52 protein-coding genes, 1 tRNA gene, 1 pseudogene and 1 other annotated feature (1 of these 55 cut by a window edge) are annotated in these 56,929 nt (G+C 56.5%); of the genes and pseudogenes, 27 read left to right on the forward strand and 27 right to left on the reverse strand.

The window, feature by feature from the left end; genetic code table 11:
- Positions 1–32 precede the first annotated feature (32 nt).
- From K5E19_RS17125 to K5E19_RS17135, 3 genes are all read right to left on the reverse strand, one after another.
- On the reverse strand, positions 33–1,049 hold the full coding sequence (locus tag K5E19_RS17125; RefSeq protein ID WP_221552248.1) for an iron ABC transporter substrate-binding protein: 1,017 nt from the start codon (positions 1,047–1,049) through the stop codon (positions 33–35).
- A 308-nt stretch (positions 1,050–1,357) separates the two neighbouring features.
- Positions 1,358–2,578, reverse strand: coding sequence for a cytochrome P450 (locus K5E19_RS17130; RefSeq protein ID WP_221552249.1), 1,221 nt, complete (start codon positions 2,576–2,578; stop codon positions 1,358–1,360).
- 135 nt (positions 2,579–2,713) lie between these two features.
- Positions 2,714–2,790, reverse strand: a tRNA-Arg gene (locus K5E19_RS17135).
- Between the two features lie 277 nt (positions 2,791–3,067).
- On the opposite strand from K5E19_RS17135, the gene K5E19_RS17140 reads away from it, so the two are divergent.
- The 3 genes from K5E19_RS17140 (at position 3,068) to fimZ (ending at position 5,951) form a co-directional block, all read left to right on the forward strand.
- Positions 3,068–3,766, forward strand: a complete 699-nt coding sequence (locus tag K5E19_RS17140; protein WP_221552251.1) for an EAL domain-containing protein — start codon at positions 3,068–3,070, stop codon at positions 3,764–3,766.
- Between the two features lie 24 nt (positions 3,767–3,790).
- Complete coding sequence (locus tag K5E19_RS17145; protein ID WP_221552253.1) at positions 3,791–4,507, forward strand: DNA-binding response regulator; 717 nt, start codon at positions 3,791–3,793, stop codon at positions 4,505–4,507.
- 811 nt (positions 4,508–5,318) lie between these two features.
- On the forward strand, positions 5,319–5,951 hold the full coding sequence (gene fimZ, locus K5E19_RS17150; RefSeq protein ID WP_221552255.1) for a fimbria biosynthesis transcriptional regulator FimZ: 633 nt from the start codon (positions 5,319–5,321) through the stop codon (positions 5,949–5,951).
- A 51-nt stretch (positions 5,952–6,002) separates the two neighbouring features.
- Here the strand turns inward: fimZ and sfmF are convergent, their stop codons facing one another.
- The 6 genes from sfmF to fimA all read right to left on the reverse strand — a co-directional run bounded on the left by sfmF (position 6,003) and on the right by fimA (position 12,033).
- A complete protein-coding gene (gene sfmF / locus K5E19_RS17155) occupies positions 6,003–6,527 on the reverse strand; it encodes a fimbria assembly protein (protein WP_221552256.1) in 525 nt (174 codons plus the stop codon).
- 9 nt (positions 6,528–6,536) lie between these two features.
- Positions 6,537–7,541 carry a type 1 fimbria D-mannose specific adhesin FimH gene (gene fimH / locus K5E19_RS17160; protein WP_221552257.1) on the reverse strand — a complete coding sequence of 335 codons (1,005 nt, stop codon included), beginning with the start codon at positions 7,539–7,541 and terminating at the stop codon, positions 6,537–6,539.
- A 13-nt stretch (positions 7,542–7,554) separates the two neighbouring features.
- The gene (locus tag K5E19_RS17165) at positions 7,555–10,116 is read right to left on the reverse strand and encodes a fimbrial biogenesis usher protein (protein ID WP_221552258.1); all 2,562 of its coding nucleotides are present in this window, start codon (positions 10,114–10,116) and stop codon (positions 7,555–7,557) included.
- A 14-nt stretch (positions 10,117–10,130) separates the two neighbouring features.
- On the reverse strand, positions 10,131–10,823 hold the full coding sequence (fimC, locus tag K5E19_RS17170; RefSeq protein ID WP_221552259.1) for a type 1 fimbria chaperone FimC: 693 nt from the start codon (positions 10,821–10,823) through the stop codon (positions 10,131–10,133).
- Positions 10,824–10,857: 34 nt separating this feature from the next.
- The gene (gene fimI / locus K5E19_RS17175) at positions 10,858–11,400 is read right to left on the reverse strand and encodes a type 1 fimbrial protein subunit FimI (RefSeq protein WP_221552260.1); all 543 of its coding nucleotides are present in this window, start codon (positions 11,398–11,400) and stop codon (positions 10,858–10,860) included.
- A gap of 69 nt (positions 11,401–11,469) precedes the next feature.
- On the reverse strand, positions 11,470–12,033 hold the full coding sequence (gene fimA, locus K5E19_RS17180) for a type 1 fimbrial major subunit FimA (RefSeq protein ID WP_174340430.1): 564 nt from the start codon (positions 12,031–12,033) through the stop codon (positions 11,470–11,472).
- Between the two features lie 310 nt (positions 12,034–12,343).
- On the opposite strand from fimA, the gene folD reads away from it, so the two are divergent.
- From folD to K5E19_RS17205, 5 genes are all read left to right on the forward strand, one after another.
- Positions 12,344–13,210, forward strand: coding sequence for a bifunctional methylenetetrahydrofolate dehydrogenase/methenyltetrahydrofolate cyclohydrolase FolD (folD, locus tag K5E19_RS17185; protein WP_221552261.1), 867 nt, complete (start codon positions 12,344–12,346; stop codon positions 13,208–13,210).
- A 1-nt stretch (position 13,211) separates the two neighbouring features.
- Positions 13,212–13,424 (forward strand): ribosome-associated protein YbcJ, encoded by a 213-nt coding sequence (ybcJ, locus tag K5E19_RS17190; protein ID WP_010428256.1) that lies wholly within the window; start codon positions 13,212–13,214, stop codon positions 13,422–13,424.
- A 283-nt stretch (positions 13,425–13,707) separates the two neighbouring features.
- Positions 13,708–15,207, forward strand: coding sequence for a PTS transporter subunit EIIC (locus K5E19_RS17195; RefSeq protein WP_221552262.1), 1,500 nt, complete (start codon positions 13,708–13,710; stop codon positions 15,205–15,207).
- A gap of 83 nt (positions 15,208–15,290) precedes the next feature.
- Positions 15,291–16,307: a Mal regulon transcriptional regulator MalI gene (malI, locus tag K5E19_RS17200; RefSeq protein ID WP_221552263.1), complete on the forward strand. Its 1,017-nt coding sequence runs from the start codon at positions 15,291–15,293 to the stop codon at positions 16,305–16,307.
- Positions 16,308–16,380: 73 nt separating this feature from the next.
- Positions 16,381–16,902, forward strand: coding sequence for a metal-dependent hydrolase (locus tag K5E19_RS17205; protein ID WP_221552264.1), 522 nt, complete (start codon positions 16,381–16,383; stop codon positions 16,900–16,902).
- 92 nt (positions 16,903–16,994) lie between these two features.
- Here K5E19_RS17205 and cysS read toward each other — a convergent pair whose 3' ends face one another.
- Entirely contained in the window at positions 16,995–18,380 is a 1,386-nt protein-coding gene (gene cysS, locus K5E19_RS17210; protein ID WP_023334763.1) for a cysteine--tRNA ligase, read from the reverse strand.
- A 174-nt stretch (positions 18,381–18,554) separates the two neighbouring features.
- On the opposite strand from cysS, the gene ppiB reads away from it, so the two are divergent.
- The 6 genes from ppiB (at position 18,555) to mnmH (ending at position 23,024) form a co-directional block, all read left to right on the forward strand.
- The gene (gene ppiB / locus K5E19_RS17215; RefSeq protein WP_010428247.1) at positions 18,555–19,049 is read left to right on the forward strand and encodes a peptidylprolyl isomerase B; all 495 of its coding nucleotides are present in this window, start codon (positions 18,555–18,557) and stop codon (positions 19,047–19,049) included.
- Between the two features lie 3 nt (positions 19,050–19,052).
- Positions 19,053–19,775 carry a UDP-2,3-diacylglucosamine diphosphatase gene (lpxH, locus tag K5E19_RS17220; protein ID WP_221552265.1) on the forward strand — a complete coding sequence of 241 codons (723 nt, stop codon included), beginning with the start codon at positions 19,053–19,055 and terminating at the stop codon, positions 19,773–19,775.
- 139 nt (positions 19,776–19,914) lie between these two features.
- Positions 19,915–20,124, forward strand: a complete 210-nt coding sequence (locus K5E19_RS17225) for a YdgH/BhsA/McbA-like domain containing protein (RefSeq protein WP_010428245.1) — start codon at positions 19,915–19,917, stop codon at positions 20,122–20,124.
- Between the two features lie 171 nt (positions 20,125–20,295).
- A complete protein-coding gene (purE, locus tag K5E19_RS17230; RefSeq protein ID WP_182274008.1) occupies positions 20,296–20,805 on the forward strand; it encodes a 5-(carboxyamino)imidazole ribonucleotide mutase in 510 nt (169 codons plus the stop codon).
- Complete coding sequence (purK, locus tag K5E19_RS17235) at positions 20,802–21,869, forward strand: 5-(carboxyamino)imidazole ribonucleotide synthase (RefSeq protein WP_221552266.1); 1,068 nt, start codon at positions 20,802–20,804, stop codon at positions 21,867–21,869. The genes purE and purK overlap by 4 nt, the downstream gene beginning before the upstream one ends.
- Before the next feature lie 84 nt (positions 21,870–21,953).
- Positions 21,954–23,024 carry a tRNA 2-selenouridine(34) synthase MnmH gene (mnmH, locus tag K5E19_RS17240; RefSeq protein ID WP_221552267.1) on the forward strand — a complete coding sequence of 357 codons (1,071 nt, stop codon included), beginning with the start codon at positions 21,954–21,956 and terminating at the stop codon, positions 23,022–23,024.
- A 90-nt stretch (positions 23,025–23,114) separates the two neighbouring features.
- Here the strand turns inward: mnmH and K5E19_RS17245 are convergent, their stop codons facing one another.
- The 3 genes from K5E19_RS17245 to ybbA all read right to left on the reverse strand — a co-directional run bounded on the left by K5E19_RS17245 (position 23,115) and on the right by ybbA (position 27,540).
- Positions 23,115–24,260 carry a porin gene (locus K5E19_RS17245; RefSeq protein WP_221552268.1) on the reverse strand — a complete coding sequence of 382 codons (1,146 nt, stop codon included), beginning with the start codon at positions 24,258–24,260 and terminating at the stop codon, positions 23,115–23,117.
- 182 nt (positions 24,261–24,442) lie between these two features.
- A complete protein-coding gene (ybbP, locus tag K5E19_RS17250) occupies positions 24,443–26,857 on the reverse strand; it encodes a putative ABC transporter permease subunit YbbP (protein ID WP_221552269.1) in 2,415 nt (804 codons plus the stop codon).
- A complete protein-coding gene (gene ybbA / locus K5E19_RS17255; RefSeq protein ID WP_221552270.1) occupies positions 26,854–27,540 on the reverse strand; it encodes a putative ABC transporter ATP-binding protein YbbA in 687 nt (228 codons plus the stop codon). Before ybbA ends, ybbP begins: the two co-directional genes overlap by 4 nt.
- Here ybbA and tesA point away from each other — a divergent pair.
- Genes tesA through K5E19_RS17270 form a run of 3 tightly spaced genes read left to right on the forward strand, consistent with a single transcriptional unit; the run spans position 27,511 to position 29,846 of the window.
- Positions 27,511–28,134 (forward strand): multifunctional acyl-CoA thioesterase I/protease I/lysophospholipase L1, encoded by a 624-nt coding sequence (gene tesA / locus K5E19_RS17260; RefSeq protein ID WP_221552271.1) that lies wholly within the window; start codon positions 27,511–27,513, stop codon positions 28,132–28,134. The genes ybbA and tesA overlap by 30 nt on opposite strands.
- Positions 28,124–28,933 (forward strand): SDR family oxidoreductase, encoded by an 810-nt coding sequence (locus K5E19_RS17265; protein WP_221552273.1) that lies wholly within the window; start codon positions 28,124–28,126, stop codon positions 28,931–28,933. Before tesA ends, K5E19_RS17265 begins: the two co-directional genes overlap by 11 nt.
- Before the next feature lie 58 nt (positions 28,934–28,991).
- Positions 28,992–29,846, forward strand: coding sequence for a co-chaperone YbbN (locus tag K5E19_RS17270; RefSeq protein WP_221552275.1), 855 nt, complete (start codon positions 28,992–28,994; stop codon positions 29,844–29,846).
- Positions 29,847–29,894: 48 nt separating this feature from the next.
- Here K5E19_RS17270 and fetB read toward each other — a convergent pair whose 3' ends face one another.
- Complete coding sequence (gene fetB / locus K5E19_RS17275; protein WP_221552276.1) at positions 29,895–30,677, reverse strand: iron efflux ABC transporter permease subunit FetB; 783 nt, start codon at positions 30,675–30,677, stop codon at positions 29,895–29,897.
- Positions 30,670–31,341, reverse strand: a complete 672-nt coding sequence (gene fetA / locus K5E19_RS17280; RefSeq protein WP_221552277.1) for an iron efflux ABC transporter ATP-binding subunit FetA — start codon at positions 31,339–31,341, stop codon at positions 30,670–30,672. Before fetA ends, fetB begins: the two co-directional genes overlap by 8 nt.
- Before the next feature lie 401 nt (positions 31,342–31,742).
- Between fetA and K5E19_RS17285 the strand changes: the two genes are divergently transcribed.
- The 3 genes from K5E19_RS17285 to K5E19_RS17295 all read left to right on the forward strand — a co-directional run bounded on the left by K5E19_RS17285 (position 31,743) and on the right by K5E19_RS17295 (position 34,108).
- On the forward strand, positions 31,743–32,597 hold the full coding sequence (locus K5E19_RS17285) for a hypothetical protein (RefSeq protein WP_221552278.1): 855 nt from the start codon (positions 31,743–31,745) through the stop codon (positions 32,595–32,597).
- Between the two features lie 147 nt (positions 32,598–32,744).
- Positions 32,745–33,659, forward strand: coding sequence for an SPFH domain-containing protein (locus K5E19_RS17290; RefSeq protein WP_032661456.1), 915 nt, complete (start codon positions 32,745–32,747; stop codon positions 33,657–33,659).
- Entirely contained in the window at positions 33,656–34,108 is a 453-nt protein-coding gene (locus K5E19_RS17295; protein ID WP_221552279.1) for an NfeD family protein, read from the forward strand. Before K5E19_RS17290 ends, K5E19_RS17295 begins: the two co-directional genes overlap by 4 nt.
- Here the strand turns inward: K5E19_RS17295 and cueR are convergent.
- Positions 34,105–34,515, reverse strand: coding sequence for a Cu(I)-responsive transcriptional regulator (gene cueR, locus K5E19_RS17300; RefSeq protein ID WP_010428217.1), 411 nt, complete (start codon positions 34,513–34,515; stop codon positions 34,105–34,107). The two genes, K5E19_RS17295 and cueR, sit on opposite strands and share 4 nt — an antisense overlap.
- A 108-nt stretch (positions 34,516–34,623) precedes the next feature.
- Between cueR and copA the strand changes: the two genes are divergently transcribed.
- The 3 genes from copA (at position 34,624) to ybaK (ending at position 38,646) form a co-directional block, all read left to right on the forward strand.
- A complete protein-coding gene (gene copA / locus K5E19_RS17305) occupies positions 34,624–37,122 on the forward strand; it encodes a copper-exporting P-type ATPase CopA (RefSeq protein WP_221552280.1) in 2,499 nt (832 codons plus the stop codon).
- 50 nt (positions 37,123–37,172) lie between these two features.
- Complete coding sequence (locus K5E19_RS17310) at positions 37,173–37,967, forward strand: TraB/GumN family protein (protein WP_221552281.1); 795 nt, start codon at positions 37,173–37,175, stop codon at positions 37,965–37,967.
- A 199-nt stretch (positions 37,968–38,166) separates the two neighbouring features.
- Positions 38,167–38,646 (forward strand): Cys-tRNA(Pro)/Cys-tRNA(Cys) deacylase YbaK, encoded by a 480-nt coding sequence (gene ybaK, locus K5E19_RS17315; protein WP_059311188.1) that lies wholly within the window; start codon positions 38,167–38,169, stop codon positions 38,644–38,646.
- A gap of 93 nt (positions 38,647–38,739) precedes the next feature.
- Here the strand turns inward: ybaK and ushA are convergent, their stop codons facing one another.
- Positions 38,740–40,392, reverse strand: coding sequence for a bifunctional UDP-sugar hydrolase/5'-nucleotidase UshA (gene ushA, locus K5E19_RS17320; protein ID WP_010428206.1), 1,653 nt, complete (start codon positions 40,390–40,392; stop codon positions 38,740–38,742).
- A gap of 164 nt (positions 40,393–40,556) precedes the next feature.
- Between ushA and K5E19_RS17325 the strand changes: the two genes are divergently transcribed.
- Positions 40,557–41,777, forward strand: coding sequence for an MFS transporter (locus K5E19_RS17325; protein WP_221552282.1), 1,221 nt, complete (start codon positions 40,557–40,559; stop codon positions 41,775–41,777).
- Between the two features lie 232 nt (positions 41,778–42,009).
- Positions 42,010–43,686, forward strand: a complete 1,677-nt coding sequence (gene ybaL / locus K5E19_RS17330; protein ID WP_221552284.1) for a YbaL family putative K(+) efflux transporter — start codon at positions 42,010–42,012, stop codon at positions 43,684–43,686.
- Positions 43,687–43,767: 81 nt separating this feature from the next.
- Here ybaL and K5E19_RS17335 read toward each other — a convergent pair whose 3' ends face one another.
- The 9 genes from K5E19_RS17335 to K5E19_RS17375 all read right to left on the reverse strand — a co-directional run bounded on the left by K5E19_RS17335 (position 43,768) and on the right by K5E19_RS17375 (position 53,168).
- Positions 43,768–45,072 (reverse strand): inosine/guanosine kinase, encoded by a 1,305-nt coding sequence (locus K5E19_RS17335; RefSeq protein ID WP_121425567.1) that lies wholly within the window; start codon positions 45,070–45,072, stop codon positions 43,768–43,770.
- A 62-nt stretch (positions 45,073–45,134) separates the two neighbouring features.
- Complete coding sequence (gene hemH / locus K5E19_RS17340; RefSeq protein WP_221552286.1) at positions 45,135–46,097, reverse strand: ferrochelatase; 963 nt, start codon at positions 46,095–46,097, stop codon at positions 45,135–45,137.
- A gap of 124 nt (positions 46,098–46,221) precedes the next feature.
- Complete coding sequence (gene adk, locus K5E19_RS17345; protein WP_010428200.1) at positions 46,222–46,866, reverse strand: adenylate kinase; 645 nt, start codon at positions 46,864–46,866, stop codon at positions 46,222–46,224.
- Between the two features lie 229 nt (positions 46,867–47,095).
- Positions 47,096–48,970 (reverse strand): molecular chaperone HtpG, encoded by a 1,875-nt coding sequence (gene htpG, locus K5E19_RS17350; protein WP_221552288.1) that lies wholly within the window; start codon positions 48,968–48,970, stop codon positions 47,096–47,098.
- Between the two features lie 110 nt (positions 48,971–49,080).
- Positions 49,081–49,686 carry a recombination mediator RecR gene (gene recR, locus K5E19_RS17355; protein ID WP_008499298.1) on the reverse strand — a complete coding sequence of 202 codons (606 nt, stop codon included), beginning with the start codon at positions 49,684–49,686 and terminating at the stop codon, positions 49,081–49,083.
- Positions 49,686–50,018: a YbaB/EbfC family nucleoid-associated protein gene (locus K5E19_RS17360; RefSeq protein WP_010428194.1), complete on the reverse strand. Its 333-nt coding sequence runs from the start codon at positions 50,016–50,018 to the stop codon at positions 49,686–49,688. Before K5E19_RS17360 ends, recR begins: the two co-directional genes overlap by 1 nt.
- Before the next feature lie 53 nt (positions 50,019–50,071).
- On the reverse strand, positions 50,072–52,000 hold the full coding sequence (gene dnaX / locus K5E19_RS17365) for a DNA polymerase III subunit gamma/tau (protein WP_221552289.1): 1,929 nt from the start codon (positions 51,998–52,000) through the stop codon (positions 50,072–50,074).
- Positions 50,678–50,742, reverse strand: a sequence feature (DnaX frameshifting element). (Overlaps the previous gene by 65 nt.)
- Before the next feature lie 88 nt (positions 52,001–52,088).
- Complete coding sequence (gene apt, locus K5E19_RS17370; protein ID WP_010428187.1) at positions 52,089–52,640, reverse strand: adenine phosphoribosyltransferase; 552 nt, start codon at positions 52,638–52,640, stop codon at positions 52,089–52,091.
- 150 nt (positions 52,641–52,790) lie between these two features.
- A complete protein-coding gene (locus K5E19_RS17375; RefSeq protein ID WP_010428184.1) occupies positions 52,791–53,168 on the reverse strand; it encodes a DUF454 family protein in 378 nt (125 codons plus the stop codon).
- 50 nt (positions 53,169–53,218) lie between these two features.
- On the opposite strand from K5E19_RS17375, the gene priC reads away from it, so the two are divergent.
- Together priC and rsmS are read left to right on the forward strand one after the other, a co-directional pair.
- On the forward strand, positions 53,219–53,746 hold the full coding sequence (priC, locus tag K5E19_RS17380) for a primosomal replication protein N'' (RefSeq protein WP_221552291.1): 528 nt from the start codon (positions 53,219–53,221) through the stop codon (positions 53,744–53,746).
- 14 nt (positions 53,747–53,760) lie between these two features.
- A pseudogene (gene rsmS / locus K5E19_RS17385) lies at positions 53,761–53,974 on the forward strand (pleiotropic regulatory protein RsmS).
- Here rsmS and mscK read toward each other — a convergent pair.
- Positions 53,971–56,929, reverse strand: the 3' portion of a protein-coding gene (gene mscK / locus K5E19_RS17390; protein ID WP_221552293.1) for a mechanosensitive channel MscK. It continues 389 nt past the right edge of the window; only the last 2,959 of its 3,348 coding nucleotides appear in the window; its start codon lies off the right edge, out of view; its stop codon occupies positions 53,971–53,973. The pseudogene rsmS and the gene mscK overlap by 4 nt on opposite strands.

Below are 56,929 nucleotides of genomic sequence, written 5' to 3' on the forward strand. Positions count from 1 at the left end.
CCAGACATAGGACATTCACTTTACGTTCAGGATCACAGCAGGCCAGCTTGCGTCATCAGCTCGATAACTTTCTTACTGTTGAGCGTGGAGGGTTCCACTTTTGGCGCATCCAGATCCTTCAGCGGAACCAGTTTCGGGTTGGATGCGGCATTGACGCCGACGGCATATTCAAAGGCGTTGTTGGTACGCAGGCTTTCCTGACCTTCTTTGCCAGTGATGTATTTGATGAAGGCCTGCGCCTGCGCTTTATGCTTGCTGGATGCCAGCACGCCACCGCCAGAGAGGCTAACAAATGCGCCCGGATCCTGATGTTTGAAATAGTAGAGCTGGGTATTTTTGCTGTTTTCACCCGTTTTGGACTGATCGACAAAACGGTAGTAATGATAAATCACGCCGCCATCAATCTGGCCTGCGTTGACCGCTTTCATCACGGTGCTGTTACCTTTGTAAGCAACGAAATTGGTTTTCATCGCCTTGAGCCAGTCCAGCGTGGCCTGCTCGCCCTTCAGCGCCAGCATTGCGCTAACGATCGCCTGGAAATCCGCGCCTGACGGAGAGGCTGCCCAGCGCCCTTTCCACTCTGGTTTCGCCAGATCCATCAGCGATGCTGGCAGCTGCGTCTCGTTTAATTTTTGCGGGTTATAGACAAACACGGTGCTACGCGCGGCGATGCCGATCCAGCGACCGTGCGCCGGACGAAATTCCGCTGGCACCTGCTTTAACGTATCGGCATCTAAAGGGGCAAATAATTTCGCGTTATCCACCAATACCATGGACGGCGAGTTTTCCGTCAGAAATACGTCCGCAGGCGATGCGCTGCCCTCCTGCACCAGCTGGTTGCCCAGCTCGCTGTCACCGCCGTTTCGCAGAGTGACTTTAATTCCCGTTTCTTTCGTAAAGCCATCAACCCACGACTGCACCAGGTTTTCATGCTGTGCGTTATACACAACGATCCCCTGATCATTATCAGCAGCAACTGATTGAGTAGAAAGGAAAAGCGATGAAGACAACAAGGCAAGCGAGAAGCATGACAGCAGGCGAGAATTCATGAACATATCCTTAATAGACCAACGAGATTCACCCCTGAAGGGGGTTGTGCGACAGGATTAAAGCATACAAAAACGCTAATGATAATTAGTATCAATCCAGTTTAGTCGTAAAAGTGGAAAATATCTTCGCGCAGGAGTTTAAGGTGATAAAAATCTAATTTAAAAAGCGAGCTGGCTATAAGATTAAGAAAACCTTAAGACGGGACATAACAGGTTTTAATTAGCCTTCAATTTATTAACCTGTTATTTAACTGGCAGGGGCGGAATAATAATCCCCTTCTCCTTATTTTATTTCCCGGGCTATCGCTTCAGATTATTTTCACGGGCAGGCTTTCCAGCGATCGCAAAATCAAACTTTGTTTCGACCACTTCGCCTCACCGTCGAGGATAATATGTCCATGATGATTCAGCGCCATTGCCAGATTCTCTGCCTGAAACTGCGCCAGGAGTTGACCGATACATTGGTGCGCCCCCGCGCCGAATCCCAGCTGCCGCTGCGCATTTTTTCTGCCGGGTATAAAGCGCGCAGCGTCTTCAAAGACGGTCTCATCCCGGTTAGCCGACCCGAGGCAGAGCAAAATGTTATCCCCGACGTTGAGTTCGCGCCCCAGAAATTCCACGGGCGCCGCAACCCTTCGTCTGCCCATCTGCAATGGCGATTCAAAGCGCATGGTTTCGCTGACGATATCTTTCATCCGGAGGCTGTGGTTACGGACGCGCTCCTGTAAATCCGGATGCTGCGCAAGCATATACAACAGATTTCCGGTCAGCGCTTCGCTGGTTTCGCTGCCACCGATGAGCATGGTGACGCAGTCGGTGCTAAATCGTTCAGAGAGCGCATCGCGATCGCCGCGATACCCTTTGAGCAGGCTGCGATAAAACAGCGAGTCGTAACCCTTAGTATGCGCCTGAGCCAGTTGGCTAAACGCCTCATCCAGATGCGTGAGCGCCTTTAGCAGACGTTCAAGCCCTTGCTTGTCGATTGCGCTGGGATCGAGGAGTAGCCTGATGGCGCTTTTCTCTTGCGCCACCACCTCCTGAAGCTCCTCGGGCAGGTTGAGCCATGCAGTAAACAGCTTTCCCCAGAGCGGAGCGGCAATCTGGCTAATGCCGTCAAATGCATGCGTGACCGTTAACTCGGCCATCAGGGAATGCGACTCGCGAGAAACGAGATCGGTTAATGCGTCCCAGGCTTCCCCTGAAAACAGCGCCTGTAACGCCAGACGATGCTCCCGGTGAACGCCGCCATCTTCAAACAAAACGATGCCATAAAGCAGAGACCGCAGAGAGGGAGAGAGGCTAAGACTCGCTTTTTTCAGTTCGGCATGCAGGTCTTCAGGAATACCTGAAGAAATGAACGCGCGTTCTTTCAGGGCCTGAAAGACATCCTGGTAGCGGGTCAGGACCCATGTTTTACCGATCCGCGCCACAGGCTGGTGGTTTCGCATGTGGTGATAAACGTTATGAAGATTGTCCTGAAAGACTGGAGAGGCAGGATTAAACCGAAGCGCTTTATCAACATATGCCATAGGGTGATCCTCATCACAGGATTAATCCCCTTTGAGTTAAGCAGGAATATGTTTCAGTTCAAGTATTGCAGTCGCGGGCAGACAAACGGTGCTGTTGGTCGTGGGGTTCGAATCAGAGGAGATGCAGGGATTAAATGGTACGCCCTGTAGGATTCGAACCTACGACCTACGGCTTAGAAGGCCGTTGCTCTATCCAACTGAGCTAAGGGCGCACGGAGAAGCGTGAACTTCGCGGTGGTGAAACGCGAGGAATTATACGGTCAATGGCAGGTGAGTCAATGCCTTTTCCCTTATCTGCATCGATAACGGCTAGCTGATTGTAAATACGGCTGTTTTTTCAACATTTTCACTGCATCCCACGTAGAATTTACCGCTGCGAAAAGGCTTAGCTGCTTTTAAGTAACGCCTGCTGTTTTCCTGTAGGCCACCTCGTCACACTGGTGCAAGGTATCCCGGCCGCTGGAGGCTGACAGACAACAGGATAATGGAGTGACAGCGCAAAACCTGACGTATATGCCTCCCCGGCTAAAGCACATTTCTCATGACATCACGGGCATCAAGCTTGAGCCCATCGTTGCCCTCGCCTCTTCGCACAGGATCGGCGTAGAAGTGCTCAGCGTTCTGTCACCCACGCTGCAAAGTGAAGATTTTTTCCGCGAACAGTCGGCAGAACAGTCGCTTATGCTGCTGGAAGTACAGCTCAGTGTGCTAAAAAACGCGCTCGCCTGTCACAATATTTTCATCAATCTGCCGATAACCGTACTCATGGTGCCAGATCTTTTTCAGCGTCTGCTGCAACTGCGAAGCCCGCCGCTGAATATTGAGATTGTCGACCCTGTCGATTTTTTCACACTCTCCGATACACAGCGGCAAGGCGTGGCCCAGCGCCTGAAGCAGCTGACCATGAAGGGTCACCGCATCTGGCTGGATGACGTTGACGACATCATTGTCCAGCCCTTCTTATCCTGGCCGCTGCCACTCAGCGGCATAAAGATCGATAAAGAAACCTTCTGGCGTATGCGCGCCACCCCTGCGCTGGGGGAACTGGTTTCCCGCTGTTTTCGGCTTGCCGGAAATGTGCTTATCGAAGGTATTGAGACTGAACGGGATCGTTCCTGCGCACGCCAGGCAGGGGCACAGCTCGGCCAGGGGTATTACTGGCCATCCTGGACATGGCCGGAGGATTAAACAGCCATCTCCAGGAGGGAGGCCATGGGAATGACAGTGCGCCGTTACCGTCGGCGTCGTACAGGAAGTGACGCACTGGGATTTACACGCTCACCTTTCGCTCCCCCCTTCTTCGACCGACTCGAATTTTTGAGCCAGTCCACCAACCTGACCCATAAAACTGACGCCCCATTTATTATTCTGGTCACGGAAGATCATTACCTGCGCACCGGAATGCTGAACGGAAATTTCCCGCTAAGCTGTTGCTCTGACTATCCGGTGCTGGAAGATGCCTTAAGCGCGTTGAATCAGTGGCCATCCGCCCGTCTGGTGGTCGATATCGACAGCCGCGCCACGGCACTGATCGACAAACTGGATCAGCTAAGGCGATATAGCCTCTACCCGCCTTTTCTAAACCCCCACCTGCTTGTCAGGGCAGATGACTACGATACCCGCCTGTTCTGCAAAGCGGCGGGACCCTTTCATGTGCTTGAGCGTCAGTTGCCGGCTGCGGCACTGCAGCAGTACCTGCTGGAGACAAAGCCGCCGCAAGGTTCGGTGAAAGAGTGGTTCACGCGCAGCGAATGGCCCATTTTGCAGGAGCTGTCTCGTGGCAAAACGTTACGTCAGATCGCCCTGATACAAAACCGGCCTTACAGCCGCATTATTTATCGTCTCGGCTGTATTCTGGCCAAGCTGGGATTGAACCATCGCCAGGAATTACTTCATCTTCTCAATAACCTCTCAGACTGCACGTTTTAACTTAAGCATTAACCCTTTCATTCCTAAAGATCTTTAAGAAATAACTTACCAGTGATGTTAATATTTTGTTTTAATTTAACATTTCAATCGATTTTACAACTATTCCTAATTTATCCCCTTGAACCACGTGAAATATCACTGAAAATGCCAATCTCAGCACTTTCCACCATCCGTTAATCGATGAGGTAGTCCGTTAAAAAGATGATAATGATGTAAAAACAAGCGACTGATCTGTACAGGCCAGGAGCAGTATGCACAGGGAACAGGATATCCTGCTGTTCAATTTCAGGTTTACCTTGCGGGTCCTCCCTGACTTTCAGATGAAGATTCCACGCCCGATCCCGCCGATTTTTTGCGCTAGTTGTGCACGCATCGCACCACTTTCCTCACCTCGTTTTGTTAACAATTAATTAACACAAAGTGATATATGTCATTTTTTGTTATTACATAAAGATGAAAAAATGTGGTAAATGGAATAGCAGGACATTTGCGCTAAATTTAAAATAATAGCGATTAAGATCCAGAAGATAATACAAAGCAATGGAGCAGAATTAATTTACAGGGTTTTCGGAGAAAACTTACACGGTATAATAAGACGCGTTGCAAATATGAATAAGAAAAACCTTTTTGCCACACCAGCCAAATGAGATAACCGCGCTGAGGCATTAATTTACTCGCTACGTTAACAAGGATGCTTTCGCTCTTTCCAGGGAAATACTACCGTATAAGGATCACCATCTATATCCTTCCGGCATTTCGAGAGTTTGAACAAAACTCCGCATAACGCTTTTAACAATCTGAGGCATTAAAAATGAAACCGGCATCCGTTATCATTATGGACGAACACCCTATTGTCAGAATGTCGATAGAAGTCCTGCTACAGAAAAATAAAAATATCATAGTCAAACTCAAGTCTGGCGACAGCCATGAAGTGCTTGATTGTATTCGCAACCACCCCATCGATCTGGTTATCCTGGACATCGAACTGACGGGAACCGATGGGTTTTCTTTACTTAAGAGAATCAGAAACATCAACAAAGACATCAAGGTTCTGTTCCTCTCGTCGAAATCAGAGTCGTTTTACGCGGGACGCGCCATTCGCGCAGGGGCCAATGGCTTTGTCAGCAAGCGAAAAGATTTAGGTGAGATCTACAACGCGGTGGAAATGATACTGATGGGCTATTCTTTTTTCCCTTCAGAAACATTGAACTTTATAAATCATCTGGGCTCCGGGAAAGGTATCACACCGGATATGCCATTATCGAATCGCGAAGTCACGGTGTTACGCTATCTGGCGAATGGATTATCCAATAAGGAGATTGCGGAGCAGTTGCTATTAAGCAACAAAACCATTAGCGCGCACAAATCCAATATTTATTCCAAGCTCGGCGTACAGAGTATTGTGGAATTAATAGATTACGCGAAAGCACACGAACTGCTATAAACTGAATTCACTCCCCGCAACTTAAGTGAGTTGCAGGGAGTGCGGTCAGCGCTAATTATAATTGATCATAAACGTGGCATCCGCATCGGCCCGTCCCGGCTGAGGGTTATCCGCTGTGGCAATATAATTGGCATAAAACGACAGTACCGCATTACCTTCCGCATCGACCGTCACCGGCTGGCTGGCCTGCTGGAGATCCAGCCGTGTTTTATCCGCATCGCGGATCTCCACGGCAACCTGAGCCGCCGTACTGCCATCATTGAGCGCCAGCAAACCGCTGTCGCTGCCGTCTGCTTTTCCCGAAAAGGTAATGGAGGCAGCGCCGGGAGGACAGCCGGTCAGCTTCAGCGTAAACGGCATGGGCTGCGTGCGGCTCCCCGTATTTCTTAGCTGTTTCGTCGGCCAGGTGCCCAGCGTGACGACCTTATCGCTGTCATTGCCTTCGGCCACGCAGGTAAAATCGACGATGTTGCCGGACATCTCAATATTGATTTCCCCCAGCGCCGTGGCGGCCTGAGCGCCAGCGTGAAGCATCATCAGTACTCCCGCAGCAATGTACCTGCTCCAGTGTCCCATTGCTCCTCCTTAATCGTAATCTACGCGAAGATAGCCGCGCGAGGTGAAACGGCCCTCGGCAGGCTTGTTGCCCGTCACGCTCACAGGCCAGACCCGAATGCCGACCTGCGCCTGAGCGCTGTCGTCCAGGCGGAACGGAATTTTGCTGGTGAGCGTGTTAGGCGTCAGCGGCGTTCCGCTTTCATTAGCGACCACAAACCCCAGATCGGGATTATTGGAAACCAGCGCATTACCTGACACTTTCTCGGCTTCGATACGCATCGTCAGATACGCATTGGCTTCAACGTTTGTGCATTTAATGGCAATGGTTTTGCTTTGCGGCGTCACCTTCTGCGGTCGATTCCCGGCACCGGCCTGGCTAAACAACGACGCACCAATATCGCCAAAATCAAACTCCACGACCTGCCCTGCGTTGATCGCACAGCTTTGCGGAACCTGAATCGTTCCGCTGTAGCTGATGGTATAGACCGGCGTATTAAGCGGATCGGCAGTTGTCGTCGTGACATAGACCCTGAACATGGTCTGCTGCGGGATCACCACCATATTGATAAAGCGCCGCGTTACCCTCAGACGGAAAACCAGCTTGGAATCGGTCACCGGAAAAGCCTTGTTATTCGGTACGTTGGGGTGCTGCCCCATCTGGATATAATTCGCGGGAGGGTAGAACGTGCCCGCAAAGTCATCGTGGATCTGCATGGCGCCGTCAAGGTAATCATTCAGCTTCACGTATTTATAGCTGTCGATCACCGTGGTAATGGGCAAGTCGGTGACATAGCTGCGCATGGTGGATTTACCGGTTGTCCCGCGGGGACAAATGGCATTCACCCCCACCAGCCCAGATTTTTGCGCCAGGGTGACAATCTGCCCCGGCTTGTTGTTAGAGCTGTTAAACACATTGGAGAGATCGTAGGAAATATCCTTCGCCACGCCGGTCGAGTTCTGGCACACCGTGGCCCATGCGGGCAGTGCGCTGCACAACACTGCCGCGCCAAATACGCTACGGATAATGTTCATGATTGGGTTCCTGTTAGCGTTCACAGCGTGCCCCCGCCAGCGTAATGGCCTGGTTCAGGCTTTCCGGTGGTAAGTGATAGCTCGCACGGCACTGGGACTGTTTTCCGTCGCCCCACTGGATAAGCAGCTCACCTTCCAGCGGCAGCCCGCTGAGGTAAATCTGCCCGTCATCCCCCACCATGCTGGTGACGCCGCTTTGCGTTTCACGCACTACCGCGCCAAACGGCACGGGCTGGTCGCCGCGCTTGACGGTCAGCAGGGCGCGCACGCCAATACGGGTATCGAAGCTGGCGCGCACCAGCGCCCCTTTGGTCGGCACCACGCTGCTCACGTTGTTTTCGATATCGGTGTTGTTGCTCATGGTATTGGTATCCAGCGCCACGCGGTTGTAGCGGTAGACGGTGGCATATGGCATTACCGCATAGCCTCGCCAGTCGGTTTTCACTCCGGTCTGGTTCTCCACGCTCACCCCTGACGCCCCCGGCGCTTTGATCAGCACGTTGGTGTCGCCCAGCGGCTGGCTGAAGGTCACCCCGTCTGAATGCCCCACCACGCCGCCGGAGAGCTGCCAGTTGAGATCGTGCTGGTCGCGGGCGTAGTTGTAGCCCACGCCCAGCGTGCCGTAGGTCGCCTGCCAGTTGGCGCTGGCGCTACCGCTTGCGCCGTTATTGCTGGCGTGCCCCTGCGTGACGCTGTAGTTCAGGTTGCGGTCTTCGAGCAGTGTTCCGCTCACGCCGGTCTGCCAGCTGGTATCGCCGTCACTGTTACGGCTGGCAGAGGCGGTGGCGTAGGCTCTGTCGATGGCGCTATCGCGGCGGTAGCCGTGGCGGGTAAAGAGGCTGAACGGCACGGAGACGTTAAACGACGCAATGCGGTCCGTACCGTCGATCCCAACGGCCTTATTCCACGACCAGGACACGGAGTAGTTGATCCCCTGCACGCCGCCCGCATAGCCCAGCTGATACCAGACGTTCGACTCGCTGGTGCCCCAGTAGCTCTGCTGGCTACCGGAGAGGTAAACCGAGCCGTAATCACCCAGCGACTGGGAAATGTTGAGCTGGAAGCGCCCCTTTTTGTTCCACGTCAGGTTGTGATAACTCTGCACGTCCAGCACGCCGTCATCGTTCTGACCTTCGCCATACTGGTAGCCTTCCATTGAGCGCCACGCCACATCGTCCAGGGTGTAGAACCCTTTGGTAGAGTAGCGATAGCCCAGCAGCTGGAAGTTGGTGCCGAAGCCGTTAAGGGATTTCGCATAGAGGAAGCGCAGGGACTGCCCTTCATGGCGGCTGTCATCCGCGAGCTGGCTGCGGGCATGGGTGAGATCGAGCGAAACCGCCCCCCAGTCCCCGAAGTTTTTCCCGGCCCCGAGGGCAATCGCGGTATAGCGCGACGCCAGCTGCGTGCCGCCGTACAGCGTATAGCCGTCGGCCAGGCCGGTAATGAGCGTTCCCTGAGCGAAGAACGGCGTGTCCTGCTCGCTGTTGCCGCTGCGGTAATCCCCCGCCACCAGGTCATATTTCCAGCGACCTTCACGCTGCAGCAGCGGCACGGTGGAGTAAGGCACGGTGTAACGCTGCTGGCTGCCGTCCTTCTCCTCTACCGTTACCTCCAGATCGCCGCTTGATGAGGTCGGGTTGAGGTCGGTAATGGCAAACGCCCCTGGCTGCACATAGCTCTGGTAAATGACATAGCCGTTCTGGCGGATCACTACCCTGGCTGGCGTGCGGGCAATACCGCGCACGGTTGGCGCGTAGCCCTGCATGCTGTCCGGGTACATACTGTCGGAGGAAAAGAGCCGCCCGCCGCGAAAACCGACGCTGTCGAACACATCGTTACCGGTATTGCTGTCGCCCAGCACCAGCTCGCTTTTCAGCGGAATAACGGTGCGCTGCGCCCAGGTGCCAATATTCTGCCAGTTGCTGTGGCGCTGACCGTTGCTTTGGGTATAGCGCCACGCGCCGTTATTGCGTAATCGCCAGGCACCGTAGTTCAGCCCGCTCTGCAGGTTCAGATAATAGCTGTCGTCATCGCTGCCGCGGTTGCCGGTGAAGCTGTAATTTAACAGAGCGGCGGGAATGCCTTCATCCCACTGTTCAGGCGGAATGTAGCCCCGGGCGCTGTTTTGCATAGCTACCTGCGGCAGGCTCACGTTCAGGCGCAGTGACGCAAAGTTGAAGGCCGTTTCGCTGCCGGGAATAGCGGTTGCCAGCGGAACGCAGGTCTCCCCCTGCACGTTTGCCAGTTCCGGGAACGCCGCGATGTTGACGCCGAAACGGTCGAGCATGGCGCGCGTAATGCACGGAGCCAGCCCGCCCGCGACGGGTGGCGTGTTTTCGGCGTGTTCAAAACGCACGTCCTGCGTGCCAATAAATTCATCGTTGCGCCAGATGTCCACGCGATAGACGCCCGGCGCCTGCTGGTGTCCTTGTTCAAAACGCGACAAATCCGCCACGCTGGCGGTGTCGTCGGACAAAAAGGCCGGGTTGAAGTAGCTTTCGCTCCAGCCGGCGTGCGGCCAGAGCGTTGTCATCAATGCCAGTGCAACCGGGCAGTAACGCCATTGAGTGTTCATCGCCCTGACTCTGCTCACAGATTGACGCTACGCGCCGGAGTAATAGCGCCGTAATCATTAACGCTCTGCCAGGAAAGCGTGCCGCTGACTGCGGCTGGCAGCACCTGCTGGGCCGAGTTTTTCGGCGCGACCATCAGGTTTTCCAGCGTCTGACCGCCAAGCTTCAGGTTGACCAGCGTGACGTAGTAAGGCGAAGCATTGCTCACCTTCAGGTGGTTCCCGACGCGCTCAAAGCGCAGCTGGGAGAGTGCCTCTTCCGGCGGCATCGACAGGTTAGCCGGGCGCACAAACAGCTTGATGCGTGACAGAATGGCCAGCTGCAGCACGTTATTGTTCTCTGTTTTCGCCTTACTCACTGACGGAATGGCCTTCACGTTCATGTAAAAAAGGGATTCGCGATCGGCGGGCAGGGTCGGCCCGGCATAAATAATGCGCAGCGTATTTTCGCTGTCCGGCTCGCTCACAAACAGCGGCGGCGTGACGGCAAAGGTTTTTTCTTTTTGCCCGCTGGCGTTTTCGATCCACGCGTTAATTAAATAACGTTCCTGTTTGTTGCTGTTGGTGATCGCCAGCGATGTCTGTTTTGCATCTGCCGGATAAATCACGCGCGTCGCGCCCAGCGCAATTCCGCCGGATGCATTCGCACAGGCAGAAACCATCATCAAAATAAAAGATAAAAACAGTCCGGGTTTAATCAGGGTGTTCATCACAACCGTACCTTTAATAATGTGTTCGCAGGCGTCAGGGATAAATCAACGTAAACCAGACATCCGACTGAATATTGCCTGGCACGAGGTGTTCGGAAATCGCCCGGTAGCGAGCGCTGAAATGAAACGCCAGCTCGCGGGTATCAATGGGCAGCCAGCTGACCGCCGCGGCATTCGGGATAATTTGACGTTGTTGTTCGTCGAAAAGCGCCAGCCCAACGCCGCTGCTGACAGGGCTTTCACCTGGTCGCGATGTCGCCAGGAAAACCTGCGGATCTTCAGCAGGGGTAGCGCCCTGAAACTGGATCCCCACGGTACGAGAAACGTCCACGCTGCAGTCGAGCAGCCGTACGGTGAAAGGCACGTTTACCGTGGAAAAACTGCCGACGCCGGAAAATGAGTTGGTGCGGTACTGCCCCATATCCACGCGCATATTCTGGCTATCAGGCGCCACGGCGCAGCCGCCGTTGACCAGTTCTCCTCTCAGGTGAACTTTACCGCCGTCGATTACCACGGTATGTGCGTTTACCGCTGAGGCAATCGCAAGGGCAAAAAACAGTATCCCAGTCCTTGTCATCCTTCGTTCCCGGCATTAGCGATTAAAAGACCTCCTCCCTGAGGTCGACCACATCCCTGTACTCAGGTATTACTCGTATTTCATAACGAAAGTTGCGTCAGCGTTCGCCTGGCCTGGCTCGGTGGTCGCAGCGGTGGCTTTATAGCGCGCGGTGAAGTTCAGGGTGTTTGTGCCTTCAATCAGGCTCTGCGCGGCAGAGAAGGTGGCACCGTCTGGCGTCAGGACGCTGGATTTGCTGTCGAGGATCTCGATACCCACGCCTTTCGCGGTGTTGTCGTTGTTGCCAGAGGTGACCGCCAGCAGGGTTTTATCCGTCGCGTCGATCTGACCGGTGAAGGCCACCGCAGCGGTTTTCGCAACCAGCGGATCGCAATCGTTCAGTTCGATGGTGAACGGAATATTAGAGGTGGTGTCACCCACTTTGGTGAATTTCGCGGTACGGTACTGGCCGAGATTAACCGTCTGCTCGGAAGAATCAGTATTTACTGAACACGCAGCATTCACTAATTCACCTTTGAAATGCACGGTACCGCCATTCACGGAAACAGGCGTTGTGGTATCTTCTGCATGAGCGGCACCCGCGACCAGGGCCAAAGTTGCAATAACAGTAGAAGCAATGTTGCTGAGTTTCATGTCTATTCCTTTAAAATGTAAATAACCCTTCCCGCGGATAATCGGGAATAAGAAATACGTTCAATTGGTTAATTGAAAGCTTATTTCGGAGGAGACAAAGTAGCTCAGGAAACTATTTTAAAATATGTCAAAACACTGCCATTTTACCAGGTCACATCCTATTCCCACCTAGGAAATTGACCATGCCTAAAACAGGGATTTTAGGGCCGCCTGATGAAATCTCGCAAAGGGTGACTGACAGCGGCGCTCGCTTCTGACAAAATATAGGCAATCCCCCCTTTCAAACGTTACAGACGGAATCTTCTCTCTGATGGCAGCAAAGATTATTGACGGTAAAACGATTGCGCAGCAGGTGCGCTCTGAGGTCGCTGAAAAAGTGAAGGCGCGTAAAGCCGCCGGAAAACGCGCCCCCGGGCTGGCCGTTGTGCTGGTTGGCAGCAACCCGGCATCGCAGATTTATGTCGGCAGCAAACGCAAAGCGTGTGAAGAGGTGGGGTTCGTCTCCCGCTCTTACGATTTGCCTGAAACCACCAGCGAAGCGGAACTGCTGGAACTTATTGACACCCTGAATGCCGATAAAGAGATCGACGGCATTCTGGTCCAGCTGCCGCTGCCTGCGGGCATCGACAACGTGAAGGTGCTGGAGCGTATCGCACCGGATAAAGACGTGGACGGTTTCCATCCGTATAACGTCGGTCGCCTGTGCCAGCGCGCGCCGCGTCTGCGCCCGTGTACGCCACGCGGCATTGTGACGCTGCTGGAGCGCTATAACATTGACACCTACGGCCTGAACGCCGTGGTGATTGGCGCCTCTAACATCGTGGGCCGTCCGATGAGCATGGAACTGCTGCTGGCCGGCTGCACCACCACCGTGACCCACCGCTTCACCAAAAACCTGCGTCACCATGTCGAAAACGCCGATCTGCTGATCGTCGCGGTCGGCAAGCCGGGCTTTATTCCGGGCGAGTGGATTAAAGAGGGTGCGATTGTTGTGGACGTGGGCATCAACCGTCTGGAAAGCGGCAAAGTGGTCGGCGACGTGGTGTATGAAGATGCCGCAGCGCGTGCCTCTTACATCACGCCGGTCCCAGGCGGCGTGGGCCCGATGACCGTTGCAACACTGATTCAGAATACTTTGCAGGCATGCGAAGAGTACCACGACGTAGAGGAAGCATAAGATGGCCACATTTTCATTAGGCAAACACCCGCACGTTGAGCTGTGCGATCTGCTCAAGCTGGAAGGCTGGAGCGAGAGCGGTGCGCAGGCCAAAATCGTTATCGCCGACGGGCGAGTGAAAGTCGACGGCGCGGTGGAAACCCGCAAGCGCTGCAAGATTGTCGCGGGCCAGACCGTGAGCTTTGAAGGTCAGAGCGTAACCGTTACGGCCTGAGTCGTTTGATGCCCGGTGGCGCTGCGCTTACCGGGCCTACGTACTGTCTCCGTTTGTAGGCCGGGTAAGGCGAAGCCGCCACCCGGCAATCTCTCACAAAATCCCCTCACACCCATCACGGTTATTTATCGATCCACTTCAAATAATCACGATTCCCTCTGGATGAAACGTGAAAATTATGTTGCGCGTTTTTCAGACTTTCTCCACGATAAGTAGAACGTTCTACTAAAACGTTCTACTTACAATAACAGCGCCAAAAAAGCGCTACTCGGGGGAAATCAGCATGAGTCTGATATCAGGGTTTGTTAAATCGCTGTCTAAGTTATCGATGATTGGTCGCGCCTTAATGCTGCCAATTTCACTGCTTCCCGCTGCGGGCCTGCTGCTGGCCTTCGGCGATAAGTTCCACCTGCCGCTGATGATGAACGCGGGCGGGGTTATTTTTGATAACCTGCCGATGCTGTTTGCCATCGGCTCCGCCGTGGGTCTGGCGTCAGAGTCCGGCATCGCGGCGCTCTCTGCGGCGGTTTCGGTTTTTGTCACCAATATCACCATCAGCACCGTGTTAAGCATTACGCCGGAGATGGCCTCTCAGGGCGGGAAATACGCCATGGTGGTCGGCATCCCGACGCTGCAAATGGGCGTCTTCGGCGGCCTGATCTGCGGGATCCTCGCAGCCTGGTGCTATAACCGCTTCCACACCATGCAGCTACCGGAGTTTCTCGGTTTCTTCTCCGGGAAGCGCTTTGTGGCGATTGCGACGGCGTTGCTGTCGTTCCTGCTCGGCCTGCTGCTCCCGTACGTCTGGCAGCATATTCAGTCCGGTATCGACGCGCTCTCCGTGATCGTGAACGGCGACAACCAGGCGGCATCAACCTTTATCTTCGGTCTGGTGGAGCGCGCGCTTATCCCGCTCGGCCTGCACCACATCTGGTATCCGTCCTTCTGGTATTCGTTCGGGGATTACACCACCCAGGCGGGCCAGGTGATCCACGGCGACCAGACCATCTGGTTCAAGATGCTCGAAGAGGGTGTGAAATCCTTCAGCAGCGACACCTACCAGAACGCCGGTAAGTTCATGCAGGGCGAGTTCCCGCTAATGCTGTTCGCGCTGCCTGCGGCGTGCCTGGCGATGTACCATGAAGCGCACACCAAAAATAAGAAAATCGCGGCCGGTATTTTGTTCTCTGCGGCGCTGACCTGCTTCCTGACGGGGATCACCGAACCGGTTGAGTTCACCTTTATCTTCGTGGCGCCGATCCTGTACGTCTTCAACGCCATCATGGCGGGCCTGGCCTACATGACCATGTACCTGCTGCACGCGCATATCGCCAAATCGTTCTCGGCGGGCTTTATCGACTATCTCTCATTCGGGATCCTGCCGTCCTTTAACGGCTACCAGACCAACTTCCTGAGCGCCATTATCATCGGCATTCCAATGGGCCTGATTTATTACTTCACATTCCGCTTTGTGATCCGCCGTTTCGACGTGAAAACGCCGGGCCGTACCGAAGTGACCGCCAGTGCGAATGACAAGTCCGATTCCGAACTTGCCACCGAAATCATCAGCCTGCTGGGGGGCGCGCAGAATATCGATTCGGTTGGCTCCTGTATCACCCGCCTGCGTCTGGAAGTAGCAAAAAGCGACGCGGTAGATAAAGACGGTCTTAACGGACTCGGTGCGCGCGGCGTAGTCTTCGTCGGCGATAACGGTATTCAGGTGATTTTCGGTGCCAGAGCACAGTTTATCGCCCAGACCATGTCCACCATGATCGGCAAATAATAAGATGCCTGAACGACACGTCTCCTGTACGCTGGGAGACGTGTTTTATCTGGCTGATTATCGGTTAATTTCAGGGAGCGGTTTTGAAGAAAGTCAGCATTATTGATGTCGCAAAGCACGCGGGCGTATCGGTCTCTACCGTCTCGCTGGTGCTACGCCAGAAAGGGAAAATCTCAGAGGCAACGATCGGGAAGGTCAACGCTGCCATCAATACGCTGGGCTATGTTCATAACGTCGCCGCTGCCAACCTTCGCGCCAACACCTCCAATCTTATCGGCCTGATCCTGCGTGACTTCAGCGACAGCTTTTCCATCAAGGTGATGGCAAGCATCGTTCAGGAGCTGGAGAAGCAGGGGTACATGGTTTTTCTCGGCCAGCCACTGAACGACCGGGAACATCTGGAACGTACCCTGCTGTCATTTAAGCAGCAGGGTGTCGCAGGCGTCATTTATCTCGCGTCCGACACCCGTACCTCTGCCCTGCCGGAGCAGATCCGCCAGTGCCCACTGCCGCTGGTGGTGGTCTCGCAGTCCCTGCTCGATGAAAAATGCAATCTGGTGATGCGCGACAACCGCCAGGCGGCAAACCTGGCCGCGCGCTATCTTATCGAACGAGGACACCGCACCATCGCCTATATTGGCGGACGCGAGGGCTGCCTTATCCGCGAGCAGCGCCTGCTCGGTTTTCGCAGCGCGATGACGCAAAGCGGACTGGTCTGGCGCGATGACTATTCACCGGCCTGCAGCGACGACACGCAGGCCGCCGCGATGGCGACTCGCCAGCTGCTGGAAAAAAATAACGCCATTACCGCCCTGCTCTGCCATTCGCCGGATGCCATGATCGGTTCAATTTCCGGCATTCATCAGGTGGGTCGCACCGTGGGGAAAGATGTGTTCTTAACTCAGCAGGTGGCGCTGATCGGTTTTGAAGATATGCTTCACGTTAACCTCACATCACCGTCATTCACCTACGTCTCCTCGGCCAGTGACGAAACCGGGCGTCAGGCGGCGGGGCTGATTATCCGCACGCTGAAGGAGCCGACGCTGCAAACCCAGCGCATTACGCTTTCCGGGCAGCTTATCGCGCGCGAGTCGGCGTAAAATCAGAATTTAGCACAGGTTTGTAAAAGCGAATTCGCTGCTATATTTCCATGATTTGCCATGGATAATCGCAATGCCTACCGTTATTACGCACGCCGCTGTTCCGCTTTGCCTGGGCTTAGGTCTGGGCACTAAAGTCATCCCTCCCCGCCTGCTGTTTGCCGGAATTGTGCTCGCCATGCTGCCCGACGCCGACGTGCTGGCGTTTAAATTCGGCGTCGCCTACGGGAATATTTTTGGCCATCGCGGCTTTACCCATTCGCTGCTGTTTGCCTTTGTGGTGCCGATACTGTGCGTGCTGACTGGACGACGCTGGTTCCGGGCCAGCCTGACGCGGTGCTGGCTGTTTTTAACGGTGTCATTGTTGTCGCACAGCCTGCTGGATTCGATCACCACCGGTGGGAAAGGCGTCGGCTGGCTGTGGCCGTGGTCGGATGAACGCTTCTTTGCGCCGTGGCAGGTGATCAAGGTCGCGCCGTTTGCGCTGTCGCGCTACACCACGCCGTACGGGCATCAGGTGATCGTTTCAGAACTGCTGTGGGTGTGGCTGCCGGGGGTAGTGCTGATGGGGTTGCTGTGGTGGAGGCGGAGGTAAAAGCAAAACGGCAACTCAAGTTGCCGTTTTTAGTGTTTGCACCCTCTCCCTGTGGGAGAGGGCTGGGGTGAGGGCATCAGCTTGCAGCAGACTTACTTACGACGCCAGGTCGTGCCCTGCGGGCCATCTTCCAGAATGATGCCCATCTCGGTCAGACGATTGCGCGCCGCATCTGCCGCCGCCCAGTCTTTCGCCTGACGCGCTTCCAGACGCGCTTTGATCAACGCTTCAATCTCCGCCACTTCACCGTCGTCCGCCTGCGCGCCGCTCTGCAGGAACACGTCCGGATCCTGCTCCAGCAGGCCTAGCACGGAGGAGAGCTTGCGCAGATGGGACGCCAGCGCATTCGCCGCGGCCATATCTTCTGACTTCAGGCGGTTCACTTCGCGCGCCATGTCGAACAGCACGGAGTAGGCCTCCGGGGTGTTGAAATCGTCGTTCATCACCTCAACAAAGCGTGCTTCGAACGCTTCGCCGCCCGCAGCAGGAACCGATCTGTCGGTACCGCGCAGCGCGGTGTACAGACGCTCCAGCGCCGAGCGCGCCTGCTTCAGGTTCTCTTCGCTGTAGTTCAGCTGGCTGCGATAGTGGCCGGACATCAGGAAGTAGCGCACGGTTTCCGCGTCGTAATACTTCAGCACGTCGCGCACGGTGAAGAAGTTGCCCAGCGATTTCGACATCTTCTCGCGGTCAACCATCACCATCCCGGAGTGCATCCAGTAGTTAACGTACTCGCCGCCGTGGGCGCAGGTAGACTGCGCGATTTCGTTTTCGTGGTGCGGGAACATCAGGTCCGAACCGCCGCCGTGAATGTCGAAGTGCTTGCCCAGCTGTTTGCAGTTCATCGCGGAACATTCAATGTGCCAGCCCGGACGGCCTTCGCCCCACGGGGATGGCCAGCTTGGTTCGCCCTCTTTGGACATTTTCCACAGTACGAAGTCCATCGGGTTACGCTTCACGTCCACCACGTCCACGCGCGCGCCGGCCTGGAGCTGATCCAGATCCTGACGGGAAAGCGAACCGTAGGTTGGGTCCGTCGGCACCGAGAACATCACGTCACCGTTGTCAGCAACGTAAGCGTGACCGCGTGCGATCAGCTTTTCGGTGATCTCGATGATTTCGTGAATATGGTGGGTCGCACGCGGCTCGCTGTCCGGGCGCTGAATATTCAGGGCGTCGAAATCTTTGTGCATCTCGACGATCATGCGATCGACCAGCGCAACAAAGCTTTCGCCGTTTTCATTAGCGCGCTTGATGATTTTGTCGTCGATATCGGTGATGTTACGCACATACTTCAGCGTATAGCCCAGGAAACGCAGGTAGCGGGACACCACGTCGAAAGCGACGAAGGTACGGCCATGGCCGATATGACAGAGATCGTAAACCGTAATACCACACACGTACATGCCGACTTCCCCGGCATGGATAGGTTTAAATTCCTCTTTCTGGCGCGTCATTGTATTAAAGATTTTTAACATCGAAGATTCCATGTAAACACGTGTGTGGACGAAAACCGGGTATTCTACCCGTAATTCAAACCCGAAGCAGCACACAATGCAAGGTGATCGCATCCTGTGGTTATGCTATAACAAGCCCCTATAGATGACCCGAACGCGGGTCGACGTACCACAATAACGGAACAGGATGCAAAAATGGTTACTTTCCACACTAATCATGGCGATATCGTAATCAAGACCTTTGATGACAAAGCGCCTGAAACAGTTAAAAACTTCCTGGACTACTGCCGCGAAGGTTTCTACAACAACACCATTTTCCACCGCGTGATCAACGGCTTCATGATCCAGGGCGGCGGTTTTGAACCTGGCATGAACCAGAAAGAGACCAAAGAAGCGATCAAAAACGAAGCGAACAACGGTCTGAAAAACACCCGTGGTACGCTGGCGATGGCCCGTACTCAGGCACCACACTCTGCAACCGCGCAGTTCTTCATCAACGTGGCTGACAACGACTTCCTGAACTTCTCCGGCGAAAGCCTGCAGGGTTGGGGCTACTGCGTATTCGCAGAAGTGGTTGAAGGTATGGACGTGGTTGACAAGATCAAAGCCGTCTCTACTGGCCGCAGCGGTATGCACCAGGACGTTCCTAAAGAAGACGTAGTGATTACAAGCGTGACCGTCAGCGAGTAATTCGTGGCGACACTCTTTATTGCGGATCTGCATCTGCAAACAGAAGAACCGGCGATTACCGCCGGTTTTCTGCGTTTTTTACGCGGTGAAGCGAAAAACGCCGACGCGCTGTACATTCTGGGCGACCTCTTTGAAGCCTGGATTGGCGACGACGACCCTAACCCGCTGCACCGTGAAATGGCTTCGGCCATTAAAACGCTGGTGGATTCCGGCGTCCCCTGCTACTTCATCCACGGCAACCGTGATTTCCTGATCGGCAAGCGCTACGCCCGCGAAAGCGGCATGACGCTGCTGCCGGAAGAGCAGGTGCTCGACCTCTATGGCCGCAAGGTCCTGATCATGCACGGCGACACGCTCTGCACCGACGATACCGGCTACCAGGCGTTTCGCGCCAAAGTCCACACTCCGTGGATCCAGACGCTGTTCCTCGCCCTGCCGCTGTTTATCCGCAGCCGTATCGCCGCCAAAATGCGCGCAGGCAGCAAAGCCGCCAACAGCAGTAAATCCATGACCATCATGGACGTTAACCCGCAGGCGGTGGTCGACGTGATGGAAAAACACCACGTCCAGTGGCTTATCCACGGGCATACCCATCGTCCTGATGTCCATACTCTGATGACCAACGGCGAACCCGCCCATCGCGTGGTGCTGGGCGCGTGGCACACTGAGGGGTCAATGGTCAAAGTCACGCCGGAAGGCGTAGAGCTGATCGCGTTTCCGTTTTAATCCCTCCTCACAATTCATTCTATTTTTTTGAACGATATCGGCAAATTGTTTCGATTTTAATCAGCCCGTGGTCGGCCTATTATTTATCACATCAGGGCAACATGCCCTATCCCAGACAAAATACTTAAGGAATACGACCATGAAATCCATCAAAACTTTCGTTGCAGTTGCTGCCCTCTCCCTGGTTTCTTTCGGTTCTTTTGCGCAGAGCGTGAGCGCAACCGCCTCTACCCTTGACCGCGCAGAAGCGAAAATTGCCGCGCAGGCCGCCGAACAGGGTGCCTCTTATAAAATTACGAGCGCGAAGGTCGACAACCGCGTTTACATGACCGCACAACTGACTAAATAATCATTGCCGATTGACGAAAACAGACCGCCAGAACGCGGTCTGTTTTGTTATGAATTGATGGCAACAACGGCTCAAGATTTAACCGCGCAACCGTTTTCCTTGCCCGTATAACATGCTATTCTCTGTGCCCTCGAAAGCAGTGTGTTTCGCACCACAGGAGTTTTAAGACGCATGTCTTCCCGCAATAATCCGGCGCGTGTCGCCATCGTGATGGGGTCCAAAAGCGACTGGGCTACCATGCAGTTCGCCGCCGAAATCTTTGAAATCCTGAATGTTCCGCACCACGTTGAAGTGGTCTCCGCGCACCGTACACCGGACAAACTGTTCAGCTTCGCCGAAAGCGCCGAAGAGAACGGTTATGAGGTGATCATTGCCGGCGCGGGCGGCGCAGCACATCTGCCGGGCATGATTGCCGCCAAAACCCTGGTGCCGGTTCTGGGCGTCCCGGTACAAAGCGCCGCGTTAAGCGGTGTGGATAGCCTCTACTCCATCGTTCAGATGCCGCGCGGTATTCCTGTCGGCACGCTGGCGATTGGCAAAGCGGGCGCGGCGAACGCAGCCCTGCTGGCGGCGCAAATTCTTGCGACGCACGATAAAGCATTGCATCAGCGCCTGGCGGACTGGCGTAAAGCCCAGACCGACGAAGTGCTGGACAATCCAGACCCGCGGGGTGCGGCATGAAGCAGGTTTGCGTCCTCGGTAACGGCCAGCTAGGCCGCATGCTGCGTCAGGCCGGTGAGCCGCTGGGTATTGCCGTCTGGCCCGTCGGGCTGGATGCTGAACCTGAAGCCGTACCGTTCCACCAGAGCGTGATTACCGCCGAGATCGAACGCTGGCCGGAAACCGCGCTGACCCGCGAGCTGGCGCGTCATAACGCCTTCGTTAACCGCGACGTGTTCCCGATCATTGCCGACCGTCTGACGCAAAAGCAGCTGTTCGACAAGCTCGGTCTGCCGACCGCGCCGTGGCAGCTCCTGTCCGATAAAAGCGAATGGAATGATGTTTTCGCGATGCTGGGCGAGCTGGCAATCGTGAAGCGCCGCGTGGGCGGTTACGACGGCCGCGGCCAGTGGCGTCTGCGCGCAGATGAAACGGCAGAACTGCCGGACGACAGCTACGGCGAGTGCATCGTTGAGCAGGGCATTAACTTCAGCGGTGAAGTGTCGCTGGTTGGCGCGCGCGGGCACGATGGTCGCACGGTGTTTTACCCGCTGACGCATAACCTGCACCAGGACGGCATTCTGCGCACCAGCGTCGCTTTCCCGCACGCCAATGCCGACCAGCAGGCGCAGGCGGAAGAGATGCTCTCAGCCATCATGCACGAGCTGGGCTATGTGGGCGTCATGGCGATGGAGTGCTTTATCACCCCGTCAGGTCTGCTGATCAACGAGTTGGCGCCGCGGGTGCACAACAGCGGCCACTGGACGCAAAACGGCGCGTCCATCAGCCAGTTCGAGCTGCACCTGCGCGCAATCACCGAGCTGCCGCTGCCGCAGCCGGTGGTGAACAGCCCGTCGGTGATGATCAACCTGATCGGCACCGATCTGAACTACGACTGGCTGAAGCTGCCGCTGGTGCATCTGCACTGGTATGACAAAGAGGTTCGCGCGGGTCGTAAGGTCGGTCACCTTAACCTGAACGACACCGATACCGATCGCCTGAGCGCCACGCTGGAAGCGATCGTTCCTCTCCTGCCGCCGGAATATGCGAGCGGAATTGTCTGGGCACAGTCAAAGCTCAAGTAAGACATCTGCGCCGGGGAGTTGACCTTCCCCTTCCCCGGCGTACAATCCCCGCCCATTGCTGCTGAGTTTTCTTCTGGAATAACCATGAACGATGGAACGGACTATCGCGCGATCCTCGCGTCTGATACCCCTTTAATCGACGTTCGCGCGCCGATCGAATTTGCCCAGGGCGCGATGCCTGCGGCAGTCAACCTGCCCTTAATGAACGACGACGAGCGTGCCGCCGTCGGGACCTGCTATAAACGTCAGGGACCGGACGCCGCGCTGGCGCTCGGCCATAGCCTGGTAAACGGCAAGACGCGTGAGGCACGCATCAACGCCTGGCGGGAAGCCAGCCTTGCCCATCCTGAGGGCTTTCTCTGCTGCGCGCGCGGCGGCCAGCGCTCGCATATCTCCCAGGCCTGGCTGAAAGAGGCGGGTGTCGACTACCCGCTGATCCGCGGCGGCTATAAGGCCCTGCGTCAGACGGCGATTCAGGTGACGATTGAGCAGTCGCAAAAGCCGATGGTGCTTATCGGCGGCTGCACCGGAAACGGTAAAACGCTGCTGGTGAAGCAGCACGCACAGGGCATCGATCTGGAAGGGCTGGCGCACCATCGCGGTTCGTCGTTTGGCCGCACGCTCACGCCGCAGCTTTCCCAGGCCAGCTTTGAAAACCACCTTGCGGTTGAGCTGTTGAAAAAAGACGCCGCGCGCTGGGTGCTGGAAGACGAGGGCCGGATGATTGGCTCCAACCACCTGCCGGAGTGCCTGCGCGACCGCATGGTTGAAGCCCCTATCGTTGTCGTCGAAGACCCGTTTGAAATTCGTCTTGAACGCCTGCGCGAAGAGTATTTCGACCATATGTGGGCGGACTTTTCTGCTGCCTACGGCGAGGAAGCGGGTTGGAAGGAGTACAGCGAGTACCTGCATCACGGCCTGTTCGCCATTCGCCGCCGTCTGGGGCTGCAGCGGTATGCTGAATTCACCGCGCTGTTAGATTCCGCGCTGCTGGAACAGCAACGCTCCGGCAGCACCGAGGCGCACTTCAGCTGGCTTGCACCGCTGCTGAAGGACTATTACGACCCGATGTACGGCTATCAGCTGGAGAAAAAGGCGGAGAAGATTGTGTATCGCGGGACGTACGAAGAGATTGCTGAGTGGCTTGATCGCTGAAAAAGAAAGCCGGGTGGCGGCTGCGCCTTACCCGGCCTACGCGTGCTTTTGTAGCCCCGGTAAGCGCAGCGCCACCGGGGAACAGACGGCTTAGAAGTCGTAACGCAGACGCACCAGGTTCATATCGCCCAGGTTGTCGGTGCTGGAAGTGAACACGTGTTCGTAATCCACGCGGAAACCGTAGTCCAGCTGGAAGCTGATACCCACGCCGTTGTCGATGCGCTGGTAGTTGCGGCCGTTCACGTACTCAATGCGGTCGCCCATGAAGTAAGGCTGGATGGATTTAACCGCGTACTGACCGATTGGGAACTTGTAGCCCGCAAAGTATTCAATACCCCATGCGTCACCGGCGAAGTAGTCGTTAACAGACACTTTTTTGGTGGTCAGGAAGTTCTGGTACCAGCCGCCGCCCGCGGAGAAGGTCCAGTTGTCCGGCGTCCAGCTCAGCGCGGTACCGAGGATGTTCTGGTCGTAGGTTTTGCTGTCGCCGTTGTCCGGGTTACGCATGTCCGCGCGGGTGTAGTTCCACGCTGCGCCCCATGTCAGATCGGTGGTCAGGTGGTAATCCAGACCGAGCGAGCCGCCGCCTTTACGCTTGTAGCGCAGGCCGTTGCCCGGCAGATATTCGCTGTCTTCAAACAGGTAAGATGCGTAGATGTCGGCATCGCCCACGGTTTTCTTATATTTCAGCATCTGGCGTGAACGATAAGAACCGTCGTAATCGCCGTTGATGCCGTTGCCCGGTGCCTGGCCGATCATGTCGTAATCCCAGATATCGGTTTTCGCGCCAACCACATCATAGTAAACGCTGTTCTGTTGACCGAAGGTCAGCGTACCCCAGGTATCGCTCTTCAGACCAGTGTAGAGCATACGACGCGACGTGTCGTGTGCGCCGTCGGCGTAGTGGTTATCCCAGTTGAACTGCGCAGGAATGTTCACACCCAGCTCGTAGTAGCTGATCCAGCTGATGTCATCAAACAGGTAGTAATCAGCCGCGAAACGGAAACGGGTGCCGCCGTCGAAGCCGTTGCGCTTGTAGCTGTTTTTACCGTCGTCGCCGGTCATGTTCTGGAACTGAGGACGAATACTGCCGCCCACAGTGAAGTTCAGGCGGCTCAGCGGGTTACCCGCCTGAGGATCCTGCTTAAGAACGGTGATTTCCGCCTGAGAAGCGAAGGTAGTCAATGCCACTGCCGCGCCGATCGTTACCGCCAGCGCTGATTTTTTTATAGTCATTATTTTTCCTTAATAGACACGCTGCTAAATATTTAGCGGGTGAATATTAACTGGAAATAAACGGGCTGTGTCGGCGGGTTTTTAATGTTTTGTGCTACTAAACAAGTGGTTATTATCGTTTTGTGCTATTAAGTGATTGCGCACCAGCATATAAACCGGTGCGCAATCATCACGGAAGTGAACTAACTGGCAAACTGGCGGAACAGCGCTTTGCCTTTTAATAACCGCGTACCGAGCCAGCCGCCACAGAGTGAAAGCAGCACTGCGCCGCAGAGGGGCAGCGTCAACCACAGCCGCCAGTCAGGCTCCCACGGGAAGTCGAACACCTTTGTCTGGAGCACCGCCAGCGCGGTCTCCGCGCCTATTGCCGCCACCAGACCGGCCACCAGCCCCAGCAGAGCAAACTCACTCCAGAGCGTGGCGCGCAGCAGCCGCTTGCTTGCCCCCAGCGTGCGGTAAACCACCAGCTCCTGATGGCGCTGACGCATGCCAACCTGCACCTGCGCCAGCAGCAACAGCACGCCGCAGATCGTCACCAGCACCACCATCACCTCAAGCGCGCGGCTCACCTGCTCCAGCACCTGCCCCACCTGCTTCAGGATCGCCCCGATATCCAGCAGGCTGACCGTCGGGAATTCCCGGTTAAGCTGGGTCAGCATGCCGTTACCGTTCTCCCAGCGGAAGCTGGTGAGCCAGCTCTGCGGCTGACCGTCCAGCGCCCCGGCCGGGAAGATGAAGAAGAAGTTTGGCCGCAGGCTCTCCCAGTCCACCTTGCGCAGGCTGGTGACTTTAGCGCTGAAGTCCTGCGTATCGCCGGTAAAGGTGACGCTGTCTCCCAGTTTCACGTTCAGGCGCGTCGCCAGCCCCTCTTCCATCGACACCTCCCCCGCTTTCGGCGGCCAGGTTCCGGCGGTGATCGGGTTATGGTCAGGACGTTTATCCTGCCAGGTCAGGTTCAGCTCGCGGTTAAGCGACTCATCTTTATTTCCCTCCGTCGGCTGACCGTTGATCTGCGTGAGGCGCGCGCGAACGATGGGATAAAACGACTCAGGAATTATATGGTGCTCCGACAGGAAGCCCTTCAGCGGCGTCACCTGTTCCGGGGCAATATTGATCAGAAAATAGTTCGGGCTTTCCGGCGGAAGCTGCTGCTGCCAGCGATCCAGCAGGTCGCCGCGCAGCACCAGAAGCAGCGCAAGAAGCATAAAAGACAGCGAAAAGGCCGACAACTGGCTGAGCGTGGACCATGGCTGGTGCAGCAGACGGTTGACCGCCAGCCGCACGGGCAGCGATTTCACCGTCAGCTTTCTCAGCACATTGAGCAACAGCCAGCCGAGCACACCACACAGCAGCGCCAGCACCACGGCCCCCGCCAGCACGGCCCACAGCAGCGTACTGCCGCCCATCAGCCAGGCCAGCAGCCCAACCGCCACGGCAAAAATGACCGGCAGATAAAACTTCAGCGGCCAGACGCTGGCAACCACGTCCTGACGCAGCACGCGCAGCGGCTGCGTCGCGAGCAGCAGCCGGTACGGGCGTAGCCCGACCAGCAGCGAAATCACCGTCATCGCGCCGATTGCCCATAGCCACGGCCAGAGGCTGGCGGGCGGCAGTGCAGCAGGCAGCACCGGCTTTAGCAGCACCATCAGCAGCTTCTCAAACAGCAGCCCGATGACCCCGCCGGTAATGGCAGACAGCGCCAGCACCATCAGCCACTGGCCGACGATCAGCTTGCGCAGTTGCGCCCGGCCCGCGCCGAGGGTTTTGAGGATCGCCACCAGGTCGTAGCGGCTGCGGCAGTAGTGCCCCATCGCCACGGCAACCGCCGCAATGGCCAGCAGCAGGGTTAACAGCGCCGAAAGCAACAGGAACTGCTGAGACCGTTCAAGGGATTTGCCGAGCGCCCCTTCGTCCTGCTCCAGCCCGTACCAGCGGTGCTCTGGCTTGAGCTGCGGCAGGAGCCATTTTTCATAGGCCGCCAGTTGGGCAGGCGTGCCGCCAAACTTGTAGCGCCAGGTGACACGGCTGCCCGGCTGCACGGCGTTGGTTTTCGCCACATCAGCGGTATTCATCATCAAACGTGGCGCAAGCTGGAACGGGTTAAAGCCGGAATCCGGCTCCTGCACCACTTCGCCCGCAATCCTGAGCGTCGCGTCGCCGACTTCGATGCTGTCACCCGCTTTCAGGTTCAGCAGCGCCATCAGACGCGGTGCCAGCAGGACCGTGCCGGGCGCGGGTGTTAATCCCGCCGGACGGGTCTCCAGCTCACCGTACATCGGGTAGATATCGTCGACGGCTTTAACGCTTGCCAGCTGCGGCGTGTCGCCTGCGAAGGTCATGGTCTGGAAGCTAATCTGTTCGCCAACCTTCAGCCCAATCTTGTGCGCCTCCTCAATCCAGCCGGGCGGGACGGCGCGCGAGCTTTGTAGCGCCCTGTCCCCCGCCATAAATTCCCGGCTTTGCTGGCTGAGCCCTTTTTCCATCCGATCACTGACGCTGCCAAGCGCAAGCACGCAAGCCACCGCCAGGCTTAACGCCAGCCAGACAATCAGCAGCGAGGGCGAGCGCCACTCGCGCCAGAACCAGCGGGCAATCATGCTTCCTCCTGAAGAATACCGTTCACCAGGCGCAGGCGGCGGTCGCAGCAGGCGGCCAGCTGCGGATCGTGCGTCACCAGAATCAGCGTGGTGCCGTGTTCACGGTTGAGCGAAAACAGCAGATCGGCAATCTTGTCCCCGGTTTTACGATCAAGGTTACCGGTGGGTTCATCGGCAAACAGCACTTCCGGGCGACCGTTAAACGCGCGCGCCAGCGCCACGCGCTGCTGCTCGCCGCCCGAAAGCTGCGCCGGAAGGTGGTCAAGGCGTTTGCCCAGCCCCAGTTGTTCCAGCAGGGCTTTGGCGTGTTCGCGACTTTCACGCGTATTTTCACCGCGCAGCAGTCCCGGCAGTTCCACGTTTTCCAGCGCGTTCAGCGTCGGGATCAGCATGAAAGACTGAAAGACAAAGCCGATATGGCGAGCGCGCAGCGCGGCGCGCGCCTCTTCATCCAGCTGGTGCAGCGGCTGCCCGACGAGGTGGACCTCCCCGCTGCTGCCGTCGTCCAGCCCGGCCAGAATCGCCAGCAGCGTGGACTTCCCGGAGCCGGATTCACCAATCAGCGCGATGGTTTCGGCGCGTTTGACAACGAGTTCAACTCCGGTGAGGATGGACAGCTCGTGTTCTCCCTGACCGACGGACTTCTTAAGACGATGAACTTCAACACTGTTTTCCGCTGGCATTTGCCCTTCCTTTTTTTGATGCTGATGACCTTCCGCGCGGCGGCAGCGGACACGTTACTCATTCTGGGCGACAGCCTGAGCGCAGGCTATCGCATGGCGGCCAGCGCGGCCTGGCCTGCATTACTCAATGACAAATGGCAGACCCAAACGTCCGTCGTCAACGGCAGCATCAGCGGCGATACCTCACAGCAGGGGCTTTCGCGCCTTCCCGCACTGCTCAAACAGCATCAGCCGCGCTGGGTGCTGGTCGAACTGGGGGGTAATGATGGCCTGCGCGGCTTCCAGCCTCAGCAAACCGAGCAAACCCTGCGTACCATTTTGCAGGAGATCAAAGCGGCGAACGCCCAGCCGCTGCTGATGCAAATTCGCCTGCCGGCTAACTACGGCCGTCGGTATAATGAAGCCTTTAGCGCGATCTACCCTAAGCTTGCCAAAGAGTTTGATATTCCCCTGCTGCCATTTTTCATGGAGGAGGTCTATCTGAAACCCCAATGGATGCAGGACGACGGTATTCATCCCAATCGCGATGCACAGCCGTTTATTGCCGACTGGATGGCAACCCGGCTGGCTCCTTTAGTTAAACATGACTCGTAATTCAGCGGAGTTCCTGACAGGTAAAGTTATGCAAAAATCGGTCTTAATAACAGGATGTTCCAGCGGAATTGGCTTTGAAAGCGCGCTCGAGTTGAAGCGTCAGGGATTTCGGGTGCTGGCGGCCTGCCGTAAACCTGAAGATGTCGAACGCATGAACGGCATGGGCTTCACCGGTGTGTTGCTGGATCTGGACTCACCGGAAAGCGTTGAACGCGCGGCGGACGAGGTCATCGCCCTGACCGGTAACCGTCTGTTCGGCCTGTTTAATAATGCTGGCTTCGGCGTGTACGGCCCGCTGGAAACCATCACGCGCGAACAGCTTGAACAACAGTTTTCCGCGAACTTTTTCGGCGTACATCAGCTCACCATGCGCCTGCTTCCCGCCATGCTGCCGCACGGTGAAGGGCGCATCGTGATGACATCGTCAGTGATGGGGCTGATTTCCACCCCGGGCCGCGGTGCCTACGCCGCCAGCAAATACGCGCTGGAGGCCTGGTCCGATGCCCTGCGCATGGAGCTGCGCCACAGCGGCATTAAGGTCAGCCTGATTGAACCCGGCCCGATCCGCACCCGCTTCACCGAAAACGTCAACCAGACCCAGTCGGACAAGCCGGTCGAAAACCCCGGCATTGCCGCACGCTTTACGTTAGGCCCGGAAGCGGTTGTCGCCAAAGTGCGCCATGCTTTTGAGAGCGATAAACCCAAACTGCGTTATCCGGTCACGCTGGTGACCCATGCCGTTGGCTGGTTAAAACGCCTTCTGCCGGGCCGGATAATGGACAAAATTTTACACGGCTGAGTTGAAGCGTCGCCGCTCATCCCCATGTAAAGAACAAACCGACAAAAGAGAAAGCCGCATGTCCGTACAGAATATCGTCAATATTACTGAAGCAAACCTGCAACAGACGCTGGAACAGTCGATGACCAAACCGGTGCTGTTCTACTTCTGGTCTGAACGCAGCCAACACTGTCTGCAGCTGACGCCGGTACTGGAGAGCCTTGCCGCGCAATACAATGGTCAGTTCATTCTCGCTAAGCTGGACTGTGACGCCGAGCCGATGGTGGCCTCTCAGTTTGGCCTGCGCGCCATTCCTACCGTTTATCTGTTCCAGAACGGGCAGCCTGTTGATGGCTTCCAGGGGCCGCAGCCGGAAGAGGCGATCCGCGCCCTGCTGGACAAGGTACTGCCGCGCGAAGAAGAGCTGAAAGCGCAGGAAGGCATGGCGCTGATGCAGGAGGGTAAATACGACGAGGCGTTGCCGCTGCTTAAAGACGCGTGGCAGCTGTCCAATCAGAACAGCCAGATCGGCCTGCTGCTGGCGGAAACGCAGATCGCCCTGCACCGTTCAGAAGACGCGGAAGCCGTGCTGAAGACTATCCCGATGCAGGATCAGGACACCCGCTATCAGGGACTGGTTGCGCAGATCGAATTGCTGAAACAGGCGGCAGATACGCCTGAGATCCAGCAGCTTCAGCAGCAGGTTGCTGAGCGCCCGGACGATGCCGCGCTGGCAAGCCAGCTGGCGCTGCAATTGCACCAGGTGGGGCGTAACGAAGAGGCGCTGGAGCTGTTGTTCAGCCATCTGCAAAAAGATCTGGCCGCCGCAGACGGTCAGGCGCGTAAGATGTTCCAGGAGATCCTGGCCGCGCTGGGGACCGGTGACGCGCTGGCGTCGAAGTATCGCCGTCAGCTGTACGCATTGCTGTACTGATAAAAAAGCCCGGTGTCGCTAACGCTTACCGGGCCTACAAAAGACGGTTTATTCCGACCTTTTCAACTGCGTCACCACCAGCTGGTGGCGCGCGTTGTAGAACTTCCGATAGGTCAGGTAGCAGGCAATAATGGTCGACAGGCTCGCCGTTGAAAGCAGCATAAACGTGACCATGATCTGATACTTAATCGCTTTTACCGGATCGATCCCCGCAAATATCAGCCCCGACATCATGCCCGGCAGACTCACCAGCCCCACGGTTTTGGCTGAATCTACCGTTGGGATCAGCGATGAACGAATGCTCTCACGAATCAGCCGCGCTGAGGCCACCTTAGGCGTCGCCCCCAGGCTTAATTTCTCCTGTAACTGCTGCTGCTCGCTGCTGAAACGCTGGCCGAGGTTGTTGTAACACAGCCCCACGGCGACCATGGCGTTCCCCGCGATCATCCCGGAAATCGGGATCACCTGCATTGGCGTGAATTCAATGGAGCCCGACAGCACCAGCACCGCCAGCGTAAGCGCCGTTCCGGTCGTAATGGCGATAAACGAAGAGATAAACGCTTTATCAATATACTTGCTGCGCTTTTGCGCATTCCACGCGGCATTGAAGCAGATAAACAGCACCATCAGCAGGGTCAGCACCGCGTGGTTGACGTTGAAAATGTACTTCAGCACATAGCCAACGATAATGAGCTGAATCACCGCGCGGCAGATACTCCACAGAATATCTTTTTCCAGCCCCAGCTTTTCCCGGTAGCTGACCACAATCGCAATCAATACCAGCACCATCGAAAACGCCAGGGATTCATTGGTAATATTATGTTCACCCACGGTTAGCCTCCTGCATTTTTCCGCCCTGTGGCTGAAGCGTGATGACATCATCCGCATGGGTTATTTCGTTTGAATCATGCGTTACCCACAGCACGGCAATATTCTGCTCGCGGGCGTAGCGATGAATAATCTCGTTGACGTTGCGTTTGTTGGCGTCATCGAGCGCGCTGGTGATTTCATCCAGCAATAACACTTTCGGTAAAAACTGCAGGTTGCGGATCAGCGACACGCGCTGCTTTTCTCCGCCCGATAGCGCGTTAATCGATTTCGTCAGGGTGTCCTGCGGCAGCCCAAACCGCGCTAAATCGGCGATAAATTTGTCAGGCTCTGGGTTTTTGCTGCGGATTTGCCAGGGGAAAATCAGGTTATCGTAAACCGTATCGCCAAAAAGCGTTGGCGTTTGCACGCAATAAGAGACCTGCTGACGATAGCTTTCCGGCGAAAGCGTCGTGATATTTTTTCCATCAAAGATAATGGTGCCTTCCGTCGGACTAAGCAGCGAGGCCACAATCTTTAATAACGTGCTTTTACCGCAGCCTGAGGGACCGGTGATGAGTTTGAATTCACCCGGCGAGAGGCAAAAGTTGACGTTTTTAAGAAGAGTATTTTCCCCCACCTTAAAGCCCACATCCCTGATCTGCAATAGCTCGCTTTGATAGTTCATATTCTTCCTGTTGATTGCCGCATGAAAGACTTAACAAAGACTCACTGTAAACGTTGGTTTATTTTCTCATTCCCAAACGTTCTCTCCGGTAATGTTAATCCAAGAAAAGTAACGAACATACAACCGACGTCCCGATGAACAATGCGATTGCTGCTATCACTCACAGTTAAATGTACCTGAAGTATTCACTTACTCAGAACGTTAAGCCGATATCTCTGTACATAAATCAGTCTCTAAAATGTCAACTGTTTTTGACATGTTGACATTGAAAGTAATATAAATCTTCCATTTGTGATCTTGCCTGAGTTACCGCACGCTGAGCTAATAGCCTCTTGCAATGAGTGGTGTTAGAATTTTTCGCAGACAAATTGTCACGCTTATAACTATAGGAAGTATGCAACATGACACATATCTTTTATGAGTTCTCTTCGCTGAAGCCAGGCGTTCCTGATGTAGAAACATTAATGGAAGTCATCAATTCTTCAGAACTCACAAGTTTTGTCATCGGTGCAGAAGTTGTCGACTTTGTTAAGAAAGCCCTCATCGTCAATACCACTATCGGCAGCTTCAAAAATTGCTATTTCGCCTTCGACAACGGAACACAGTTCCTGGAGTTTGATGGCAAAGGGAAGTCAAAACGTTTTAACGAGGTGCCTGACTGGTTCGTCTCTCCAGCTGAATTTTCTCGCACGCAGTGGCTCATCAACCACGATCTGGCTGACGTGAAAGCCACCCAATTTATCGATGTGCTGATGTCATACCCTTTAAAAGAGCGCCGCGCGCACTGTAATCTGTTATTCGGGCTGGAACTGGAAAAAGTCAATGCAGTACCTGCCACGGCCCCATCAGCAAGTAAAATCGGTAACAAAAACGGGAAAACGACCAAACCACGCGTAATGGACCTGGGCTCGTTCGAGCTGTTCAGCCAGTTCTTTGAGCGCATGAAGACTGCCGTTCTGGCTAATGAATTCCCGACATTACAGGTGCTGACCGGAATGGATAACCTGTCAAAAGCCCCACATAGCTTAAAGCAGGGGATCAGAACCTGGTTTAAAGCTATCGCAGGCGATCTTCCGCCAAACAACAAGCGTGTTGAAGCAGGTAACTCAGTGCTTTTCTGCGCCCCGATTCGCGAACAAATACAGCAAATAGAAGCTATCGGGTTGGAAAACTACTATCAGGGATTATCAAAAGCCATCGCCGAGGCCAGCGATAGCTTTATTGCCGATTTCACCTACTCCCATTCCGTAGAGTGATCCCTCAGGCCCTGCCATCCTGCAGGGCTTACCTCAATAATCCGTCTCCCACCTCTTTACAGGGGCGAATTTCCCCCTAATAGCCGATATACTTACGAACAATAAACACGCAGTTTTCTCATCACAGCATTCAAAACAGGAGGTTTTATGCTCATCGTTGTTCCTGTCCTTATTTTTGTTGCGCTGGTCATTGTCGGCGCGGGCGTCAAAATTGTTCCTCAGGGTTATCAGTGGACCGTAGAGCGCTTCGGCCGCTATACCAACACGCTGCAGCCTGGCCTGAGCCTGATTGTCCCTTTCATGGACCGCATTGGTCGTAAGATCAACATGATGGAGCAGGTGCTGGACATTCCTTCTCAGGAGATCATCTCCAAAGATAACGCCAACGTCACCATTGATGCCGTCTGCTTTATTCAGGTGATTGATGCGCCGAAAGCGGCCTATGAAGTGAGCAACCTGGAGCTGGCGATCGTCAACCTGACGATGACCAACATCCGTACCGTGCTCGGCTCGATGGAGCTGGACGAGATGCTCTCCCAGCGCGACAGCATCAATACCCGCCTGCTGCACATTGTCGATGAAGCAACGAATCCGTGGGGGATCAAAGTCACCCGCATTGAGATCCGCGACGTGCGCCCTCCGGCGGAGCTGATCGCCTCCATGAACGCCCAGATGAAAGCCGAACGAACCAAGCGTGCCTACATTCTGGAAGCCGAAGGGGTGCGTCAGGCCGAGATCCTCAAAGCGGAAGGGGAAAAACAGTCGCAGATCCTGAAAGCCGAGGGGGATCGTCAGTCCGCATTTTTACAGGCGGAAGCACGTGAACGTTCGGCAGAAGCGGAAGCCCGTGCGACGCAGATGGTGTCCGAGGCGATTGCCGCCGGTGATATCCAGGCCGTGAACTACTTTGTCGCGCAAAAATATACCGATGCGCTGAAAGAGATCGGCTCCGCGAACAACAGCAAGGTGGTGATGATGCCGCTGGAGGCCAGCAGCCTGATGGGGTCGATTGCCGGTATTGCCGAGCTGATCAAAGACAGTGGAAACGAGCGTAAAAAATGATTGAGCTGATCGTTGCACATCCTCACGCCTTCTGGCTAAGCCTCGGTGGCTTACTGCTGGCGGCGGAGATGCTTGGCGGCAACGGCTACCTGCTCTGGAGCGGCGTTGCCGCTGTCATTACCGGGCTGGTCGTCTGGCTGCTGCCTGTCGGCTGGGAGTGGCAGGGCGCACTGTTTGCGGTGCTCACGCTGGTGGCCGCCTGGCTGTGGTGGCGCTGGCTAAACCGGCAGGTGAAAGAGCAGAAAACGGCAGACGCCCACCTTAATCAGCGCGGGCAGCAGATTGTCGGCAAGCGTTTTACGCTCGACACCGCGCTGGTGAACGGACGCGGGCACATGCGGGTGGGCGACAGCTCGTGGCCAGTGGTGGCCGACGATGACCTCAGCGCCGGTACTCAGGTCGAGGTCATTGCGGTGGAAGGCATTACCCTGCGGGTGAAAGCCTGTTAAGCGTGCGCCTTACGGTGACAGCAGCCGGCAAGATTATCGATAATCGGGCAATCGGCGCTGTCATCGCCCGGGCATGAGTCCGCCAGTCCCAGAAGCTGTTCGCGCATCGCCTGCAGTTCTACAATGTGGCGTTCAATCTCCGCCACTTTTTCCAGAGTGCGCTTTTTCACGTCGGCACTGTGGCGCTTCGGATCGTTGAACAGGTTAACCAGCTCGCCGCACTCTTCCAGATTAAACCCGACCTGCCTTGCCTGGCGCAGCAGCGTCAGTTCATCAAGATGCAGCTGCGTGTAGCTGCGGTAGCCGTTTTCACTGCGCAGCGGCGGCGTGACCAGCCCTTTCTCTTCGTAAAAGCGGATCGCTTTGCTGGTTAAGCCGGTTTTTTTCGCAACGTCACTGATATTCACATTTCCCCCTTGACCTTCCCCTTGATGGAAGGTTTAACCTTCATAACAGTTAGCGAAAAGCAGAGTGAAGGTCAACAATTGACCAGAACATTATACGGGAGTTTTGTTATGTCTCACACTATCGACCTGACGCTGGACGGCCTCTCCTGCGGCCACTGTGTCAAACGCGTTAAAGAAAGCCTGGAACAGCGTCCTGACGTTGAAAGCGCTGACGTGACTATCGATCATGCCGCCGTGACCGGCAGCGCCAGCGCGGATGCGCTGATCGATACCATCAAGCAGGCCGGTTACGGGGCGGAGTTAAGCCACCCAAAGGCTAAACCGCTGGCAGAGTCATCATCCCCGTCGGAAGCACTGACAGCGGCCACTCCTGAGCTTCCGGTAGCGGATGACATTGATGACAGCCAACAGCTGCTGATCAACGGCATGAGCTGCGCCAGCTGCGTCTCCCGGGTACAAAATGCATTGCAGGCCGTACCGGGCGTCGCACAGGCACGGGTAAACCTCGCGGAGCGCACTGCGCTGGTAATGGGCAGCGCCTCCGCCGCAGATTTAGTCCAGGCCGTAGAGAAAGCGGGCTACGGCGCGGAAGCGATTGAGGACGACATCAAACGCCGCGAGCGCCAGCAGGAAACGGCTGTCGCCACCATGAAACGCTTCCGCTGGCAGGCCATTGTGGCGCTGCTGGTGGGTATCCCGGTGATGGTGTGGGGCATGCTCGGTGACAACATGATGGTCACTGACGACAACCGCACGCTGTGGCTGGGGATTGGGGCAATCACGCTCGCCGTGATGATCTTTGCAGGCGGGCATTTCTATACGAGCGCCTGGAAGAGCCTGAAAAACCGCACCGCGACGATGGATACGCTGGTAGCGCTCGGGACCGGCGCGGCGTGGCTCTATTCCATGAGCGTGAACGTCTGGCCGCAGTGGTTCCCGATGGAAGCGCGGCATCTCTATTATGAAGCGAGCGCGATGATTATCGGCCTGATTAACTTAGGCCATATGCTCGAAGCCCGCGCCCGCCAGCGCTCCTCGAAAGCGCTGGAACGGTTGCTTGATTTAACCCCGCCGACGGCCCGCGTGGTCACGGACGAGGGGGAGAAAAGCGTCCCACTCGCGGAAGTTCAGCCCGGCATGACGCTGCGCCTGACGACGGGCGATCGCGTTCCGGTTGACGGCGCAATTCTCCAGGGCGAAGCCTGGTTCGATGAGGCCATGCTGACCGGGGAACCGATCCCGCAGCAAAAATCCCAGGACGATAACGTGCATGCAGGCACGGTCGTCCAGGACGGCAGCGTGCTGTTTCGCGCCAGCGCGGTCGGCAGCCACACCACGCTGTCGCGTATTATCCGCATGGTGCGCCAGGCGCAGAGCAGTAAACCCGAAATCGGTAAACTTGCCGACAGGATCTCCGCCGTTTTTGTTCCGGTGGTGGTCTGTATTGCCCTGCTGAGCGCGGCAATCTGGTATTTCTTTGGGCCAGCACCGCAAATCGTCTATACCCTGGTGATTGCCACCACGGTGCTGATCATCGCCTGTCCGTGTGCCCTTGGCCTGGCGACGCCGATGTCGATTATCTCCGGCGTAGGCCGTGCCGCCGAGTTTGGCGTGCTGGTGCGTGATGCCGATGCCCTGCAGCGTGCGAGCACCCTGGACACGCTGGTCTTTGACAAAACCGGTACGCTGACCGAAGGCAAACCGCAGGTCGTGGCGGTGCATACTCTTGGCTTCCCGGAGGCTGATGCACTGCGTCTCGCCGCCGCGCTGGAGCAAGGGTCCAGCCACCCGCTGGCCCGCGCCATTCTTGATAAAGCCCGTGACGCTACCCTGCCGCAGGTCAGTAACTTCCGCACCCTCCGCGGGCTCGGGGTGAGCGGCGAAGCCGACGGCCACACGCTGCTGCTGGGGAATCAGGCGCTGCTCAATGAAAACGGTATTGATACTTCATCGCTGGAAGGCGAACTGATGGCTCAGGCATCGCAGGGCGCAACGCCCGTACTGCTCGCTGTAGACGGTAAAGCCGTCGCCATGCTCTCGGTGCGCGATCCTCTGCGCCAGGACAGCGTGGATGCGTTAAAACGTCTGCACCGTGCCGGCTATCGTCTGGTGATGCTGACCGGGGATAACCCCACAACGGCCAACGCCATCGCCAAAGAGGCGGGTATTGATGACGTCATTGCGGGCGTACTGCCGGACGGAAAAGCGGATGCAATCAAGAACCTGCAAAGTCAGGGCCGTCAGGTGGCCATGGTCGGTGACGGTATCAACGACGCACCGGCGCTGGCGCAGGCAGAAGTGGGTATTGCCATGGGCGGCGGGAGCGATGTCGCCATTGAAACGGCGGCCATTACCCTGATGCGCCACAGCCTGATGGGCGTTGCGGATGCGCTGGCGATTTCGAAAGCCACGTTGCGCAACATGAAGCAGAACCTGCTGGGGGCATTTATTTATAACGTCTTCGGCATTCCGATTGCCGCCGGGATTTTATGGCCGCTGACGGGCACGCTGCTTAACCCGGTGGTCGCGGGCGCTGCAATGGCGCTCTCCTCCATTACCGTGGTGAGCAACGCCAACCGGCTGCTGCGCTTTAAACCGAAGGATTGAACCTTGTACCCGTACGCGCTAGCATGAACCTTTCCATTCATGGAGCGCGTATGGGTCTGTTTAATCGTATAAAAGCATCGTTTCGCGCCCTCTTTCCTCGCCGTTACGCCTGGCCCGGTCTGGATATCTCTCTCCCCGGCGGGCAGCACCTGCACCTGGTCGGCAGCATCCATATGGGTACGCAGGATATGTCTCCCCTGCCACCCGGCCTGATAAAACTGCTGAAACGCGCCGACGCGCTGGTCGTTGAGGCGGACATTTCGGGTCAGGAGTCACCTTTTGCCGGGCTCGAGAGCGATCTCACCGTGGCGGAACGTCTGGATGATGCCCAGCTTGCGGAACTGACGCGCGTCGCGGATGAAACCGGCGTGTCGCTCTCCATGATTGACACCCTGCCGCTCTGGCAAATTGCGATGGTGCTGCAGGCCACGCAGGCCCAGCGTCTGGGACTGCGCGGTGACTACGGCATTGATTACCAGCTGCTGAACGTGGCAAGGGCGCGCAGCCTGCCCATCATCGAGCTGGAAGGGACGGACAGCCAGATTGCGCTTCTGCGCCAGCTTCCCGACGACGGTCTAATGCTGCTGGATGATACGTTGACCCACTGGCACACCAACGCGCGCCTGCTGCAGACCATGATTGGCTGGTGGCTGGATGCGCCGCCTGAGGACGGTAAGCTGGCGTTACCGTCGACGTTCAGCGAATCGCTGTACGACGTGCTGATGAACGCGCGCAACAAAGCCTGGCGGCAGACGCTGCATGCGTTACCTGCGGGGCATTACGTGGTGGCGGTTGGGGCGTTACATTTGTACGGAGAAGGGAATTTGCCGTCACTGTTAAAATAAAAAAATGGCCAATATTTCTATTGGCCCGTCAAAGAGGAATTTCATCGTTTTTATTATGCCGAAGGAGACCTTCGGTTGAGCCGATTGTCGCTCAAAGTGACCATCACTGCCAATACTATTGCGCAAGATGGTGCTATTTTTTAGACAAACGTCAGGCGTATGCTATTGGCATGATTTGTCTGTCGTAAGAAGGATAGCTATGACTCCCGCCGTTAAATTACTCGAAAAAAACAACATTTCTTTCCGGATCCACACTTACGATCACGATCCGAATGAGACTAACTTTGGTGATGAAGTGGTGCGCAAGCTGGGCCTGAACGCGGACCAGGTTTACAAAACGCTGCTGGTTGCGGTAAACGGTGATATGAAACACCTCGCCGTCGCGGTTACCCCGGTGGCGGGACAGCTGGATCTGAAGAAAGTCGCCAAAGCGCTGGGGGCGAAGAAGGTGGATATGGCGGATCCGATGGTGGCGCAGCGCACCACGGGCTACCTGGTGGGCGGGATCAGTCCGCTCGGGCAGAAAAAACGCCTGCCGACGCTGATCGATGCGCCTTCCCAGGAGTTTGAAACCATCTTTATATCCGGCGGCAAACGCGGGCTGGATATCGAGCTGGCGGCGGGCGATCTGGCGAAAATGCTGGACGCGAAGTTTGCGGATATTGCGCGCCGGGAGTAAAAGAAAAAGCCGGGTGGCGGCTACGCCTTACCCGGCCTACATTTTTCATCCGTAGGCCCGGTAAGCGCAGCGCCACCGGGCAACACAACCGCACTACTGCCAGCTCACCTCACCCTTCGGCTCGTACGCATTCACGTCAATCGGCGAATTCTGCTCGATGAACTGCTTAAGCACTTCCGCATCAATAAAGCCGGTATTCACGTATCCCGGTTTGTTATCGATATGCGGATAGCCATCGCCGCCGGTGGCGTTAAAGCTTAACGTTGCCAGACGGTAGGTTTTCGCCGGGTCAACCGGTTCGCCTTTGATCTTCAGGTCGTTAAGCTTGCCGTCTTTCGCCACGAAGCTGACGTTAGCAAACTGCGGATAGGCGCCCGAGTCCGGCTTCATCTGCGCCACGGCAGTCAGGTAGTCAATCACCTCTTTCCCGCTCATGTCCGCATACACCACCACGTTGCCGAACGGCTGCACCTTCAGCACGTCTTTATAGGTGATGTTTCCGCCTTCGATGGAATCACGAATGCCGCCGCCGCTCATTACGCCAAAGTCAGCGCCGGTGCGCGCTATTTGCGCCGCCAGCACCAGATGGCCCATGTTAGTCTGCACGAAGCGGACTTTGCTGCGGTCCCCTTCCAGGCGACCATTGAGCGTGCCGATCTTCACGTCCAGCTGCGCCTTACCTTTGTTCTGGAACGGCGTCAGCAGGGAGAGCATCTGCTGGTTCTCAGCAATCTCAGGCGTGTAAAGTACGCGCTCACTTTTCCCGTCCGGGTAGGTCACTTTCTTCTTCAGGTTGACCGGGATGAGCTGATAGTGGACCAGCTTCATCTCGCCGTTACGGAACTCGAAATCTGCACGCCCTACGTATTTACCCCACTCGTGGGCCTGTACGATCCAAATGCCGTTCTGACGGTCCGGCGCGCACGGCGTGCCCGGCACGTAGTCCACCTGCTTTTTGTTCTCGGACGCCATACACACCGGATCCTGTGAGTGACCACCCACAATCATCGCCAGCGAGCCCGCAGGCAGGCTGCGCGCCATCTCCACGTCGCCGGGGGCATTGGAGCCGTGCGCGCCGTTGTCGTAGTGCCCCATATGGGTGGTGGCGATAATCACGTCCGGCTTTTCGTTCTGCTGCAATTCCTGTATCACCAGCTTCGCTTCGTCTGCCGGTTTACGGAATTCGATATCGGTGAAGAACTCAGGGTTGCCAATTTTGGCCGTGTCGTCGGTGGTGAGGCCAATGACCGCAATTTTTAAATCCTGACGCTTAAACAGCGCCCAGGGTTTAAACAGGCGTTCGCCGGTGCTTTTTTGATAAATATTGGCAGAGAGGAACGGGAATTTAGACCACTTCTCCTGCTGGCGCAGCACGCTCAGCGGGTTATCGAATTCATGGTTACCCACGGCCATCGCGTCGTAGCCAATCAGATTCATGCCGCGGAAGTCAGGCTCGGCGTCCTGTAAATCAGATTCCGGCACGCCGGTATTGATATCCCCGCCCGAGAGCAGCAGCACGCTACCGCCTTCTGCGGCGACCTCTTTGCGAATGCCGTCCACCAGCGTTTTTTGCGCCGACAGGCCATATTCACCGTATTCACTGCGCCAGAAATGACCGTGGTGATCGTTGGTATGCAGAATGGTAATTTTATAGGTTTTGTCTTTTTCATACGCCTGTGCGGGCAGGCTTGTCAGCCCCCAGGCCGCTATCAACGCCAGCGCGACACCACGCTTCATTAACTTCATCATCTCTCTCCCTGACCAATAGACAAACGCAAAAATTACAGTGACTCACAAGAATAGACAAATAAGTTTTCAGAATTGCGACTTTCTTCAAATGTCACGGACGGGTATGTTAGTCGGATAATAATTACTCCCTGCATCTCTAATAACAAATCGACGTGGTATTTATGGCAATCAGTGAATCAACCCAGCCCGTCCCGGGCGCTCCGGCGTCGCCGCCAAAATCGCGCACTTCCTTTAAAGTTTTAGGCGCAATCAGCCTCTCGCACCTGCTCAACGACATGATCCAGTCGCTGATCCTGGCAATCTACCCGCTGCTGCAGTCCGAGTTCTCGTTAACCTTCGTACAGATCGGGATGATCACCCTGACCTTCCAGATGGCCTCCTCGCTGCTGCAGCCTGTGGTGGGATACTGGACGGATAAATACCCGATGCCGTGGTCGCTGCCGATTGGCATGTGCTTTACCTTAAGCGGGCTGGTGCTGCTGGCAATGGCGGGCAGCTTTGAAGCGGTGCTTATCGCCGCCGCGCTGGTGGGGACAGGCTCGTCCGTCTTCCATCCGGAATCCTCCCGCGTGGCGCGTATGGCTTCCGGGGGGCGTCACGGGCTGGCGCAGTCGCTCTTCCAGGTGGGCGGTAACTTTGGCAGCTCTCTCGGCCCGCTGCTGGCTGCGGTGATTATTGCCCCTTACGGCAAAGGCAACGTGGCGTGGTTTGTGTTGGCCGCGCTGCTGGCGATTGTGGTACTGGCGCAAATCAGCCGCTGGTACGCCGCACAGCATCGCGTGAACAAGGGCAAACCTGTAGCAAAGGTTATCAATCCCCTTCCACGTAACAAGGTTATCCTGGCCGTAAGCGTGCTGCTGGTGCTGATTTTCTCGAAATACTTCTATATGGCGAGCATTAGCAGCTATTACACCTTTTATCTGATGCAAAAATTCGGATTATCGGTACAAAACGCGCAGTTCCACCTGTTTGCCTTCCTGTTTGCGGTGGCCGCAGGGACGGTGATTGGCGGGCCTGTGGGTGACAAAATCGGGCGTAAATATGTGATTTGGGGCTCTATCCTCGGCGTTGCGCCCTTTACGCTCATTTTGCCCTACGCAAGCCTGGAGTGGACGGGGATTTTGACCATTATCATTGGTTTTATTCTGGCCTCTGCCTTTTCGGCCATTCTGGTCTACGCACAGGAGCTGCTGCCAGGGCGTATCGGCATGGTTTCCGGTCTCTTTTTCGGATTTGCCTTCGGCATGGGCGGCCTTGGTGCAGCGGTGTTGGGCATGGTTGCGGATCACACCAGCATCTTCCTGGTCTATAAAATCTGCGCTTTCCTGCCACTTCTTGGGATATTGACCATATTCCTGCCTGATAACCGTCATAAAGCGTAATTTGGGGGTCGCCAAAGTTAAACACTGGCGGCCTTTCTCCCTTATGCCATAAGGGTTTCCTCTCTCCTTCCTCATCAAACTTGTCCAAAAAGGCTTTTTTTCACGCTTATTGCTCTTTTATTCAAACTTCAAGAATTATTCATAAACATAAGGGTAAAAATTGTCATAAACTATTACTTGGTCTTTTGGTATTCATACCTAAAATGGAACACTCACCGCGAAAGGAGACGGAATGCACCACGCCACACCGCTTATCACCACCATTGTTGGTGGACTTGTGCTCGCTTTTATCCTTGGCATGATTGCCAATAAACTGCGTATTTCTCCTCTTGTCGGCTATTTGTTAGCGGGTGTACTGGCGGGTCCTTTTACACCGGGTTTCGTGGCGGATACCAAACTGGCTCCAGAACTGGCGGAATTAGGCGTGATTCTGCTGATGTTTGGCGTCGGTCTGCATTTTTCACTGAAGGACCTGATGGCGGTAAAGTCTATCGCCATACCGGGAGCGATCGCCCAGATAGGGGTGGCGACGCTACTGGGAATGGCGCTTTCAGCGGTATTGGGCTGGTCGCTGATGACCGGCATCGTATTTGGGCTGTGTCTTTCAACCGCCAGTACCGTGGTGCTGCTGCGCGCGCTTGAAGAGAGACAGCTGATAGACAGCCAGCGTGGGCAAATTGCAATAGGCTGGCTGATTGTTGAAGATCTGGTGATGGTGTTAACACTGGTGCTGCTGCCCGCCGTCGCCGGGATGATGGAAAAAGACAACGTCGGCTTCGCCTCGCTGGCGTTAGATATGAGTATCACCATCGGTAAGGTTGTGGCCTTTATCGCCATCATGATGCTGGTGGGCCGCCGTCTGGTGCCGTGGATCATGTCCCGCGCTGCGGCGACAGGTTCCCGCGAGCTGTTCACCCTTTCGGTACTCGCTCTGGCGCTGGGTATCGCCTTTGGTGCCGTCGAACTGTTCGACGTCTCGTTTGCGCTGGGCGCGTTCTTCGCCGGTATGGTGCTAAACGAATCCGAATTAAGCCACCGCGCGGCGCACGACACGCTGCCGCTGCGCGATGCCTTCGCCGTGCTGTTCTTCGTCTCCGTCGGGATGCTGTTTGACCCGCTGATCCTGATCCAGCAGCCGCTGGCGGTGCTGGGCACGCTGGCAATCATCATCTTTGGTAAGTCGGTTGTCGCCTTCTTCCTGGTGCGCATGTTCGGCCACTCCCCGCGTACGGCGCTAACCATTGCCGCAAGCCTGGCGCAGATCGGTGAGTTTGCGTTTATTCTGGCCGGTCTGGGCATGGCCCTGAACCTGCTGCCGCAGGCGGGGCAAAACCTGGTGCTGGCGGGGGCGATCCTCTCCATCATGCTGAACCCGGTGCTGTTTGCCCTGCTGGAAAAATACCTCGATAAAACGGAAACCCTGGAAGAGCAGACGCTGGAAGAGGCCATCGAAGAAGAGAAGCAGATCCCGGTGGATATTTGCAATCACGCCCTGCTGGTCGGGTTTGGCCGCGTGGGCAGCCTGCTCGGTGAGAAGCTGATGGCGCAGGGCATTCCGCTGGTGGTGATTGAAACCTCACGCACCCGCGTCGACGAGCTGCGCGAGCGCGGTATTCGTGCGGTGCTGGGCAATGCGGCTAACGAAGAGATCATGAATCTGGCGCATCTTGACTGCGCCCGCTGGCTGCTGCTGACCATACCTAACGGCTATGAAGCGGGTGAGATTGTAGCTTCCGCGCGCGAGAAGTGCCCAACGATTGAGATTATCGCCCGGGCGCATTATGACGACGAGGTGGAGTATATTACCGAGCGCGGTGCGAATAAGGTGGTGATGGGCGAGCGCGAGATTGCGAATACGATGCTGACGCTGCTGGAGAAACCGCCGGTTGAAGAGGCGGTTACGGGGTAAAAAAAGCCTGCTGGCGCTACGCTTAGCAGGCCTACAAGTAGCCCCGGTAAGCGTAGCGTCACCGGGGTTTTCTTTTAGCAATCAACGATCCCAATAAGCCTCTTCGAGGCTGTCTTCCCGTTCCGGCAGCCCACGCGTTAAGCGTGGAGAGTGCTGGTTCAGCACCTGATAGCTCACGCGGTTGGCATATTTACACACCTGCGCCAGCGACGAATAGGTCAGCCAGCTGAACTTGTGCTTGCTGGAGTTCGGCACGTTGGTTTTGTGGTAGGCGTTAGCGGTGATGTCATGCAGCAGCGCGGCCAGCGCGCCGTCGCCCGCACCGTTGGTGTTCATGATCTTCTCCGGCCCGCCCATATAAGGCGCGATGTGGGAGTAGATACGCAGCGGGTTGGTGCAGTCTTTATGGCGCATGCCGCGGCTAAACTCGTACTGGTTGAACTCGGCAATCGCACCGGGCAGCAGCGGGTGCTGGGTTTTGCGCTTGCTCTCTTCTTCCGTGAAGCCGGCCATGTACAGCCCCACCGGGCCAGCGGTGCAGAGCACCAGATCCACCCAGTTCAGCGCTTTATCAGACGCCAGCAGCGGATCGCTTTCGCCGGTCAGCGCTTCGGCCTCTTCTTCGTTCATCGCCAGAATCGAGACGTGCTCTTTCAGGAAAGCCTGCCACCACTCCGGGTTGTCGGCGATAACGAATTTGGTGCCCAGCGTCAGGACGACCGGGACATCGTACTTCTTCGCGTACTCAATCGCCTTCATGGTCGCTTCCGGCATCGGCTCGCCCGGCTTGCAGCGCACCAGATACGACGTCAACACTAGCGCCGAGGCGCCCGCGATCACCTCTTCAGGAATACTCTCTGCGCGCAGCTTGTTCATGTGGCCAGGGCTGATGGCAAAGGTACGCTCGCCGGATTCGCCGATCAGCGTAAAGCAGCGGCCAATCGGCCCGTCAACGCCCTGAAGATAGTTCAGGTCGGTACGGCTGGAGGTGTTGCACAGGTAGCGGTAGGCATAGCCGCCGATTTCAATATTGCTGCACATCACGCCGAGCAGCACCGAACGGTCGTCTGCCAGCACGGAGTAGTTGTGCATGGTATTGCCGATGGTGCCACCGGCAAACTGATGGGTAATCAGGTTTTCGCGCACCAGCTCCTGGTACAGCGCTTCGGCAACGTCGTCCTCAATGACCAGCGAATGCCCGGCGCTCAGACCGTAACGGGCGACAAACGCATCATCCACTTTGGCTTCAATATCCACCAGCGTCTGATCGATACCCACCACCCATGCGGCGCTGGTTTCATTTTCAGGCTGGATTTGCTGCAGGAGCGGATCGCGAGCGTTAACGGGGAAGTAGTGTTTTGATTTACGTTTACCGGGAAATTTCATGGTCTGAACTGTGCAAGGAATAGAAGCCGGGAATGGTAGCACAAACCCGGCCTCAAGCGCGATCAGCGGCTTTTCGTCACCAGCGAGACCATCATGTCGATATGCTCAGGGGAGTCATTAAGCGCCGGAATGTACTCGTACTTTTCGCCGCCAGCCTCAAGGAAAAATTCCCGGTTTTGCACCGCAATCTCCTCCAGCGTTTCCAGACAGTCGGCCGAGAAGCCCGGCGACATCACCTGAATGTGCTTCACACCCTTCTCGCCCAGCATTTTGAGGGTTTCATCGGTGTACGGCGTCAGCCACGGCTCGCGGCCGAAGCGCGACTGGAAGGTCATCATCACCTTCTCCGGCGGCAGGCCAAGGGCGGAGACCAGCTCGCGGGTGGTATCGCGGCAGCGCTGCGGATAATCATCCCCTTCATTGGCGAAACGCTGCGGAATGCCGTGATAGGAAAGCAGCAGCAGATCAGGCTCGCCGTGCTTTTCAAACGACGCGCGCGCGCTGTTGGCAAGCGCCTGGATGTAGAGATCGTTATCTGCGTAGTCGCGAATAAAGGTCACGCCCGGAATGCGGCGACGCGTCTTCAGAATACGCGCCAGCTCGTCCCAGACGGCGGCCACCGTCGAGCAGGAATATTGCGGGTAGAGCGCCAGCACGACGATATGGTCCACGCCCTGCGCCAGCAGTGATTCCACCGCGCTTTTCAGGGACGGTTTTCCGTAGCTCATGCCGAGCGCGACGGGCATATCCGGCAGGCGGGCGGCCAGCGCTTTTTCCTGACGACGGCTGTAAACCATCAGCGGCGAGCCCTCTTCCATCCACACGGACTGATAGAGTTTAGCGACGCGAGGAGAACGAATCGGCAGAATGACGCCACGCAGCAGCGGCCACCACAGCAGTCTCGGGAAATCCACGACGCGCGTGTCGCTTAAAAATTGTCGCAGGTAGCGTTTTACCGCGTCTGATGTAGGTGCTTCTGGAGTGCCCAGATTGGCAAGCAGGATGCCGGTTTTCGCCTGACTCATTCACGCCTCTTAACCATTTGATAGGTTGTCAATTGTAGCGGAAATGCGTTTAAACGAAACCCATTGCTGTAATAGGTAAGATGAGAATATTTCTCACCCGGGAGCCCGGGTGAGAGGCGTGCAATTAGCCGAGGATTTTTTCCAGCTCTGCACGTACGTCAGCCACGGCTTTGGTGCCGTCAACTTTCGCGTATTGGGTGTTACCCGCCTGCGCTTCTTTGGTGTAGTAGCCGATCAGCGGCGCGGTCATCTGATGGTATTCCACCAGGCGTTTACGCACGGTCTCTTCCTGATCGTCTTTACGGGTGGTCAGCTCTTCGCCGGTCACGTCGTCTTTGCCTTCAACCTTAGGCGGGTTGAATTTGATGTGGTAAACGCGGCCAGAAGCAGCGTGTACGCGACGACCAACGATACGGTCAACGATCAGCTCGTCCGGTACGTCGAACTCCAGAACGTAATCCACGTTGATGCCCGCTTCTTTCATGGCGTCAGCCTGAGGAATGGTGCGTGGGAAGCCGTCCAGCAGGAAACCGTTACGGCAGTCTTCCTGAGCAATGCGCTCTTTGACCAGAGCAATCACCAGCTCGTCGGTCACCAGCTTGCCTGCGTCCATGATGTCTTTCGCTTGTTTACCCAGCTCGGAGCCAGATTTAACAGCGGCGCGCAGCATGTCACCGGTGGAGATTTGCGGAATACCGTATTTCTCCATGATGAACTGAGCCTGAGTTCCTTTACCCGCGCCCGGAGCGCCAAGCAGAATAATACGCATTGCGAAAATCCCCTCAAAAGTCGTTTCAATTTTTCAAAAGCGCTAAACAATACCACCAGAACGGGCGTGGCTCAAGGAAGGCGGGAAGGCTGAAACGGTTAACGGGGGGAGATAATTTGGCTTCGTGCGGTTGATTCCCCCTCACCCTAACCCTCTCCCCAAAGGGGAGAGGGAACTTGAACACCCTCTCCCCTTTGGGGAGAGGGCAGGGTGAGGGGTAGGTGTTTAGTTACGCCAGCAGCAGCGCATTCACACGTTTAATGAACAAGTTAGGATCTTCCAGCGTACCGCGCTCGGCCAGCAGGGACTGATCCAGCAGCAGTTCAACCCACTCGGCAAAGCGGGCGTCGTCCTGGGTATCCGCCGCGCGTTTCACCAGCGGATGATCCGGATTAAGCTCAAAGATATATTTCACTTCCGGCATCGCCTGGCCCGCCGCCGCGAACAGTTTCGCCATCTGGGTGCCCATTTCGTCGGCATCGGTGGTGACAATCGCCGGGGTGTCGGTCAGACGGTGCGTGAAGCGCACCTCTTTCACGCGATCGCCCAGCAGGTTTTTCACGCGCTCAACGAACGGCTCCAGCGCCTTCTCGGCTTCTTTCGCGCTTTCGTCCACTTCATCCGCCAGCTTGTCGATGGATTCGTCGGCTTTGGCGACAGACTGGAAGGATTTACCGTCGAACTCGGTCAGGTAGTTCATCATCCACTCGTCGATGCGGTCAGAAAGCAGCAGCACTTCGATGCCTTTCTTACGCAGCAGCTCCAGGTGCGGGCTGCTCTTCGCCGCCGCGTAGCTGTCGGCGGTGATGTAGTAGATCTTCTCCTGCCCTTCCTTCATGCGGGAGACGTACTCTTCAAGCGACACGGTCTGCGCGGAGGAGTCAGTATGCGTAGAGGCGAAGCGCAGCAGTTTGGCAATGGTTTCGACGTTCGCGGTGTCTTCCGCCGGGCCTTCTTTCAGCACCAGGCCGAACTGTTTCCAGAAAGTCTGGTATTTTTCCGCATCGTCTTTCGCCAGTTTTTCCAGCATCTGCAGCGTACGCTTGGTCAGCGCGTTGCGCAGGTTGCGGGTGACGGTGCTGTCCTGCAGAATTTCACGGGAGACGTTCAGCGGCAGATCGTTGGAGTCGATCAGGCCACGCGTAAAGCGCAGGTAGTTCGGCATGAACTGCTCGGCGTCGTCCATGATGAACACGCGCTGCACGTACAGCTTCAGGCCGTGCTTATGATCGCGGTTCCACATGTCCCACGGCGCCTGCGCCGGGATGTACAGCAGGCTGGTGTATTCCTGCTTACCTTCCACACGGTTGTGGCTCCAGGTCAGCGGGTCGGTAAAGTCGTGGGCGATATGCTTGTAGAACTCGTTGTACTCGTCGTCTTTAATTTCAGACTTGTTGCGCGTCCACAGCGCCTGCGCCTTGTTGATCTTCTCCCAGGAGACCACGGTTTCGCCGTCTTTCTCTTCCTGTTTTTCAATCTCAACCGGCAGGGCGATGTGATCGGAATACTTACTGATGATGGAGCGCACGCGCCAGTCGTTCAGGAAATCGTCTTCACCTTCACGCAGATGCAGGGTGATTTCGGTGCCGCGATCCGCCTTGGTGATGTCATCAACGGTGTATTCGCCTTCCCCTTTGGATTCCCAAAACACGCCGTTCTCCGCGCTTTCGCCTGCCGCGCGGGTGCGTACGGTGACCTTATCCGCAACGATGAACGCCGAGTAGAAGCCCACGCCGAACTGGCCGATCAGCTGGCTGTCTTTCGCCTGGTCAGAGCCCATGGACTCCAGGAACGCTTTGGTGCCGGATTTGGCGATGGTGCCGAGGTGGTCGATCACCTCGTCGCGGTTCATCCCGATGCCGTTATCGGCGATGGTCAGGGTGCGGTTCTCTTTATTGAACGAGACGCGCACGCGCAGCTCACCGTCGCCTTCGTACAGGTCCGGGTTGGACAGCGCGCGGAAGCGCAGCTTGTCCGCCGCATCGGATGCGTTGGAAATCAGCTCACGCAGGAAGATTTCTTTGTTGGAATACAGGGAATGGATCATCAGGTGCAGAAGCTGTTTTACTTCTGACTGGAAACCACGGGTTTCTTGTCCTTTCATCTAAGTCGACCTCAACAATGCCATTTAATGGGGTTGTAAAACGTTGAGTGAGAGATGGGGATAAGGGAGGAAAATTTCAAGCGGAGGCCGCGCGCGCAGCCTCCGTTTGGTCAGAAAATAATCTTGTGACGCCCGGCCAGAGAGTGCGACAGCGTGGTGCCGTCCACCATCTCCAGCTCGCCGCCCACCGGCACGCCGTGGGCGATGCGGCTGGCGTCAACGCCGTACTGCGAGCACAGTTCAGCGATGTAGTTGGCGGTTGCCTCCCCTTCCACCGTCGGGTTGGTGGCGAGGATCACCTCTTTGATGGTTTCGGACTCAAGACGCTGTTCAAGGCGGTCGAGACCGATATCATCCGGGCCAATACCGTCCAGCGGGGAGAGATGCCCCATCAGCACGAAGTAGCGACCAGAAAACTGCCCGGTTTGTTCGATGGCGTAGATGTCCGCCGGACTCTCCACCACGCAAATCTGACCGTTTTCCTGACGACGCGGGTTCGTACAGATGTTACACACGTCCTGCTCGGTAAAGGTGCGGCAATCCGCACAGTGACCAATTTCTGACATGGCGCGGGTCAGAGCCTGCGCCAGGCGCATCCCGCCGCTGCGGTCGCGCTGCAAAAGCGTGAACGCCATGCGCTGCGCCGACTTCGGGCCAACGCCCGGCAGGCAGCGCAGTGCTTCCATTAACTGCGTGAGCAGCGGACTGGTTTGCATCAGAATGGCATCTTGAAGCCCGGCGGCAGTTGCATACCGCTGGAAACAGAGGCCATTTTCTCTTTCTGGGTTTCATCGATACGGCGCGCGGCATCGTTAAACGCGGCGGCAACCAGATCTTCCAGCATATCTTTGTCGTCTTCGAGCAGGCTTGGGTCGATTTCCACGCGGCGGCAGTTGTGCGCACCGTTGATGGTCACTTTTACCAGACCGGCACCGGATTCACCTGTGACTTCCAGCTGAGCGATCTCTTCCTGCATCTTCTGCATTTTTTCCTGCATCTGCTGAGCCTGCTTCATCAGGCCACCCAGACCGCCTTTTCCACCGAACATAGGCTTCTCTCTCTTTCACGTTTAAGGATTACAACCGTAAGTCAGACTCACGATCAAATGGGGCGAATACTCTCTTCATCCAGATCGGCGTCGAAGAACCGGCGCAGGGTCTGGATGTTGTTATCCGCGATAATTGACTCGCGCGCCTGCGCGAGCTTCTCTTCATAAATGGCCTGGCGCCACTCCAGCGGCGTTCGCACTGCGGGATTATCATCTTCAATGATAGTCAATTCAACCGGCGCACCCTGCAATGCGGTGAGCGCCTCCGCCAGCGCCTTTTGCGCACCAGGGGAATTCAGATGTCGCTGGCCCGGACGCAGGTGGAGACGGACCTGGTTGCCATCCTGCTCTTTCCAGGCGTTGAGCGCGACCTGCTCCACCAGCTTCGGCAGCTGTAGCTTGCTGACCTCGGCGGCCCAGGCGTCCCGCTCAATGGACTCTTCGGCGAGCTTCGCGGAAAGTTCCGGCGTTTTTTCGTGCTCCAGCGCTTTCTTCAGCGCTTTTGGCGTAGCGACCTCTTCCTTCACCGTTTCGACGATGGTGGTCGCCTTCCAGCGGTAAGCCTCTTCTTTCGCCGGGGCTTTCTGCTCGAGCGCGGACGGAGCCGGACGCGACTGTACGCGCTCCGTTACCGAGGCCAGTCTTTCAAGCGCGGCGTTGTTAACCGGCCGCGCTCTTGCAGGCGCTGCCGGTTCACTCTTTTTTGGTTTGGTTACTCCCTGCGCACGCTGCAACTGGCTGCGTGCGGCGAGTACCGAACTGGTGGCATCCGACAGCGGCACGTTTTGCTGCGGTGGCGGTGTCGGCTGCGGAGGCACCTGCTGCGGCGACATCACCGCGGTCGGGGCGACCGGCGCGAAGGACTGTCGCGGCACTTCCGGCTCCGGCAATGGCATGCGCGGGTGGAACGCCAGCGCGCGCAGCAGCGTCATTTCAACGCCCATCCTGCGGTCCGGCGCGAACGGCAGCTCTTTGCGGCCAATCAGCAGCGTCTGGTAGTAAAGTTGTACGTCGGCGGGCGGTACGGTGCGGGCAAGTTCACGCATCCGCTGCTCAATGGCGGCCATATCCGCGCCGATTGCCGATGGAGAAAGCTGCAGCATCGCCACGCGGTGCAGCAGGCTGAGCATTTCAACCAGCAGACCTTCCCACTCCACGCCTCGGCCAGCAGCCGCGTTTACCAGCGACATCACGCGTTCGCCGTTGGCGGCAATCATCGCTTCGATAAGCGAGAGCGCCTGATCGTCATCCAGCGTGCCGAGCATGGTGCTGACCGCGTCAGTCGAGAGCTTGCCGTCACCGCTGGCAATCGCCTGATCGGTCAGGCTTAACGCATCACGCAGGCTGCCGTCCGCCGCGCGGGCCAGCAGCTGAAGGGCGCGCGGTTCGTGAACGATCTTCTCTTCATCAAGAATGTGCTCAAGCTGCGCGCGGATCTGCTCAACGTCCAGCGCCTTCAGGTGGAACTGTAGGCAGCGCGACAGAATAGTAACCGGCAGCTTTTGCGGATCGGTGGTCGCCAGCAGGAATTTAACGTGCGCGGGCGGCTCTTCCAGCGTTTTCAGCAGAGCGTTGAAGCTGTGGCGCGACAGCATGTGCACTTCATCGATCAGGTAGACCTTGAAGCGGCCTCGCGCCGGGGCGTACTGCACGTTATCGAGCAGATCGCGGGTGTCTTCCACTTTGGTGCGCGAGGCGGCGTCAATTTCAATCAGATCGACAAAACGCCCCTGCTCGATCTCCCGGCAGTTATCGCACACGCCGCACGGGGTGGCGGTGATCCCGGTTTCGCAGTTGAGACCTTTTGCCAGCAAACGGGCAATAGAGGTCTTACCGACGCCGCGGGTGCCGGAGAAAAGATAGGCGTGATGGATGCGACCTAGCGACAAGCCGTTCGCCAGGGCCGTCAGCACATGTTCCTGACCGACAACGTCAGCAAAGGTTTGTGGTCGCCATTTACGGGCTAACACCTGATAACTCATGGGCAGGCTCTGCAACGCTGGAAGGTGAATTTATGGAGGGGAATGCTATCACAACCTCACCCATTGAGCGAGGTTGTGAAAACCGGGATTAATGACCCGGGAAAGGCACCAGGCTGTAGCTGGTAATGCCCTGTTTTTCCAGGCGCTGTTCGCCGCCGAGATCGAACAGGTTGATGATGAATGCCGCGTCGGTCACTTCACCACCCAGACGACGGATCAGCTTCACGGTCGCTTCAATGGTACCGCCGGTTGCCAGCAGGTCGTCGACCACCAGCACTTTGTCGCCAGGCTTGATGGCATCCACGTGGATTTCCAGCTGATCGGTGCCGTACTCCAGCTCGTAGCTCTCGGCAATGGTTTCACGCGGCAGCTTGCGCGGCTTACGCACCGGCACAAAACCCACGCCCATTGCCAGCGCAACCGGTGCGCCAAACAGGAAGCCACGGGCTTCGGTACCTACTACTTTGGTGATCCCGGCGTTTTTATAACGCTCCACCAGCAGTTCAATGCTGAGCGCGTACGCTTTCGGGTCTTCCAGCAAGCTGGTGACATCACGGAAAAGAATGCCAGGCTTTGGATAGTCCTGGATGCTTTTGATGCTGTTTTTCAGAAATTCAAGCTGCTGTGCAGTTGCGGTCATCGGTTTTGCCTAAATGAAACAGTGTTACTCACGGCGCGCAACGAGTCGGTAAAGGTAACAATTGTTTAACCTTTAACCAGGCGCACCTGTGCTCGAAAACGGTCGAATTTACTGGCTGCGCGTGATAATTGCAACAGCCATGATAAGGCTTCAGTGCTTTTGTTGCTTTTCATCAACCACGGGGATCCGCCACATAAAGATAAGCAGACAGGTCAGGATCGCCAGCAGCAGAATGCGTACCCACATCATTTTCACCAGCCATAATGAAATGGCGAAGGTGATGAGGATCACAGCGATCGCGCGGGGCTTCGCGCCGGGCGGCATGGCCCGGTGTTTTTGCCAGTACCGCAGATAGCCGCCAAACCACGAGCGATAGAGCAGCCAGTGGTGAAAGCGCGGCGACGAGCGGGCGAAGCACCAGGCCGCCAGCAAGATAAACGGCGTGGTCGGCAACAGGGGTAAAACAACGCCCAGCGTGCCCAGCACTACCGCGAGCCAGCCAATGATGATTAAAATAGTACGCTGCATAATGCGAATCGTTATCAAACTGAACGGCTACTTTACCACTGGAGAGCGTTTTGAAAACAGCCTTGCTTCTTGAGACGCTACAAAATCAACTGATCGCCTTGCGCGCGCAGGCCACGCCGCTGATGGGACACGCCACGCTGAAGCCGCGCTTTGACCGACAGCTTTTTCGTACCCGCAGCACGTTAATCCAGGATTATCTTGCGGAGGCGCAAACGAATCTTGATGAGTTGCGCCATGCGGTAGAGAACGAACAGCTGGAACAGGTGGCCTGGCTGGCGGAGCATCTCACCGAGCAGATTACTGCTTTACATCGCGAAATCGCCGCCTGGCCGCTGCGCGCCTGGGACAGCGCCTCGCCGGGACTCGGCAAATGGCAGCGCAAGCGGCTGGAGAACCAGGAGTTTGAGCGCCGGCTGTTTGAGATGAAGCGCGAGCGCGAAGCCCGACTGAACAACAGCGAAACGCTGGAAGAGCAGCAGTTATTGATGCGTGAAATTAGCGCCCTCGAAGGCCGTATTGCCCGCTGCCGACAGGCGCTGGATGAGATCGAGCGCGTCATTGAACGTTTGACCCGTTAACAGGAGCCACAAAGATGTCACTGGAAAATGCGCCCGACGAGGTCAAGCTGGCCGTCGATTTGATTATGCTGCTGGAGAATCATGAGATCCCGGCCGAGACGGTGCTTAAGGCGCTGGAGATTGTACGGCGGGATTTTGAAGGGAAATTACCCTCACCCCAGCCCTCTCCCTGAGGGAGAGGGAGAAAATCGTTCCCTCGCCCCTGAGGGCAGAGGGAAAATAGATTAAGCCGGAGTGGGATCGTCCCCCTTAACCTCGCGCTTCACTTCGGTATGCTCTTCACCTTTTTCGTTACGCAGGTGAACCTCAAGCTGGTTGAAGGCGATGTTAATGTCATTTTCACGGCACAGGCGGTCGATCGCGCGGTTCAGTTCGTCGACGGTGTAGCTGCGATCGCGCAGCTCACGCACGTACAGGCGCAGTTCGTGATCCAGCGTACTTGGCCCGAAGGTGGTGAAGAAGACGTCCGGCGCAGGCTCGTGCATGACCTTAGGATGCGATTTCGCGGCTTTTAACAACACCTCTTTCACTTTATCCAGATCCGATCCATAGGCGACGCCGAGGCGGATCACCACGCGGGTGGTCGTATCGGAGAGCGACCAGTTGATCAGGCGCTCGGTCACGAACGCTTTGTTCGGAATGATCACCTCTTTCCGGTCAAAGTCGGTAATGGTGGTTGCACGAATACGGATCTTGCTGACGGTCCCAGAGAAGGTGCCGATGGTGACGGTATCGCCGATACGCACCGGACGCTCGAACAGGATGATCAGGCCGGAAACGAAGTTACCGAAGATCTCCTGAAGGCCAAAACCAAGACCGACCGAGAGGGCGGCCGCCAGCCACTGCAGTTTGTCCCACGAGACGCCCAGCGAGCCAAAGACCGTCATCGCACCCGCGATAATGATCACGTAGTTCAGGATAGTGGTGATGGCGTACGACGCCCCCTGACGGAGGTTCAGTCGGGACAGCACCAGCACTTCCAGCAGCCCCGGCAGGTTGCGGATCAGCGCCCAGGCGACCATCGACGAGACCAGGGCAAAGAGCAGGCTGCCCATGGTCACGCTTTTCATCACCGTGACTCCCGCCTCGGTGCCGCTGTACTGCCAGAGCTTGACGCTGTCGAGATACGCAAAGACGGTGATTAAATCAGACCAGATGGCCCAGAACATCACCCCAAACAGCGCCACCATCACCAGCATCGTGATACGCATGGTTTGCTGGTTGACCTGCTCCAGCGCAATGGTCGGCTCTTCCTGCGGCTCCGCGCCTTCAGCACCCTCTTTCACCTGATGCTGACGACGCGCGATCGCGCGGCGATAGGCGATACGCCGCGCCGCCACGCTCAACCCGCGCAGCACGGTCTGGAACAGCAGATTCCAGACAATCACCAGATAAACCGTTTCGATCCAGCGGCCCGACAGGCGCAGCGTGGTATAGAAGTAGCCCGTTGCCGTCAATACCATCAGCGCCAGCGGAATGATCGCCAGCACCGTTACGGTCGCCAGACGAAGGTTGTGGGACTCTTTATCACGCCAGCTGTCGCGGCACATCGGCCACATTAGAACGGCAATCAGCAGCAGGTTCAGCAGAATAACCAGCTGCCCCAGCACGTCGTCCATCAAATGCAGCGGTGAGAGTTCAGACACGACAGACCAGAAGTGCAGCGGCAGCAGCGCGAGGCTGATGCGCACAATCTGGCGACGCCAGTGGCTGGTAAGTTGTTCCGGCATGTTGAAGTGGCGCACCGCCACCCCGTCTTTTTCCAGCACTTTCCAGCAGAGACCAAATACCAGCCAGAACAGCGCCAGCTTTTTGCTGAACGCCCAGAGCAGGTCGCTAATGTTGAGCTGCATCGTGAGCAGAATCAGCCCGGTGGCCAGAATCAGCAGGCAGACCGGCAGCGCGCGGATCAGGTCAATCAGGATCGCTTTCGGGGTGTGCAGCTGGCTGTCGTTACGCAGTTGCCCCACTTCCGACGCCAGCTTCGCCTGATACTGTTTCAGCCATTTTAAACGCCAGCGGATCAGACCCGCAATCAGCAACAGCGGCAGGCCTGCGAGGAAGGCAATCATCACCGCAGGCCAGGCTTTTTCCCAGTTGACGGTGATTTTCATGCTCTTGATTTGCGATTTCAGCGTCTCAGGGAAGGATTTGACCCAGTCCCAGTCCATCGGCTTGTTGCTGTTCACCCAGAAAATCTGCTGGGTCAAAATCTCCTGCAGGCTTTTCGAGACGCTCACCAGCTGCTGCTGGTTGATCTGCAGGTTAATGGCCATCATCAGCTGATTGCCCAGCTGTTTGTTGAGCTGGTCGAGCAGCTCGCGTCGCATATCGACGACCTGCAACAGCGCGTCGTGAACTTCAGGGTTCACCTCGCTGGAATGGCCCTCTTCCACTTTCGCGACAAAGGTATCGCTCTGGAAAAGCGCATCGCGCTGCTGGTTGACGTCAAACTGCTCCAGACGTAAATCCGCAATGCGGTTGGTCATGTCCTCCAGCTCGTCGGCGGACGGCAGCGTCTGCTGCTGCTGGTACAAAATTCGCGACAGCAGAAGGCTCCCTTTCAGAACCGCAATCTGCTCTTTAATGTTACGTTCCGCCTGCAGCGCGCGATCCAGCCAGTTTTTGACTTTAATATTCTGCTGTACCAGCGAGTTACCGTTTTCGGTGGCCTGAATCAGACGCTCACTTAACTGATGGTTAAGCTCAAGCTCCTGCTTCACCAGCGGGTTGGCCTGAATGCGTGCGGTTTCGTCTGGCGATACGGCTTCCTGAGCGGTTTTTTCCGTCAGCGTCAGGCGTTTACTGTTAACCGCCTCCTGCAACAGCTGGAGCTGGTGCTCAAGACGATTAATGTTGGCGGTGACGTAATCACGCTGTTTTTGCAGCGTATCCTGCAGCACCGTATTGCCTTCAAGGCTCTTACGCTGCTGTTCAATTTCCGCGTTAAGCAGCGTCTGCTGAATCAACAACAACGTTTGCTGCGTAGCGCGTAACGCGCCATCTCCCACAGCCGTCCCATTCAGGCGGTTGCGGATCTGCTGAAGCTGCTGAGACGCGGTGTACATCGCGTTTTGCACGCGCTCAGGCTGCGTTTGCAGCGAGACAAGCTGGCTGTTATAGGTGGAGAGATCGGACTGCGCGGTCTGGAGATCGTCCAGCAATTGCGCCACGCGCGACTCC

It is taken from the genome of Enterobacter sp. RIT637 (assembly GCF_019718755.1).
GTDB lineage: Bacteria > Pseudomonadota > Gammaproteobacteria > Enterobacterales > Enterobacteriaceae > Enterobacter.

Bases quoted from the DNA above. Each gene is read 5' to 3' on its own strand.
- K5E19_RS17125 (WP_221552248.1), bottom strand. From the start codon at position 1,049: ATGAATTCTCGCCTGCTGTCATGCTTCTCGCTTGCCTTGTTGTCTTCA.
- K5E19_RS17130 (WP_221552249.1), bottom strand. From the start codon at position 2,578: ATGGCATATGTTGATAAAGCGCTTCGGTTTAATCCTGCCTCTCCAGTC.
- K5E19_RS17145 (WP_221552253.1), top strand. From the start codon at position 3,791: ATGGGAATGACAGTGCGCCGTTACCGTCGGCGTCGTACAGGAAGTGAC.
- fimZ (WP_221552255.1), top strand. From the start codon at position 5,319: ATGAAACCGGCATCCGTTATCATTATGGACGAACACCCTATTGTCAGA.
- sfmF (WP_221552256.1), bottom strand. From the start codon at position 6,527: ATGGGACACTGGAGCAGGTACATTGCTGCGGGAGTACTGATGATGCTT.
- fimH (WP_221552257.1), bottom strand. From the start codon at position 7,541: ATGAACATTATCCGTAGCGTATTTGGCGCGGCAGTGTTGTGCAGCGCA.
- K5E19_RS17165 (WP_221552258.1), bottom strand. From the start codon at position 10,116: ATGAACACTCAATGGCGTTACTGCCCGGTTGCACTGGCATTGATGACA.
- fimC (WP_221552259.1), bottom strand. From the start codon at position 10,823: ATGAACACCCTGATTAAACCCGGACTGTTTTTATCTTTTATTTTGATG.
- fimI (WP_221552260.1), bottom strand. From the start codon at position 11,400: ATGACAAGGACTGGGATACTGTTTTTTGCCCTTGCGATTGCCTCAGCG.
- fimA (WP_174340430.1), bottom strand. From the start codon at position 12,033: ATGAAACTCAGCAACATTGCTTCTACTGTTATTGCAACTTTGGCCCTG.
- folD (WP_221552261.1), top strand. From the start codon at position 12,344: ATGGCAGCAAAGATTATTGACGGTAAAACGATTGCGCAGCAGGTGCGC.
- ybcJ (WP_010428256.1), top strand. From the start codon at position 13,212: ATGGCCACATTTTCATTAGGCAAACACCCGCACGTTGAGCTGTGCGAT.
- K5E19_RS17195 (WP_221552262.1), top strand. From the start codon at position 13,708: ATGAGTCTGATATCAGGGTTTGTTAAATCGCTGTCTAAGTTATCGATG.
- K5E19_RS17205 (WP_221552264.1), top strand. From the start codon at position 16,381: ATGCCTACCGTTATTACGCACGCCGCTGTTCCGCTTTGCCTGGGCTTA.
- cysS (WP_023334763.1), bottom strand. From the start codon at position 18,380: ATGTTAAAAATCTTTAATACAATGACGCGCCAGAAAGAGGAATTTAAA.
- ppiB (WP_010428247.1), top strand. From the start codon at position 18,555: ATGGTTACTTTCCACACTAATCATGGCGATATCGTAATCAAGACCTTT.
- K5E19_RS17225 (WP_010428245.1), top strand. From the start codon at position 19,915: ATGAAATCCATCAAAACTTTCGTTGCAGTTGCTGCCCTCTCCCTGGTT.
- purE (WP_182274008.1), top strand. From the start codon at position 20,296: ATGTCTTCCCGCAATAATCCGGCGCGTGTCGCCATCGTGATGGGGTCC.
- purK (WP_221552266.1), top strand. From the start codon at position 20,802: ATGAAGCAGGTTTGCGTCCTCGGTAACGGCCAGCTAGGCCGCATGCTG.
- mnmH (WP_221552267.1), top strand. From the start codon at position 21,954: ATGAACGATGGAACGGACTATCGCGCGATCCTCGCGTCTGATACCCCT.
- K5E19_RS17245 (WP_221552268.1), bottom strand. From the start codon at position 24,260: ATGACTATAAAAAAATCAGCGCTGGCGGTAACGATCGGCGCGGCAGTG.
- ybbP (WP_221552269.1), bottom strand. From the start codon at position 26,857: ATGATTGCCCGCTGGTTCTGGCGCGAGTGGCGCTCGCCCTCGCTGCTG.
- tesA (WP_221552271.1), top strand. From the start codon at position 27,511: ATGAACTTCAACACTGTTTTCCGCTGGCATTTGCCCTTCCTTTTTTTG.
- ybbA (WP_221552270.1), bottom strand. From the start codon at position 27,540: ATGCCAGCGGAAAACAGTGTTGAAGTTCATCGTCTTAAGAAGTCCGTC.
- K5E19_RS17265 (WP_221552273.1), top strand. From the start codon at position 28,124: ATGACTCGTAATTCAGCGGAGTTCCTGACAGGTAAAGTTATGCAAAAA.
- K5E19_RS17270 (WP_221552275.1), top strand. From the start codon at position 28,992: ATGTCCGTACAGAATATCGTCAATATTACTGAAGCAAACCTGCAACAG.
- fetA (WP_221552277.1), bottom strand. From the start codon at position 31,341: ATGAACTATCAAAGCGAGCTATTGCAGATCAGGGATGTGGGCTTTAAG.
- K5E19_RS17285 (WP_221552278.1), top strand. From the start codon at position 31,743: ATGACACATATCTTTTATGAGTTCTCTTCGCTGAAGCCAGGCGTTCCT.
- K5E19_RS17290 (WP_032661456.1), top strand. From the start codon at position 32,745: ATGCTCATCGTTGTTCCTGTCCTTATTTTTGTTGCGCTGGTCATTGTC.
- K5E19_RS17295 (WP_221552279.1), top strand. From the start codon at position 33,656: ATGATTGAGCTGATCGTTGCACATCCTCACGCCTTCTGGCTAAGCCTC.
- copA (WP_221552280.1), top strand. From the start codon at position 34,624: ATGTCTCACACTATCGACCTGACGCTGGACGGCCTCTCCTGCGGCCAC.
- K5E19_RS17310 (WP_221552281.1), top strand. From the start codon at position 37,173: ATGGGTCTGTTTAATCGTATAAAAGCATCGTTTCGCGCCCTCTTTCCT.
- ybaK (WP_059311188.1), top strand. From the start codon at position 38,167: ATGACTCCCGCCGTTAAATTACTCGAAAAAAACAACATTTCTTTCCGG.
- ushA (WP_010428206.1), bottom strand. From the start codon at position 40,392: ATGAAGTTAATGAAGCGTGGTGTCGCGCTGGCGTTGATAGCGGCCTGG.
- K5E19_RS17325 (WP_221552282.1), top strand. From the start codon at position 40,557: ATGGCAATCAGTGAATCAACCCAGCCCGTCCCGGGCGCTCCGGCGTCG.
- ybaL (WP_221552284.1), top strand. From the start codon at position 42,010: ATGCACCACGCCACACCGCTTATCACCACCATTGTTGGTGGACTTGTG.
- K5E19_RS17335 (WP_121425567.1), bottom strand. From the start codon at position 45,072: ATGAAATTTCCCGGTAAACGTAAATCAAAACACTACTTCCCCGTTAAC.
- hemH (WP_221552286.1), bottom strand. From the start codon at position 46,097: ATGAGTCAGGCGAAAACCGGCATCCTGCTTGCCAATCTGGGCACTCCA.
- adk (WP_010428200.1), bottom strand. From the start codon at position 46,866: ATGCGTATTATTCTGCTTGGCGCTCCGGGCGCGGGTAAAGGAACTCAG.
- htpG (WP_221552288.1), bottom strand. From the start codon at position 48,970: ATGAAAGGACAAGAAACCCGTGGTTTCCAGTCAGAAGTAAAACAGCTT.
- recR (WP_008499298.1), bottom strand. From the start codon at position 49,686: ATGCAAACCAGTCCGCTGCTCACGCAGTTAATGGAAGCACTGCGCTGC.
- K5E19_RS17360 (WP_010428194.1), bottom strand. From the start codon at position 50,018: ATGTTCGGTGGAAAAGGCGGTCTGGGTGGCCTGATGAAGCAGGCTCAG.
- dnaX (WP_221552289.1), bottom strand. From the start codon at position 52,000: ATGAGTTATCAGGTGTTAGCCCGTAAATGGCGACCACAAACCTTTGCT.
- apt (WP_010428187.1), bottom strand. From the start codon at position 52,640: ATGACCGCAACTGCACAGCAGCTTGAATTTCTGAAAAACAGCATCAAA.
- K5E19_RS17375 (WP_010428184.1), bottom strand. From the start codon at position 53,168: ATGCAGCGTACTATTTTAATCATCATTGGCTGGCTCGCGGTAGTGCTG.